Annotated in this window: 43 protein-coding genes and 2 pseudogenes (1 of these 45 running past the window's edge); 24 read left to right on the forward strand and 21 right to left on the reverse strand. The window is 71.2% G+C overall.

The genetic code is table 11. The features are described 5' to 3' along the window. Positions 1–51: 51 nt before the first annotated feature. Complete coding sequence (locus NDW01_RS20675) at positions 52–1,587, reverse strand: RtcB family protein (RefSeq protein WP_252822906.1); 1,536 nt, start codon at positions 1,585–1,587, stop codon at positions 52–54. Between the two features lie 138 nt (positions 1,588–1,725). Continuing rightward, positions 1,726–2,535: an IclR family transcriptional regulator gene (locus NDW01_RS20680; protein WP_252822907.1), complete on the reverse strand. Its 810-nt coding sequence runs from the start codon at positions 2,533–2,535 to the stop codon at positions 1,726–1,728. Positions 2,536–2,627: 92 nt separating this feature from the next. On the opposite strand from NDW01_RS20680, the gene hutH reads away from it, so the two are divergent. From hutH to NDW01_RS20715, 7 genes are all read left to right on the forward strand, one after another. Then, positions 2,628–4,181, forward strand: a complete 1,554-nt coding sequence (hutH, locus tag NDW01_RS20685; RefSeq protein ID WP_252822908.1) for a histidine ammonia-lyase — start codon at positions 2,628–2,630, stop codon at positions 4,179–4,181. 14 nt (positions 4,182–4,195) lie between these two features. Then, the gene (gene hutU, locus NDW01_RS20690) at positions 4,196–5,878 is read left to right on the forward strand and encodes a urocanate hydratase (RefSeq protein WP_252822909.1); all 1,683 of its coding nucleotides are present in this window, start codon (positions 4,196–4,198) and stop codon (positions 5,876–5,878) included. A gap of 64 nt (positions 5,879–5,942) precedes the next feature. Beyond that, positions 5,943–7,136, forward strand: coding sequence for an allantoate amidohydrolase (locus NDW01_RS20695; protein ID WP_252822910.1), 1,194 nt, complete (start codon positions 5,943–5,945; stop codon positions 7,134–7,136). Continuing rightward, on the forward strand, positions 7,133–8,458 hold the full coding sequence (locus NDW01_RS20700; protein ID WP_252822911.1) for a formimidoylglutamate deiminase: 1,326 nt from the start codon (positions 7,133–7,135) through the stop codon (positions 8,456–8,458). Before NDW01_RS20695 ends, NDW01_RS20700 begins: the two co-directional genes overlap by 4 nt. Positions 8,459–9,012: 554 nt before the next feature. Then, entirely contained in the window at positions 9,013–10,125 is a 1,113-nt protein-coding gene (locus NDW01_RS20705) for an arylsulfotransferase family protein (protein ID WP_252822912.1), read from the forward strand. Between the two features lie 53 nt (positions 10,126–10,178). Beyond that, positions 10,179–11,165 (forward strand): type III polyketide synthase, encoded by a 987-nt coding sequence (locus NDW01_RS20710; RefSeq protein ID WP_252822913.1) that lies wholly within the window; start codon positions 10,179–10,181, stop codon positions 11,163–11,165. Between the two features lie 37 nt (positions 11,166–11,202). Further along, on the forward strand, positions 11,203–11,859 hold the full coding sequence (locus tag NDW01_RS20715; protein WP_252822914.1) for a sulfotransferase family protein: 657 nt from the start codon (positions 11,203–11,205) through the stop codon (positions 11,857–11,859). Here the strand turns inward: NDW01_RS20715 and NDW01_RS20720 are convergent. After that, on the reverse strand, positions 11,856–12,344 hold the full coding sequence (locus NDW01_RS20720) for an SgcJ/EcaC family oxidoreductase (RefSeq protein ID WP_252822915.1): 489 nt from the start codon (positions 12,342–12,344) through the stop codon (positions 11,856–11,858). The genes NDW01_RS20715 and NDW01_RS20720 overlap by 4 nt on opposite strands. 216 nt (positions 12,345–12,560) lie before the next feature. Between NDW01_RS20720 and NDW01_RS20725 the strand changes: the two genes are divergently transcribed. The 6 genes from NDW01_RS20725 (at position 12,561) to NDW01_RS20750 (ending at position 21,408) form a co-directional block, all read left to right on the forward strand. Further along, entirely contained in the window at positions 12,561–13,010 is a 450-nt protein-coding gene (locus tag NDW01_RS20725) for a pyridoxamine 5'-phosphate oxidase family protein (protein WP_252822916.1), read from the forward strand. 44 nt (positions 13,011–13,054) lie between these two features. Then, on the forward strand, positions 13,055–16,165 hold the full coding sequence (locus NDW01_RS20730; RefSeq protein ID WP_252822917.1) for an amino acid adenylation domain-containing protein: 3,111 nt from the start codon (positions 13,055–13,057) through the stop codon (positions 16,163–16,165). Further along, the gene (locus NDW01_RS20735) at positions 16,162–17,412 is read left to right on the forward strand and encodes a cytochrome P450 (RefSeq protein WP_252822918.1); all 1,251 of its coding nucleotides are present in this window, start codon (positions 16,162–16,164) and stop codon (positions 17,410–17,412) included. Before NDW01_RS20730 ends, NDW01_RS20735 begins: the two co-directional genes overlap by 4 nt. A 5-nt stretch (positions 17,413–17,417) precedes the next feature. Further along, positions 17,418–19,196, forward strand: a complete 1,779-nt coding sequence (locus NDW01_RS20740) for an ABC transporter ATP-binding protein (RefSeq protein ID WP_252822919.1) — start codon at positions 17,418–17,420, stop codon at positions 19,194–19,196. A gap of 154 nt (positions 19,197–19,350) precedes the next feature. After that, positions 19,351–20,493, forward strand: a complete 1,143-nt coding sequence (hutI, locus tag NDW01_RS20745) for an imidazolonepropionase (RefSeq protein ID WP_252822920.1) — start codon at positions 19,351–19,353, stop codon at positions 20,491–20,493. A 327-nt stretch (positions 20,494–20,820) separates the two neighbouring features. Next, entirely contained in the window at positions 20,821–21,408 is a 588-nt protein-coding gene (locus NDW01_RS20750) for a response regulator transcription factor (RefSeq protein WP_308211747.1), read from the forward strand. A 348-nt stretch (positions 21,409–21,756) separates the two neighbouring features. Here the strand turns inward: NDW01_RS20750 and NDW01_RS20755 are convergent. From NDW01_RS20755 to lanKC, 4 genes and pseudogenes are all read right to left on the reverse strand, one after another. Then, positions 21,757–23,139: pseudogene (locus NDW01_RS20755) on the reverse strand (ATP-binding cassette domain-containing protein); the annotation flags it as partial. Positions 23,140–23,225: 86 nt separating this feature from the next. Then, entirely contained in the window at positions 23,226–24,857 is a 1,632-nt protein-coding gene (locus tag NDW01_RS20760) for an ATP-binding cassette domain-containing protein (protein ID WP_252822922.1), read from the reverse strand. A 55-nt stretch (positions 24,858–24,912) separates the two neighbouring features. Beyond that, entirely contained in the window at positions 24,913–25,026 is a 114-nt protein-coding gene (locus NDW01_RS20765; protein WP_252822923.1) for a SapB/AmfS family lanthipeptide, read from the reverse strand. A gap of 6 nt (positions 25,027–25,032) precedes the next feature. Further along, positions 25,033–27,594: a class III lanthionine synthetase LanKC gene (lanKC, locus tag NDW01_RS20770; RefSeq protein WP_252822924.1), complete on the reverse strand. Its 2,562-nt coding sequence runs from the start codon at positions 27,592–27,594 to the stop codon at positions 25,033–25,035. A 404-nt stretch (positions 27,595–27,998) separates the two neighbouring features. Here lanKC and NDW01_RS20775 point away from each other — a divergent pair, with 404 nt between their 5' ends. Further along, on the forward strand, positions 27,999–28,289 hold the full coding sequence (locus NDW01_RS20775; RefSeq protein WP_252822925.1) for a ribbon-helix-helix domain-containing protein: 291 nt from the start codon (positions 27,999–28,001) through the stop codon (positions 28,287–28,289). 52 nt (positions 28,290–28,341) lie between these two features. On the opposite strand, the gene NDW01_RS20780 is transcribed toward NDW01_RS20775, so the two are convergent. The 3 genes from NDW01_RS20780 to NDW01_RS20790 all read right to left on the reverse strand — a co-directional run bounded on the left by NDW01_RS20780 (position 28,342) and on the right by NDW01_RS20790 (position 32,738). Further along, positions 28,342–28,818 (reverse strand): flavin reductase family protein, encoded by a 477-nt coding sequence (locus tag NDW01_RS20780; protein WP_406567745.1) that lies wholly within the window; start codon positions 28,816–28,818, stop codon positions 28,342–28,344. Between the two features lie 64 nt (positions 28,819–28,882). Next, the gene (gene sppA, locus NDW01_RS20785) at positions 28,883–30,592 is read right to left on the reverse strand and encodes a signal peptide peptidase SppA (RefSeq protein WP_252822927.1); all 1,710 of its coding nucleotides are present in this window, start codon (positions 30,590–30,592) and stop codon (positions 28,883–28,885) included. Positions 30,593–30,746: 154 nt separating this feature from the next. Next, complete coding sequence (locus NDW01_RS20790) at positions 30,747–32,738, reverse strand: glycosyl hydrolase family 18 protein (RefSeq protein WP_252822928.1); 1,992 nt, start codon at positions 32,736–32,738, stop codon at positions 30,747–30,749. A gap of 187 nt (positions 32,739–32,925) precedes the next feature. Here NDW01_RS20790 and NDW01_RS20795 point away from each other — a divergent pair, with 187 nt between their 5' ends. Further along, positions 32,926–33,735, forward strand: a complete 810-nt coding sequence (locus NDW01_RS20795; RefSeq protein ID WP_252822929.1) for an NUDIX domain-containing protein — start codon at positions 32,926–32,928, stop codon at positions 33,733–33,735. An 8-nt stretch (positions 33,736–33,743) separates the two neighbouring features. Here the strand turns inward: NDW01_RS20795 and NDW01_RS20800 are convergent, their stop codons facing one another. After that, positions 33,744–34,466 carry an SDR family oxidoreductase gene (locus NDW01_RS20800; protein ID WP_252822930.1) on the reverse strand — a complete coding sequence of 241 codons (723 nt, stop codon included), beginning with the start codon at positions 34,464–34,466 and terminating at the stop codon, positions 33,744–33,746. A gap of 78 nt (positions 34,467–34,544) precedes the next feature. Here NDW01_RS20800 and NDW01_RS20805 point away from each other — a divergent pair, with 78 nt between their 5' ends. The 5 genes from NDW01_RS20805 to NDW01_RS20820 all read left to right on the forward strand — a co-directional run bounded on the left by NDW01_RS20805 (position 34,545) and on the right by NDW01_RS20820 (position 37,472). After that, positions 34,545–34,964: a hypothetical protein gene (locus NDW01_RS20805; protein ID WP_252822931.1), complete on the forward strand. Its 420-nt coding sequence runs from the start codon at positions 34,545–34,547 to the stop codon at positions 34,962–34,964. 74 nt (positions 34,965–35,038) lie between these two features. Next, positions 35,039–35,686: a TetR/AcrR family transcriptional regulator gene (locus NDW01_RS20810; protein ID WP_252822932.1), complete on the forward strand. Its 648-nt coding sequence runs from the start codon at positions 35,039–35,041 to the stop codon at positions 35,684–35,686. Then, entirely contained in the window at positions 35,683–36,174 is a 492-nt protein-coding gene (locus NDW01_RS20815) for a hypothetical protein (protein WP_252822933.1), read from the forward strand. Before NDW01_RS20810 ends, NDW01_RS20815 begins: the two co-directional genes overlap by 4 nt. A 261-nt stretch (positions 36,175–36,435) precedes the next feature. Next, the gene (locus tag NDW01_RS43045; RefSeq protein ID WP_256512611.1) at positions 36,436–36,567 is read left to right on the forward strand and encodes a hypothetical protein; all 132 of its coding nucleotides are present in this window, start codon (positions 36,436–36,438) and stop codon (positions 36,565–36,567) included. 53 nt (positions 36,568–36,620) lie between these two features. Continuing rightward, the gene (locus tag NDW01_RS20820; protein ID WP_252822934.1) at positions 36,621–37,472 is read left to right on the forward strand and encodes a hypothetical protein; all 852 of its coding nucleotides are present in this window, start codon (positions 36,621–36,623) and stop codon (positions 37,470–37,472) included. Positions 37,473–37,534: 62 nt separating this feature from the next. Here the strand turns inward: NDW01_RS20820 and NDW01_RS20825 are convergent, their stop codons facing one another. From NDW01_RS20825 to NDW01_RS20845, 5 genes are all read right to left on the reverse strand, one after another. Next, complete coding sequence (locus NDW01_RS20825) at positions 37,535–39,427, reverse strand: Xaa-Pro dipeptidyl-peptidase (RefSeq protein WP_252822935.1); 1,893 nt, start codon at positions 39,425–39,427, stop codon at positions 37,535–37,537. A gap of 207 nt (positions 39,428–39,634) precedes the next feature. After that, positions 39,635–41,845 (reverse strand): 1,4-alpha-glucan branching protein GlgB, encoded by a 2,211-nt coding sequence (glgB, locus tag NDW01_RS20830; protein WP_252822936.1) that lies wholly within the window; start codon positions 41,843–41,845, stop codon positions 39,635–39,637. Between the two features lie 119 nt (positions 41,846–41,964). After that, the gene (locus NDW01_RS20835) at positions 41,965–43,350 is read right to left on the reverse strand and encodes a maltokinase N-terminal cap-like domain-containing protein (protein ID WP_308211748.1); all 1,386 of its coding nucleotides are present in this window, start codon (positions 43,348–43,350) and stop codon (positions 41,965–41,967) included. A gap of 37 nt (positions 43,351–43,387) precedes the next feature. Further along, entirely contained in the window at positions 43,388–45,127 is a 1,740-nt protein-coding gene (treS, locus tag NDW01_RS20840) for a maltose alpha-D-glucosyltransferase (protein WP_406567746.1), read from the reverse strand. Further along, positions 45,124–47,130, reverse strand: coding sequence for an alpha-1,4-glucan--maltose-1-phosphate maltosyltransferase (locus tag NDW01_RS20845; RefSeq protein WP_252822938.1), 2,007 nt, complete (start codon positions 47,128–47,130; stop codon positions 45,124–45,126). Before NDW01_RS20845 ends, treS begins: the two co-directional genes overlap by 4 nt. A gap of 486 nt (positions 47,131–47,616) precedes the next feature. Here NDW01_RS20845 and glgP point away from each other — a divergent pair, with 486 nt between their 5' ends. Both glgP and NDW01_RS20855 read left to right on the forward strand, forming a co-directional pair. Next, complete coding sequence (gene glgP / locus NDW01_RS20850; protein ID WP_252822939.1) at positions 47,617–50,214, forward strand: alpha-glucan family phosphorylase; 2,598 nt, start codon at positions 47,617–47,619, stop codon at positions 50,212–50,214. A 115-nt stretch (positions 50,215–50,329) separates the two neighbouring features. Further along, complete coding sequence (locus tag NDW01_RS20855) at positions 50,330–51,343, forward strand: hypothetical protein (RefSeq protein ID WP_252822940.1); 1,014 nt, start codon at positions 50,330–50,332, stop codon at positions 51,341–51,343. Here NDW01_RS20855 and NDW01_RS20860 read toward each other — a convergent pair. Continuing rightward, positions 51,330–51,437 carry a DUF397 domain-containing protein gene (locus tag NDW01_RS20860; protein ID WP_252822941.1) on the reverse strand — a complete coding sequence of 36 codons (108 nt, stop codon included), beginning with the start codon at positions 51,435–51,437 and terminating at the stop codon, positions 51,330–51,332. The two genes, NDW01_RS20855 and NDW01_RS20860, sit on opposite strands and share 14 nt — an antisense overlap. Further along, positions 51,428–52,228 (reverse strand): helix-turn-helix domain-containing protein, encoded by an 801-nt coding sequence (locus tag NDW01_RS20865; protein ID WP_252822942.1) that lies wholly within the window; start codon positions 52,226–52,228, stop codon positions 51,428–51,430. The genes NDW01_RS20860 and NDW01_RS20865 overlap by 10 nt, the downstream gene beginning before the upstream one ends. Before the next feature lie 123 nt (positions 52,229–52,351). Here NDW01_RS20865 and NDW01_RS20870 point away from each other — a divergent pair, with 123 nt between their 5' ends. Both NDW01_RS20870 and NDW01_RS20875 read left to right on the forward strand, forming a co-directional pair. Further along, a complete protein-coding gene (locus tag NDW01_RS20870; protein WP_252822943.1) occupies positions 52,352–52,633 on the forward strand; it encodes a hypothetical protein in 282 nt (93 codons plus the stop codon). Continuing rightward, positions 52,630–52,806 carry a hypothetical protein gene (locus NDW01_RS20875; RefSeq protein WP_252822944.1) on the forward strand — a complete coding sequence of 59 codons (177 nt, stop codon included), beginning with the start codon at positions 52,630–52,632 and terminating at the stop codon, positions 52,804–52,806. Before NDW01_RS20870 ends, NDW01_RS20875 begins: the two co-directional genes overlap by 4 nt. 330 nt (positions 52,807–53,136) lie before the next feature. On the opposite strand, the gene NDW01_RS20880 is transcribed toward NDW01_RS20875, so the two are convergent. The 3 genes and pseudogenes from NDW01_RS20880 to NDW01_RS43890 form a co-directional block, all read right to left on the reverse strand. Then, positions 53,137–53,940: an SWIM zinc finger family protein gene (locus NDW01_RS20880; RefSeq protein ID WP_252822945.1), complete on the reverse strand. Its 804-nt coding sequence runs from the start codon at positions 53,938–53,940 to the stop codon at positions 53,137–53,139. After that, positions 53,940–56,918, reverse strand: coding sequence for an SNF2-related protein (locus NDW01_RS20885; protein WP_256512677.1), 2,979 nt, complete (start codon positions 56,916–56,918; stop codon positions 53,940–53,942). The genes NDW01_RS20880 and NDW01_RS20885 overlap by 1 nt, the downstream gene beginning before the upstream one ends. Next, positions 56,901–57,671 (reverse strand): annotated as a pseudogene (locus NDW01_RS43890) (SNF2 helicase-associated domain-containing protein) (its annotated part continues 672 nt past the right edge of the window); the annotation flags it as partial. The gene NDW01_RS20885 and the pseudogene NDW01_RS43890, both read right to left, overlap by 18 nt.

Raw genomic sequence — 57,671 nt, forward strand, 5'->3', positions numbered from 1 at the left:
GAGGAGTGTCGTCCCTCCGGGCTCGAGAGTCCTCGGCGCCGACGCCTCCGGTCAGCCCTTCACCGTCAGCAGCGGCCGGAGCTCGGCCACCGGATCGGCGACGCCCGCGCGGCTCAGGCTGGAGACCACCGGGCCGACGTCCTTGTAGACCCAGGGCGCCTCCTGCTTGAGGTCACGGCGCCACGCGGCCATCACGTCCGGCCGGCGGGTGACGGCCGGGTCGCGGTGGTCGAGCGGCGTCACGACCCGGAACTCCCGCAGGAAGGCGTCCAGGTCGGCGTCGTTCCCGCGTGAGGCGGCGCCACGGGGAACGCGACGGCCCGCGCCGTGGCAGGCGCTCGCCAGCGTCCGCGGGTTCCCGTGCCCGCGCAGGACGTGGCTGGCCGCCCCCATCGAGCCGGGCACGATGACGGGCTCGCCCCACAGGGCGTACGGCCCGCCGGCCGCCTCGGCGTACCCGCCGGCCGGCGTAGCGCCCTTCCGGTGCACCACATGGTCATCGCCGTCCGGCCACAGCAGGTTGTGCGGAGCGTCGTAGATCACCTGGCCCGACACCTCCCCGCACTCCGCGGCGAGCCCGGCCCGCATCATCAGGGCGAGGAAGAACCGGTTGCCCACCGCGAAGTTCGCCGCGTTGCCGAACGCGTCGAGGTAGCGCCGCCGTGCCTCCTCCGAGCGCTCGTCGAGCAGCAGCGGCAGGATTCCGTTGTCCGGCAGCGGGACGCCGCCCGGCCACATCCGTCTCGCCTGTTCCAGGCCCGTTCCGTTCGCCTGGTGGCCGAGCGACAGGGAGCCGCTGTGCACCATCAGCACCACCTGGCCGGCCGACAGGCCCCAGGCGTACGCGGCCTGCCGATCGTGCACGGCCGCGACGTACTGCAGCTCCGCGAAGTGGTTCCCGCCGCCGACGCTGCCGATGATGCTGTCGTAGCTGGTGCCGCCCGCACTCTCGATCCAGTCCCGGAACGCGGCCGCGGTCGTGGTCGGATACCGCGCCGCGTGCAGCCGCCCGGGATCGGCGTCGCCCGGCCGCAGAGCCGACCAGACCCCGTCGGCGGGCGGGCTCCCGGCGTTCAGCAGGCCGGGCAGGCCGTCGCGCAGCAGTGCCTCGCGCTGCAGACCGGACAGGGCGATCCGCCGCCCGCCCTCGAAGAACAGGTGCCGGAGCCGCCGTTCGACGGCGTCCAGGTGCGGGCGTACCCGGTCGACGGTCAGCGAGGTCGTCTCCAGCCGCATTCCGCAGTTGACGTCGTTGCCGACCGCCTGCGGGATCAGCGCGCCGCGGGTCCGCAGCACGGTGCCGATCGGGATGCCCGCCCCTTTGTGCAGGTCGGGGGTGAGCGCGACCCGGTCGATGGCCGCCCCGGGATGCCCGGTCGCCGCCGCGAGCCGCTCCAGGGTGCCGGCGGTCTCCAGCACGGTGAGGATCTCGTCGACCGCGCTGGACTCGATCGGAACGTCCGGGCCCGCGCAGAGGTCGACGGGGATGTCCCACGGGTTGGGCAGGGTGAGCCAGTGGTCGTCCACGCGGACGAACCGCGGGTCGGGGGAGGGCGAAGCGGCGCCGCGCCGCTTGATGGTCGTCATGGAGGCCTTCCTGGTGGCCGCTGAGGTGAGGGCATGGGTCGATGTCGCCGCCATCTCGAGTCGATGGCGCACGGGACGGTCGCCGGACTCCTCCGGCGACGTGCTCCCCGGGTTCAGCAGCCGCGAGGTGGAACCAGGTTAACGATCACGATCGACGCGGTCGACCGGATATCCCGCCGTTCCGGCGGGGGCGTGGCCGGAGAGGCGGCGGGTGAGTTCGGCGGCGGCCTCACGGACGCGGGCGGCGAGGTCCGGCCACTCCTCCTCGTCGTGGGTCTCGCGGCGGAAGGTCACGGCCATCGCGGCGGCCGGGCGGCCGACGTGGTCGAAGCTGCACGCGGCGATGCTGGCGAAGCCCTCGGTCACGTGGCCGTCCTCGACGGCCCAGCCGCGCCGCGCGTCCTCGGCGAGCGCCCGGCGCAGCTCGCGCAGCGACCGCGGCCCGGCGCCGGTCCGGGTCACGAACTCGCCGGGGAACAGCGCGCGGACCTGCGCGGCCGGAAGGTGCGCCAGCATCGACCGGCCGCTCGCGGTGAGGTACGCCGGGAGCCGTACGCCCACGTCGGTGACGAGCGTGGCATGGTGCCGGGGCTGCTCCTTCAGCAGGTACAGCGTCTCGGCGCCGTGCAGCACGCCGAGCTGGCCGATCTCCCCGAGCCGGTCGACGAGGCGTACGAGGAGGGGGCGGGCGAGCCGTTCGAGCGGGCCCTGCCGCAGGTACGCCGAGCCGATCTCGAACGCCGTCACGCCCAGGCCCCACAGCCGGTCCTCCGGGAGGTAGGTGACGAAGCCGTCCTCGGCCATGGCGGTGAGCAGGTGGTAGGTGCTCGACCTCGGCAGGGACAGCTCGCGGGCGATGGCGGACGCGGCGAGCGGCCGGGCCGAGGACGCCAGCAGGCGGAGGACGGCCAGCGCGCGCCGCGCCGCGGGCACCTGCTCGGCCGCCATCCTCGCCCCCCTCCTCCTAAGAGTCTCGCATCTCAGACACCACCGTCGTCCCCCGGTCCCCCTCACGCGGACCGGTCGAGTGCAATGGGCGTATGGAAACGACGAGTGATGCGTGTGTCGAGGTCGGAGTGGGTCCGCTCGCCTTCGACCAGGTCGTGGCCGTCGCCCGGCACGGTGCGCGGGTCGCGCTGACCGAGGAGGCGCTCAAGGCGATCGCCGCGGCACGGGCGCACGTCGACGAGCTCGCCGCCCGGCCGACGCCCGCGTACGGCATCTCCACCGGGTTCGGCGCGCTGGCCACCCGGCACATCCATGAGGACCTGCGGGCCAAGCTCCAGCTGAACATCGTCCGCTCGCACGCCGCCGGCTCCGGAGCGGAGGTGGAGGCCGAGGTCGTCCGGGCGATGATGCTGCTGCGGCTGAGCACGCTCGCCACCGGCCGTACCGGAGTGCGGCCCGTGACCGCCGAGACCCTCGCCGCGCTCCTCAACGCCCGGATCACGCCCGTCGTGTACGAGTACGGCAGCCTCGGCTGCTCCGGCGACCTGGCGCCGCTCTCGCACGTCGCTCTCGCGCTGATCGGCGAGGGCGAGGTCCGTGACGCCGAGGGACGGCTGCGACCTGCCGCCGAGGCGCTGGCCGAGGCCGGGATCGAACCTCTCAGCCTCGTCGCCAAGGAGGGCCTCGCCCTGCTGAACGGCACCGACGGCATGCTCGGCATGCTCGTGCTGGCCATCGAGGACCTGCGCCGCGTGCTCAAGGCCGCGGACGTCGCCGCCGCGATGAGCGTCGAGGCGCAGCTCGGCACCGACCGGGTGTTCGCCGCCGACCTGCAGGAGCTGCGGCCGCATCCGGGTCAGGCCGTGAGCGCCGCGAACCTCCGGGCGTTGCTCGCCGACTCGGCGATCATGGAGTCGCACCGGGGCCCGGACTGCACGCGCGTGCAGGACGCGTACTCGCTGCGCTGCTCGCCGCAGGTGCACGGCGCCGCCCGCGACACTCTGGAGTACGCCGCCCTCGTCGCCTCCCGCGAACTGGCCTCGGCGGTCGACAACCCCGTCGTGCTGCCCGACGGGCGGGTCGAGTCGAACGGCAACTTCCACGGCGCGCCCGTCGCGTACGTCCTGGACTTCCTGGCCATCCCGGTCGCCGACGTCGCCTCGATCTCCGAACGCCGTACCGACCGGATGCTCGACCCCGCCCGCTCGCACGGGCTGCCCGCGTTCCTCGCGGACGACCCGGGCGTGGACTCCGGGCACATGATCGCGCAGTACACCCAGGCGGGCATCGTCTCGGAGCTGAAGCGGCTCGCCGTCCCGGCGAGCGCCGACTCGATCCCCAGCTCCGCCATGCAGGAGGACCACGTCTCGATGGGCTGGAGCGGGGCCCGCAAGCTGCGGCGGGCCGTCGACGGCCTGACCCGCGTCGTCGCCATCGAGATCCTCACCGCCGCCCGGGCACTGAACCTGCGGGCGCCGCTGCGGCCCGGCCCCGCGACCGGCGCGGTCGTCGCCGCCCTGCGCACCCGGGTGCCCGCGCCCGGCCCCGACCGCTACCTGGCACCCGAGATCGCCGCCGCCGTGGACCTGGTCCGCGACGGCTCCCTCGTCGCCGCCGCCGAAACCGTCACCGGCCCGCTGGCCTGAGCAAGGAGAACACGATGGGTCCTCGTCCCGTACGCGCGCCGCGCGGCACGACGCTGAGCGCCAAGGGCTGGCAGCAGGAGGCCGCCCTGCGCATGCTGATGAACAACCTCGATCCGGAGGTCGCCGAGCACCCCGACGAGCTGATCGTCTACGGCGGGTCCGGGCGGGCGGCGCGCTCGTGGGACGCGTTCGACGCGATGGTCCGCTCGCTGCGCTCCCTGGAGGCCGACGAGACGCTGCTCGTCCAGTCCGGCAAGCCGGTCGGCGTCATGCGCACCCACGAGTGGGCGCCGCGCGTGCTCATCGCCAACTCCAACCTCGTCCCGCAGTGGGCGAACTGGGAGGAGTTCCGGCGGCTGGAGGCGCTCGGGCTCACGATGTACGGCCAGATGACGGCCGGGTCGTGGATCTACATCGGCACGCAGGGCATCCTGCAGGGCACGTACGAGACGTTCGCGGCCGTCGCCGCCAAGCTCAGCCGGCGGAGCTTCGGCAAAGGGGAGAGCAGCGGCGGCTCCCTCGCCGGCACGATCACGCTGACCGCCGGGCTCGGCGGCATGGGCGGCGCTCAGCCGCTCGCCGTCACGATGAACGGCGGCGTCGCGATCTGCGTCGAGTGCGACCCCTCCCGCATCGACCGGCGCGTCGAGCACCGGTACTGCGACGTGCGCGTCGACGACCTCGACGAGGCGCTGCGCCTGGCCGTCGAGGCCCGCGACGCCCGCCGCCCGCTGTCCATCGGCCTGCTCGGCAACGCCGCCGACATCGTGCCGAAGCTGCTGGAGATGGGCGCGCCGATCGACATCGTCACGGACCAGACCTCGGCGCACGACCCGCTGACGTACCTGCCGCGCGGCGTCGCGTTCGAGGACATGGCCGACGCGCGCGCCAAGGACCCGGAGGGCTTCACCATCCGGGCCCGCGAGTCGATGGCCGCGCACGTCGAGGCGATGGTCGGCTTCCAGGACGCCGGCGCGGAGGTCTTCGACTACGGCAACTCGATCCGCGGCGAGGCGCAGCTCGCCGGGTACACGCGCGCGTTCGACTTCCCGGGCTTCGTCCCCGCCTACATCCGGCCGCTGTTCTGCGAGGGCAAGGGCCCGTTCCGCTGGGCGGCGCTGTCCGGCGACCCGAAGGACATCGCCCGTACGGACCAGGCGATCCTCGACCTGTTCCCGGAGAACGAGCAGCTCGCCCGCTGGATCCGGATGGCGGGGGAGAAGGTCCACTTCCAGGGCCTGCCCGCGCGGATCTGCTGGCTCGGCTACGGCGAGCGCGACCGCGCCGGCCTGGAGTTCAACAAGCTCGTCGAGACCGGCGAGATCAGCGCGCCGATCGTCATCGGCCGCGACCACCTCGACTCCGGCAGCGTCGCCTCGCCGTACCGCGAGACCGAGGGCATGGCCGACGGCTCCGACGCGATCGCCGACTGGCCGCTGCTGAACGCCCTGGTCAACGCCTCCTCCGGCGCCTCCTGGGTGTCGATCCACCACGGCGGCGGTGTCGGCATCGGCCGGTCCATCCACGCCGGGCAGGTGTCGGTGGCCGACGGCACGCCGCTCGCGGCTCAGAAGCTGGAGCGGGTGCTGACCAACGACCCGGGCATGGGCGTCATCCGGCACGTCGACGCCGGCTACGACCGCGCCACCGAGGTCGCGGCCGAGCGCGGCGTCCGCGTCCCGATGAACGAGCAGTAGACCGGTGTTCCCGCCGCTCCGCCCGCTGCCCGTGGGCGGAGCGGCGCCCGCGTGAGGAGAGGCGATGGGCTACGAAGAGATGTGGCGGGACCTGCTGCCGATCGGGCGGGTCTCCGGCGGCGGCCACCGGCGGTACTCCTGGACGGCCGCGGACCGGGAGTGCCGCGCCTGGTTCGCCGAGGAGGCGGGCCGGCGCGGCCTGACCCTGGAGGAGGACCGCAACGGCAACCTCTTCGCCTGGTGGGACGTTCCCGGTGAGCGACGGGACGCCGTGCTGACCGGCAGCCACCTGGACTCCGTGCCGGACGGCGGCGCGTTCGACGGGCCGCTCGGCGTCGTGTCGGCCCTCGCCGCGATCGACCTGCTGCGCGAGCGCGGCGTGACCCCGGCCCGGCCGCTCGGCGTCGCCGTCTTCGCCGAGGAGGAGGGCGCCCGGTTCGGCGTCGCCTGCCTGGGCTCGCGCCTGCTGACCGGCGCCATCGACCCGGTACGGGCCCGGGGCCTGCGGGACGCCGACGGGGTCACCTGGGCCGACGCGATGGCCGCCGACGGCCGCGACCCGGAGGCGATCGGGCCCGACCCCGACCTGCTCACCGGCATCGGCTGCTTCGTCGAACTCCACGTCGAACAGGGCCGGGCCCTGGAGGTGCCCGTCGGGGTGGCGAGCGCGATCTGGCCGCACGGCCGCTGGCGGTTCGACTTCACCGGCCAGGGCAACCACGCCGGGACCACGCTGCTGCGGGACCGCCGGGACCCGATGCTGCCGTTCGCGCACACGATCCTGGCCGCCCGCGACGCCGCGGCCCGGCACGAGGCGGTCGCGACGATGGGCAAGGTCCACGTCACCCCGAACGGCGTCAACGCCATTCCGTCCCTCGTCCGGGCCTGGCTCGACACCCGCGCGCCCGACGACGCGGCCGTACGCGCGACGGTCGCCGAGATCCGCGCCGCCGCGGAGAAGGTCGCCGGCGAGCACGGTGTCGAGGTCGCGCTCGCCGAGGAGTCCTACACCCAGGTCGTGGACTTCCACGCCGGGCTGCGCGACCGGCTCGCCGCGACGCTCGGCGGCGCGCCGGTCCTGCCGACCGGCGCGGGGCACGACGCGGGGATCTTGTCCGCGCACGTCCCGACGGCGATGCTGTTCGTGCGCAACCCCACCGGCGTCTCGCACGCCCCCGAGGAACACGCCGAGACCGGCGACTGCCTCGCCGGCGTCGAGGCGCTCGCCGCCGTCCTGGAGGACCTGCTCACCCGATGAAACTGCACGCCGAACACGCCTGGCTCGGTGACCGCGTCGCGGCCGACGTCCTCATCGAGATCGCGGGGGAGCGGTTCGCCCGGATCACCCCCGGCGTGCCGGCCCCGCCGGACGCCGAACGCCTGCCCGGCCTGACCCTGCCCGGCCTGGCCAACGTGCACTCCCACGCCTTCCACCGCGCCCTGCGCGGGCGGGTGCAGGCCGGCCGGGGCACGTTCTGGACCTGGCGCACCCACATGTACGAGGTGGCGGCACGGCTCGACCCGGACTCCTACCTCGCGCTGGCCCGCGCCGTCTACGCCGAGATGGCCCTGGCCGGGATCAGCTGCGTCGGCGAGTTCCACTACGTCCACCACGGCCCGGGCGGCACCCCGTACGCCGACCCGAACGCCTTCGGCGAGGCGCTTTTGCAGGCCGCGCGCGAGGCCGGCATCCGGATCACGCTGCTCGACGCCTGCTACCTGACCGGCGGCATCGGCAAGGACCTGGAGGGGCCGCAGCTGCGGTTCGGCGACGGCACCGCCGACGCCTGGGCCGACCGGGTCTCGGAACTGCGCGCGGACGGCCATGCCCGGATCGGCGCGGCCATCCACTCCGTACGCGCCGTCCCCGGCGACCAGCTCCGGACCGTCGCCCAGTGGGCCCGGCAGCGCCGCGCCCCGCTCCACGTCCACCTGTCCGAGCAGCCCGCCGAGAACGAGGCGTGCCTGGAGACGTACGGCATGACGCCGACGCAGCTGCTGGCCGACAAGCGGGCGCTCGGCGGCCGGACCATCGCCGTCCACGCCACCCACCTGACCGCAGAGGACATCGGCCTGCTCGGCGCCAGCCAGAGCGGCGTGTGCATGTGCCCGACCACCGAACGCGATCTCGCCGACGGCATCGGCCCCGCCCGCGACCTGGTCGGCGCCGGATCGCCGCTCTCCCTCGGCTCCGACCAGCACGCGGTGATCGACCTGTTCGAGGAGGCCCGCGCCGTCGAGCTCGACGAGCGGCTCCGCACCCGCAGGCGCGGCCACTGGACCGCCGGGGAGCTCTTGGCCGCGGCGACCTGCAACGGCCACTCGGCGCTCGGCTGGTCCGAGGCGGGCCGCATCGAACCCGGCTCGTACGCCGACCTGGTCACCGTGGACCTGAACTCCGTACGACTCGCCGGCGCCGCCCCCGACCACCTCGCCGAGTCCGCCGTCTTCGCCGCCTCACCCGCCGACGTCCGCCACGTCGTCGTCTCGGGAAAGCAGATCGTCCGCGACGGTCGCCACCTGCTGATCGACGACGTCCCCGCCGCCCTCTCCCAGGCGATCACGGCCGTGACCGCCTGACGGATGTCGGGGTCCCCGACGGGGTCGGGGACGCGCTCGGCTGCTCGGGTAATTCCTTCCCCATTGAGCCGTTCGCTCTCGCCCAAATCTCATGCGGGGTGTCACCGGCAGGGTTTTCCGGGGAACCGCCCGGGCAGGTACAGACTTCGATCGCATGATATGGACGACACTCCATTGTCACGAACGGTCCTATGGGCATGCATGCGAAGTCGGCTTTCCGGAAGAAGCCGCGATCGCCCGTTCGCGTACTCGGCGGGGCGGTGACGTTGTCCGTGCTCGGCCTGACGGTGATCGATGCCGGATCGTCGCATGCCGTGTCGCGGGATTCCGGCGCCGCGCGCCGGTCTCTTCCATCCGCGCCCGGGCTTCATATTCTGCGGGACCGGCCGGGGACGGCGCCGTGGATGATATTGATAACTCCGCAGAGTCTGCCCCCGGGGCCGCGGGACGGTAACGAGATCCTCGACGGACAGGGACGGCCGGTCTGGTTCAGGCGGGTCCCGGCCCGGCATTTCATGACCGACCTGCGCGTTCAACGCTATCGGGGGCGGCCGGTGCTGACCTGGTTGCAGGGCACGCTCAAGGGCGATCCCACTGTTTTCGATTATCACGGCACCGGATACATCGCCGATGCGCATTATCACGTCATCGCCAGGCTCGGGCATCTCGCCGATCCGCACGAATTGCAGATCACTCCGAGGAACACCGCCCTGCTCATCGACGCCGGGCGTCGGCGAATGGACCTGTCACCGGTCGGCGGCGCCCGGAACGACACCGTCCGCGACGGGATCCTCAAGGAGGTCGACGTCAGGACCGGCCGGACCCTGTGGCGCTGGAGCGGCGTGGACCACATACCGATCACCGAGTACTACCGTCACAGGATCAAGCCGCGAGAGCCCCGTCCTTTCGACTACCTGCACCTCAATTCGGTCGAGGAGGGCCGCGACGGCAACCTGCTCGTCTCGGCCATGAGCACGTGCACCCTCTATGAAGTCGACCGGCGGACCGGACGCATCATCTGGCGGCTGGGCGGGCGTGACAGCACGTTCCGGCTCGGACCCGGCGTGCGGTTCTGCGGGCAGCACGACGCGCACTGGGCCGGTGAGAACCTGATCAGAGTCTTCGACAACGGAACCCTCCGGAAGCGGCACGCGGCGCGCGTCGCCTGGATCGAACTCGATCCCGTGGCCAGGACGGCCACGCTCGTCAGGCAGATCGTGCAGCCCCAGCACAGGTCCGTCGCCATCCAGGGCAACGCTCAGGAACTGCCGAACGGCGACACCGCGGTGGGCTGGGGCTCGGAGGGCCGGATCTCGGAGTTCGCCCCTGACGGGAGGAGCCTGTTCGATGCCGCGCTCCCCAGAGGCATGATCACCTACCGGATGTACCGGATGCCGTGGAACGGCCGGCCGAACACACCACCGACCGTGATGACGCGGGGCGGCACCGTGCACGCGGTCTGGAACGGCGCGACGGGCGTCGCTCGCTGGCGCGTCCTCGCCGGTCCGACGCCGAAGGCCGTGAAACCGGTCGCGGAGGCGGCGTGGAACGGCCTGGACACGGCCATCGCGCTGCCCGGCGCCTCGGCCTCGGCGCCGTACCTCCAGGTCCAGGCGCTGGACGCCCGCGGCAGGGTGCTCGGCATCGGCATTCGTGGCAGGCGGTGATGTCCCCCGCGCGGATCACCCGGATCGCGTTCACCTCCCCTCCTTTGATCAGCATGAAGGAGTTCGCCGAGTTCTTCGCCGACGACGCCGGCGGCCAGAACGTCGTGGACATGGTCCGCAACGCGGCGATAGAGACCAAGGGGATGGCGGTCAACCCGCTCGCCGACGACCCGCGCGGCTGGGGAACCGCGCGTCGCATGCAGGTCAGCCTGGCGATGGCCCGGAGCCTCGGGCTGGAGGCGGTTCGCCGGGCGCTGGCCGATGACGGCCTGCGGCCCGACGACGTCGGTCTCCTGGTCACGGCCACCACCACGACCCACTCCACCCCGGGCCTGGACGCGCTGATCACCCAGGTGGGGATGCGGCCTGACACCGAGTTCCAGTCGCTCGGCCCGATGGGCTGCTACGCCGCGCTCCCCGCGCTGGCCACGGTCCGGAACTGGGTCGAGATCCACGGCCGCCCGGCGGTGCTCGTCTGTACCGACCTCTTCTCGCCGTACCTGCCGCCGCCGCCGTACGACAAAGAGCAGGCCGTAGTGCTCACGATCTTCGGGGACGGCGCCGCCGCGGTCGTGGTGCGCCCGGGAAGGGAGCACGTCAGGGGACTGGACATCCTCGACACCGAGACGTTCTACGCACCCGAGTTCGCCGACGACCTGCAGATTCACGTCGGCGATGGTGGTATGCGCGTTCGTCTCGCCCCGACCATGCCCGACGTCACCGCGGCGGCCGTCGCCGGTCCGACCGACCGCCTGCTCGGCCGGTTCGGCCTCTCCCGCGCGGACGTACGGTGGTGGGCGCTCCACCCCGGAGGACGCCGGATCATCGATCGGGTGGCCGAGGAACTGGCACTGCCGGCGGCCTCGGTGGACGCCTCACGCGCGGTGATGCGGGAGTACGGCAACACCGCCGCACCGGCCGTCATCGGTGTACTCGGGCACCTCCAGGATTCCCGCCCGCTCGCACCCGGAGACCACGGCGTCGCGCTGGCGTTCGGGCCGGGCGCCACCATCTGGGCCGTCCTCCTCCGCGGCGCCTGAGACGCACGACCGGACTCTCCTGGGGGAAGGAGTCGCCATGCTGGAGGTCATCGGCGCCGGCTTCGGCCGTACCGGCACGCTCTCCTTGAAGATGGCGCTGGAACGGCTCGGTTTCGCTCCCTGCCACCACATGCTCAAGCTGCTCGATAAGCCGGATGAGGTCCGGCTGTGGCGGATGGCGGCCCGTGGCGAGGCCGTGGACTGGGACGAGGTGTATCGCGGATACCGCGCGACCGTGGACTGGCCGGGCGCACGGTTCTGGCGCGAGCTGGCGGAGCGTTATCCGGCGGCGAAGGTCATCCTCACCATCCGTGACCCGGAATGCTGGTACGAAAGCGTCCTCGGCACCATTCACCGCGCCGCGATGGACGACTCGCCTCCCGACTCACCCATTCTGGCCGAGATGCGCGTCATGGTCCGTGAGGTCGTATGGGACGGGGTGTTCGAGGGGCGTTTCACGGACCGCGAGCACTCATTGCGGATCTTCGACGACCATATCGAGGCCGTACGCGGGCGACTGCCCGGCGACCGGCTGCTGATCTTCGAAGTGGCTCAGGGCTGGGAGCCGCTCTGCGAATTCCTCGGCAGGCCGGTGCCGGACGCGCCGTTTCCCCACCGCAACCGCCGGGAGGACTTCGACTCCCTGATGCGAGAGCACGGCGGGACCGGCGCGGACGCGCCCGGTTCGGGTTAGACCGGCCGCCTGGTCGCGTTCCCGTCGGCGCGATCGGCGGATCGGCGGAGTACGTGACGGAGCTCGTCGGTGTGCTGCCGGGCGAGTTCGGGCCGGCCCCGGTAACGCACCTGGATGTTGTGGAACAACGCGATCCGCCAGATCCCCGACTGCTGCTGGGCGACCAGCGACTGGACGGTGTTGGCGGCCGGATCCAGCACGGTCCGTCCTGGCGGGATCATGCCGGCGATGGCGCGCAGCAGGACCACCTCATCGCTCAGCGGCCGGACCTCATGCACCTTGAACACGTACGACGGAAGGGCGTCGTCCACGAAGATCGGGGTCAGGTGCTCCACGATCCGGGGGCCGGGAACGTGGCCGCCGTCGTATTCGATCAGCGCGCCGTCGGGGGCGAACAGCGCCGCGTACCCCTGGGCATCGCGTCGGTTCCACGCGGCGAGCAGGTCCTCGTACAGCGCTCGCACGGCGGCTTCGGGAGGCTTCACCTGGTCAGTGGTCTCCGCTTCGTCGGAACGTGAAACTCCACCCGGTCAATCATTCCGTAATGGCGGGTCATCCTTTGGAAAAGCACGGTAATCACCTGACTCGGGCGCTGCCTTTCCATGCGGTGATGGGTTTCAGTGGCGGGTTGGCGGGCATTTTGTCCCGAGAAGACGCATCTCGACAGCTTTTTTGGGTGGAGGGCGTAGATGAACCTCACCATGTCAAGCGATTGTCGGGAGAGGTTCCTCGCGGACCTGCACGTGGGCGTGCTCGGGGTGACCGATCCGCGAGGAACGTCCGCCCCTCTGCTCGTGCCGGTCTGGTACGGCTATGAGCCCGGCGGCGTGGTCACCGTCCTGACGGCCCGGAGCTCGACCAAGGCCGAATTGATCAGGCGGGCCCGGCGGTTCAGCCTCTGCGCGCAGAGCGAGTCCCCTCCTTACCGCTATGTCAGCGTCGAGGGGCCTGTCGTCGCCGTGGAGGACGGCTTGAACAGGGCCGAGTGGGAGGCGATCGCCCACCGCTACCTCGACCGGGACACCGCCGTCGCCTATCTCGCGGCGAACCGACACCAACTCGAGGAGTACATGACCTTTCGGATGCGTCCCCAGCGGTGGAGGACGGCCGACTTCACCGCCTTCGCGCGGCAGTTTCAGCCGACCGAGTAATCGGTGGTCGCGCGTCGTGTCAATCATCGGTAAAGGAGTTCGGCATGTCGGTTCAGCGCTGCCGGGCCGATTCCGCGCTGACAGAGTGGAACGACACCGCGACCGACTATCCGCGGAACAGTTGCCTGCACGGGTTGTTCGACGCGCGGGCGGTCGAAGAGGCCGACGTGGTGGCCGCGGTGCACGCAGGGCGCCGGCTGACCTTCGGCGAGCTGCGGGACCGCTCCGACGCCTTGGCCGCGCGCCTGCGTGACGCGGGCGTACGGCAGGGGGACCGGGTGGCGGTCTGCGGGGGGCGCTCGCTGGACGCTCTGGTCGCCGTCCTGGGGGTGTTGAAGACCGGCGCCGCCTACGTCCCGCTCGATGACACGATGCCACCCGCGCGGCTGCGCGCCCTGGCCGAGGACGCGGGGGTGCAGACGGCGGTGGTCCTGCCGGGCGCGACGTGCCGGGTGCGCCGGCTGCGCGCCCGGGTCGACCTGTCCGACGACGCGGTCCCCGCGCCGGTCGACGGGCAACCGCCCGTGGAGTCGGCGCCGCTCGACTGCGCCTACGTGATGGCCACCTCGGGCTCGTCCGGCCGGTCCAAGGCGGTGGGGGTCCCGCACCGCGGCGTGGTCCGGCTCGCCTACGCCGACGTCGCGGGGTCACGGCCGGGCCCCGGCGACCGGGTGCTCCACGCCTACGAGCTGTCCTCCGACGCGTCCACGATCGAGATCTGGTCGGCCCTGCTCAACGGGGCCTGCCTCGTGCTGGTCGGCCGGGAGGACCTGCTGTCCCCCGCCGCGCTTCACCGGCGGCTGCGCTCTGAGCGGGTGACCGTGGCGTACCTGACCACGGGCGTGCTGCACAACGTGGCGCGGACCATGCCCGAGGCGCTGCGGTGCCTGCGGTTCGTCTCGGCGGGAGGCGAGGCGATGGACCCGGCCCTGGCCCATGCGGTCCAGGCGGCCTGTCCGGACACGACCCTGGTCAACTTCTACGGGCCGACCGAGAACAGCGTCGTGTCCACCGCCCACGTGGTCCGCGACCTGCCGCCCGGAGCCGACGACGTGCCCATCGGCCGCCCGCTGGCCAACTCCACCTGCCACGTGGTGCGGCCGGACGGCACTCCGGCCGAGGTCGGCGAGCAGGGTGAACTCCTCGTCGGGGGAGACGGGCTGGCGCTGGGCTACCTCGGCGACCCGGAGCTGACGGCCGAGCGTTTCATCGACGATCTCCGCACACCGGGCACGCGTCTGTACCGCACGGGCGACCGGGTGTCCTGGCTCCCCGACGGCGCGCTTCGCTATCACGGCCGGATGGACCGGCAGGTCAAGCTGCGCGGTCACCGCATCGAACTGGAGGAGGTGGAGACCAGGCTGCGGGCGCACCGTACCGTCGGCGAGGCCGTCGCCGAGGTGGTCCGCGACGCCGCGGACACCGAGCACCTGATCGGCTACGTCACACCGGCCGGCCCCGGGGGAACGGTGTCGCCGGCGCAACTGCGCCGATACCTGGCCGACTGGCTGCCGGCCCCGGCCCTGCCGTCTCGGCTGGTCGTCCTGCAACGCCTTCCCCTCACCTCCGCCGGCAAGATCGACAGAGGGCGCCTGGCGGCGGAGGCGGCCGAGGACATCAGGGCCGGGCCGGGATCCGCGCCGTGCGCCGTGACCGGCCCGGCCGACGTCCTCGCCGAGATCTGGCAGCACACGCTGCGTGTCCGTCCCACGCCCGTCGACGATTTCTTCGCCCTCGGCGGTGACTCCCTGCTGGCCGCCGAGGTCGTCGCCCGCACCCTGGCCGCACTCGGCATGGACGCCCGGCATGGCAGCGAACTGATCCGCCGGCTGCTGGGGAGGCCGACCCTCGCCGGCTACGCCGAGGCGGTCGACGAGGTTCGCCGCACCGACGCGCCGGCCCCCGGGACGATGGACTTCGAAGCCGAGGCGGTCCTGGGTTTCGACCTCCCGCCGCGGCAGGGCCCCGCGCCACGCTGGGCCGAACCCCGGCACACCCTGGTCACCGGGGCCACCGGCTTCGTCGGCGCCTTCCTGGTCGACCGGCTGCTGCGGTCGACCTCGGCCACGGTGCACTGCCCGATCCGAGCACGTGACGCGCGACGCGCGAGGCAACGGCTGGCGGCCAACCTCGCCCGCTTCGGCCTCGCCCCACCAGGGGTGACCGAACGGGTGGCGTGCTTCCCCGCGGATCTCGCCGCGCCCCGGCTCGGACTGTCCGCCGAGCACGCGGCCGAGCTCTCCGGAGCCCTGGACCTGGTGTTCCACGCCGGCGCCGAGGTCAACTTCCTGTACCCCTACGCGCAACTGCGCGCGGCGAACGTGGACGGGACGCGGTCGGTGATCAGGCTGGCGGCTCCCCGCCGGGTCCCGGTGCACTTCCTGTCCACCATCGCGGTGATCGCCGGCTTCGGGACGGCCGGGGTGGAGCGCGTCGACGAGGACCTGCCCCTCGCGCACGCGGACCGGCTGACGATGGGGTACGCCGAGAGCAAGTGGGTCGCCGAGCGCGTGCTCCGGCAGGCCGCCGCCCTGGGGCTCCCGGTGGCCGTGTACCGGCCCTACGAGATCACCGGTGACCGGCACAACGGGGCGTGCAACACCGAGACCGCGATCTGCTCGCTGTTCAAGACCATCGCCGAGACCGGCCTCGCGCCGGACGTGCCACTGCCGATGGACTTCGTCCCCGTCGACTACCTGGCCGACGCCGTCGTGCACCTCGCGACCAGCCGTCCCGCCGCCTGGCGGGTCTATCACCTGACCAACCCCCGGCCCGCCCGGCTGGCGGACATGCTCGACCGCATGCGCGCGGCCGGCTGCGACATCACCACGCTGCCCTATCCGCGATGGGTGGCCGAACTGGTGCGGCACATCGCCGAGCACCCGACCAGCCCGACCGCCCCCTTCCTGTCGCTGTGCGTCGACCGCAGCAACAAGACCGACATCTCGGTCAAGGAGATGTACTTCGAGGGCACCTTCCCGTCGCTGGGACGTGACAACGTCGACCGTGATCTCGCCGGCAGCGGCCTGCACTGTCCGCCGGTCGACCGGGCGCTGCTCGACCGGTACCTCGCGTACTTCCTCTCGACCGGATACATCCCGCGTCTGCGGCAGGGCGGGGGCGACCGCCTGGCGGCCGGAAGGGGGACGAGATGACCGCGAGGGGAACACCGTCCGACCACGCGTCGCCGGCCGGGAGGACGGCGGACCGGGAACGGCCGCCGGTCATGGACTTCCCGCTCGGACCGCCGGGGACGATGGGGCCGATCGAGGAGTACGGACGGCTGCGGCGGGAATGCCCGGTCGCGAGGGTCCGCACGCCGATGGGCGCCACCGCCTGGTACGTCACTCGTTACGCCGACGTCAGGGCACTGCTCGCGGACGCCCGGCTGGTCAGGCCGACCATCAACGCCTGGCCCGTCCGCCCTGAGGACCTCCCGGAGCCGGGTCCCGGCCTGACGACCATGATGGAGCTGGACGGCCCCCGGCACGCCGCGTTGCGCAGGGCGCTGGCCGACGAGTTCGCGGTCCACACCGTGGAGGGTCGTCTGGGACGTGTCCGGGCGCTGGCCGAGGGGCTGCTCGACGACATCGAGACCGGTGGCCGGCCGGCCGACCTCGCCGCCGACTTCGCCGAACCGTTCCCGCTGCTGGTGATGTGCGACCTGGTGGGCATTCCCTACGAGGACAGGGACTACTTCCTGCCCATGGCCGACGTCGCACTCGGCGCGCTGGTGACCCTCGACGAAGGACGCGAGGTCACGCACGCGCTGCGCGGCTACATCGCCGAGCTGATCGCACGGAAACGGCGCCGGCCCGGGGATGACGTGCTCACCCGGCTGGTGCGCCGATGCGACCAGGGCGAACTCGACCGGGAGGAGGTGATCTGTTTCGGCCTGTCCATGCTCATGGCCGGCTACCGGACCTGCACCATGTTCCTGGCCGACGCGATCCTCGTCCTGCTGACGCGGCCCGGCCGGTTCGCCCGTCTCCGCGACGACCGCGGGATGATGCCGCGGGCGGTGGAGGAACTCCTGCGCTACCTGCCGGTGATGAACGGCGTCGTCGTCCTGCAGGCGACCCGGGACATCGACCTGCACGGACGCGCGATCCACGCCGGTGAGGCCGTGCTGCCGGTGCTCGCCGCCGCCAACCGGGACGGCTCCGTCTTCCCCGACGCCGATCGACTCGACCTGCGGCGGGATCCCAACCCGCACCTCACCTTCGGCCAGGGCGCTCACTACTGCATCGGCGTGCACCTGGCCCGCGCCGAACTCGCGGTGGCGCTCGACTCCCTCCTCGACCGCTTCCCGGGCCTGCGCCTGGCCGTCGACGAGAGCGAACTGCCGTGGGAGGACGAGTCACCGGCCAAGTCACCGCTGGCCATACCGGTCGAATGGTGAGGTCGATGAGCGGGCTCGACGGGTCGAGCGGATCACTGCGCGTTCTCTGGCGCTACGTGCATGACATGCGGCGGTTCCTCGCCGTGATGATGGTGCTCGAACTGGTGGGGAACGCGGCCGCGCTGTCCCAGCCCTTGATCGCACGCTGGGTCCTGGACGAACTGAAGGCCGGCGGCAGCCTGTCCCGGCCGCTGATGGTCCTCGGCGGGCTCGCCGTCATCGGGATGACGTTGTCGGGCGCCTGCACGTTGTTCCTCGGCCGGGGCGCCCTGCGGCTCGTGACGAATCTGCGGTGCGCCCTGGTGCGGCGCGTGCTGGGCGGCAGCGTGGCCACGGTCGAGCGCAGGCCGGTCGGCGACGTCCTCTCCCGCATCGGCACCGACACCACTCTGCTGGGGGACACGGTCGGCGACGCCCTCGTACGCTCCGCCGCCACCCCGGTGGTCGTGCTGGCGGCGCTCGTGCTGATGGGCACCATCGACGTGCTCATGCTCGGGGTGGTCGTCGGGGTACTCGTGATCACCGCTCTGGGAGAGATGATCGCGGGACAGCGGATCAGAGAGGCCACCGAACGCACCCAGGGACGCGTCGCCGCGATGACCTCGTCGATGCAGCGGGCGCTGATCGCATTCCGTACCGTCAAGGCGTCGGGCACCGAACAGGCGGAGTCGGACCACGCCTGCGCCGAGGCCGAGGCCGCCTTCCGGGCCGGAAGGCGGGCGGTGCGCGTCGAGGCGTTCCTCGGGATGCTCACCGCGGTCTCGGTCGACGTGACCTTCCTGGCGGTGCTCGCCGTCGGCGGCGCGCGGGTCGCGTCCGGCGGTATCGGCGTCGGCGACCTGGTCGCGTTCCTGCTCTACGTGATGTTCCTCGGGGAGCCGATCGATTCGCTGGCCTTCACCATCCCCCAGATCGCCCAGGGCCTGGCGGCCGTCCGGCGGATCGAGGCACTGCGTTCCCTGCCCGCGGAGGCGGAGGAACTGCCCTCCAGGGGCCGCGGCAGCGGGCGGGTCACCCGGACCGGTTCGAACGGCGGACCGGCTCCCGAGGTGCGGTTCGACGGGGTGTGGTTCGGCTACGACGACCGGCCCGTGCTCCGCGATGTGAGCTTCGCGGCACGCCGCGGCCTCACCGTGCTCGTCGGACCGTCCGGCGCGGGCAAGACGACCCTGCTCGGCCTCATCCTGCGATTCGCCGACGTGGACCGGGGCCGGGTCCTGCTCGACGCGGTCGACGTGCGGGAACTGGAACGTGACAAGCTGCGGCGGCGGCTCGCCTACGTGCAGCAGGAGGCCGCGCTGCTCGGCGAGACCGTGCGGGAGGCGATGCTGTACGGCGTGCCGAGTCCGAGCTCGGCCGACGTGCGAGGCGCGCTCCGCGCCGTGGCCCTGGACGACTGGGCGGGCTCCCTGCCGAAGGGCCTGGACACGCCGGTGGGGGAACGCGGGGTGGCGATCTCCGGGGGGCAGCGGCAACGGCTGGCGGTCGCCCGGGCGCTGCTGCGCGGCGCGGACGTGCTGCTGCTGGACGAGGCCACCTCTCAGCTGGACGCGGTCAGCGAGCGCACGCTCCTGGAGTCGTTGGCGCGAGAGGCGCAGAGCCGGGTGGTCCTGGCCGCCACCCATCGGGTGTCGGTCGCCGCCAAGGCGGATCAGATCGTGCTGCTCATCGAGGGCGGCGTACGAGCCGTCGGACGGCATGCGGCGCTGCTGAGATCCGATCCCGTCTACCGTGAGCTGGCCTCCGCTCCGTCGTGGGCGTCGGAGGCCGGAACCGAGCCATAGATCCGCGCGGGCGTCCGCCGCGCGAGCGAGACGGCGGGCGGTGCGCGCGGTGACTGCGGGCGGCCCGGCCGTCTCGTATCTCAGACGGTGTCCGCCTCCCGCCACCGGGGGTCTCTCGGTGGGGGTGCCATGCTGGCGGGAGAGGGAGGCGGGCGTGAGCATTCTGATCACGAACATCGGAGAGCTGGTCGGGGCCGACGCGGAGCGGTGGGTGATCGAGGACGCCGCGCTGGTCATCGACGGTGACCGGATCGGCTGGGCCGGCCCGGTGGCCGCCGCGCCGGCCGCGGACGAGGTCGTCGACGCCGGCGGGCGGGCGGTGCTGCCCGGGTTCGTCGACTCCCACGCCCATCTGGTGTTCGCGGGGGAGCGGGCGGAGGAGTTCGCCGCGCGGATGAGCGGCCGGCCGTACGCCGCCGGCGGCATCCGCACGACGGTCGCGAAGACCCGGGCCGCCTCCGACGACGAGCTGCGGGCCGGCGTACGGCGGCTGGTGGCGGAGATGGTCCGGCAGGGGACCACCACGATCGAGTGCAAGTCGGGGTACGGGCTGACCGTCGCCGACGAGGAGCGCGCGGTGCGCATCGCCGCCGAGCTGGTCGACGAGGTCACCTACCTGGGCGCGCACGTCGTCCCGAACGGGACGGACGCCGCCGACTACGTCCGGCTGGTCGCCGGGGAGATGCTCGAGGCGTGCGCGCCGTACGCGCGGTGGATCGACGTGTTCTGCGAACGAGGGGCGTTCGACGCCGACCAGACCCGGGAGATCCTGGCGGCGGGCAGGGCCGCCGGGCTGATCCCGCGCCTGCACGCCAACCAGCTCGGCCACGGTCCGGGCGTCCGGCTCGCGGTGGAGTACGACGCCGCGTCGGCCGACCACTGCACGTTCCTGTCGGACGAGGACGTGGCCGCGCTGGCGGACTCGGAGACGGTCGCGACCCTGCTGCCCGGCGTGGAGTTCTCCACTCGCCAGCCGTACCCCGACGCCCGCCGTCTCATCGACGCCGGCGCGAAGGTCGCGCTGGCGACCGACTGCAATCCGGGGTCCTGCTACACCTCGAGCATGGCGTTCTGCGTGGCCCTCGCGGTGCGGGAGATGCGCATGACGCCGGAGGAGGCGGTACGGGCGGCCACCGAAGGCGGCGCGCGAGCCCTGCGACGGACCGATGTGGGGCACCTGCGGCCCGGTGCGCGGGCCGATGTACTCCTGCTCGACGCTCCCTCGCACATCCATCTGGCCTACCGGCCGGGAGTGCCGCAGGTCGCGCGGGTATGGCGGTCCGGACTACCCGCCTGACAATTCAGAAATGGCCTACGTCAATTATCTTAATAATTGATCTTGTCGTGTAACCTGTTACTGACACGGCCCGAGGTGGCCACGCCACGATGCGGGATTGACTGTTAACACTTCGTCATCCACTCTTGAGGGGATCGCCCCCAGCCCCTCGGGAGCCTCCTGATGTACCTGCGTGGCCACCTACTGCCTGAAGTACGCCTCTCACGGTCAGTCGCCGGTGATCTGTTGCACTGAGCCGGGGTACCAAAAGGATTTCACCGCGCCCGGGGAATCGTCGGTTCGGTGGAATCGAAATGCCAAGAGGCGGAAATGATACGCGTTCTCATCGTGGAGAATACAAACCTGGTCCGTGGTGGGCTCGTCGCCCTGCTCAACGCACAGCCCGATATGACGGTCGGCGCCGCGTTAGAGTCCGCGGACAAGGCACTGCCCACCGCCCTGGAGACCGACCCCGACGTCGCCCTCATCGGCACGGGGTTAGCGGGGGGAGACCGCTTCGCGGTCGCGCGCGCCTTGCACGACGAACTGCCCTCCTGCGGGATCCTGATCATGGCCGACCGCCGTCGGCCGGGCGATCTGCGGCGTGCGGTGGCCGCCGGGGTGATGGGCTACCTCCTCATCGACACACCCCCGGAGGACCTCGCCGACGCCGTCCGGTGCGTCGCGCAGGGCGAGCGCGTCATCGACGCGGAACTGGCCTTCGCCGCCCTCGAGACCGTTGAAAGCCCCCTCACCGGCCGTGAACTGGACGTCCTGCGGCTGGCCGCGCAGGGAGCGTCATCCGCTGAGATCGCGAACCACCTCTTCCTGTCGGTCCGCACCGTCCGGAACCACATGTCGCGCATCATCGGCAAGATAGGGGCGCGCAACCGGGTCGACGCCATCCGTATCGCCGACGACGCGGGCTGGCTCTGAGCCGACGCCGTCCGTCTCGCCGACGACGCGGGCCGGCTTTGAGCCGACGCCGTCCGTCTCGGCGGCGACACGCTCTGGTACGACGCCATCCGCGTCGGCGGCGACGCGGACCGGCGCCGGGCCGTCCGCCGCCCAGTGTCCGTGCAGGGCGCGGTACGGCTCGCAGCGGACGAGCAGGTCCTCGTGGCCGCCGAGCCAGGCCCGCGTGCCGTCGAGCATGAGCACGCGGCGGGCGCGCCGCGCCGAGGTCATCCGGTGCGCGATGACGATGAGGGAGCCGGGCCGGGCGGCGAAGGCCGCTTCGGCGCGCTCCTCTGCCGTGGCGTCGAGATGGCAGGTGGCCTCGTCCAGCAGGACGAGCCGCGCCGGGGACAGGTAAGCGCGGGTCAGCGCGATGAGCTGGCGTTCCCCGGCGGACAGCGCGGCCGGGTCGACCTCCGCGTCGTACCCGCCGAGGCGTTCGGCCAGGGCGGTCAGGCCGACGGCGTCCGCGGCGGCGTCGAGCTCGTCGCCGCCCGGCGCCTCGATGTCCCCGCGCAGGTAGCACAGGTTGTCCCGCAGCGTGCCGCCGAAGACGTACGCCTCCTGCGGGATGAGCGCGCGGTACTCCGGAGCGACCTCCGGGGCGGGCGTGCCGCCCAGGAGCACGGTGCCGCGCGCGGGCCTGAGCAGCCCGGCGACGAGCAGGGCCAGCGTCGACTTGCCGATGCCGCTCGGCCCGACGATCGCGAGGTGGTCGCCGTCGGGCACCGACAGGGACAGGTCGTCGATCACAGGCTCGGCGTCCGGCCCGTACGCGAAGGTCACCCCGGACAGCCGCAGGTCGCCGCCGCCTCCGGTCGGGCGCGGCACGGCGGGGACCTCACCGGCCTCGATCAGGCGGGCGAGGGTCACCGCCAGGCGCAGTCCGCTGCCGCCCAGTCCCCGGACGGCGGTGTGCAGCGCCGGGGCGAGGCCCTGCAGGACGTACGTGAGCGCGCCGAGCACCGCGCCCGGCGTCGCGCCGTGCCGCAGCAGCCACGGCGCGGCGGCGACGATCGCCAGGAGCGGCAGGCGCCCGCCGACGGCGAGGGCGATCGTGCGGGCGGCGGCGAGTCTCGCCACCGACCGGGCGGCCGCGGCCTGAGCGTCGATCAGCCGCCCGACCTCGGCGGCCCTGGCGTCCTCGGTGCCGCAGGCGGTGATGTCACGGAGTCCCGCGGCGAGGCCGGTCGCGGACGCGGCGATCCGCTCCTCGGCGAGGATGAGCTCCCGCTGACGGGTCATCGCCCGCGACACGATGCCGAGGAACAGGCCGAGTCCCACCGCGACCGGTGGGACCACGAGGAGCAGCGTCACCGGCATGAGGGCCGTCAGTCCGGCCAGCGCGCTCGCCAGGGTGAACACGAATCCGCTGACCAGCAGCAGCACGCCCGAGAACGTGTCGCGTACGATCTCGACGTGCTGGGTGAGCCGGGCGACGGCCGCCTCGCCCGGGCGGCCGGTGCGGACGGCCTCGTTGACGGCGCTGCCGACGACCCGGCGGACCAGCGCGTCGCGGAACGGCTCGACGATCCCGGCGAGCGGCCGGTACGTCCCCGCGCTGCCGACCGCCCCGACGGCCGCGGTCACCGCCATCGCGGCGAGCCAGGCCAGCCCCGTCGCCATGCGGTGGGCCAGGAACGCGTCCGTCGCGCCCGCGACGGACCGGCCGAAGAGCAGGACGGGCGCGGCCTCGACCACCGACCACATCCCCAGCAGCGCCGCCTCGCGCGGATGGCGCCGCAGGGTGGTGACCAGCACCCGCGTGCCGGTGAGACGCGTGCGCCGCCGGAAGGTCACCGGAACACCTCCCGGTACTCCGGGTCGGCCCACAGTTCCCGGTGCGGTGCGCAGGCGCGGATCCGCCCTCCGTCGAGCCAGGCGACCAGGTCCGCCCGGGCCGCGGTCGCGGCCCGGTGCGCGATGATCAGGCGAGTGCGTGGATCGCGGGTGAGGGTCTCGCCGATCTGCACCTCGGTGACGGTGTCGAGGCTGGAGGTCGCGTCGTCGAGGACCAGCAGCCGCCCGGGATGGGCGAACGCGCGGGCCAGGCCGAGTCGTTGCAGCTCACCGCCGGACAGCGGAGCGGAGTCCGGAGGGGTCGAGTAACCGGCGGGCAGGCGGCGGATGAACCCGTCCGCCCGCGCCGCGCGGGCCGCCGGGACGGCCTCCCCGCCGATGGCCTCGGCGATCGTCGCGCCGAACAGGGAGGGCCGGGCGAACGCGTAGCCGACCGCGCTCCGCAGCGCCGCGTGGCTCAGGTCCCGCAGCGGTACGCCGTCCAGCAGGACCTCGCCGGCGTCCGGCTCGGCGAGGCGGCCGGCCAGCGCGGCCAGCACCGACTTGCCCGATCCGGACCGGCCGACGACGGCGACGGCACGGCCGCCGGGGACGGTGAGATCCAGACGCTCGATCGCCGGGGCGGCCGACACCCCGCGGAACTCCAGGCACCCGGGCCCCTCGGGAGGCGAGGCGGTGCCGTACGCGGGCGGCTCCCGGTCGAGCACCGGGAGCAGGCGGGCGGCCCCGGCGCGGGCGCGGGCCAGCCGGCCGAGCTGGACGATCACCGGGCCGACGTCCGCGCCGAGCCCGGCGTACTGGGTGGCGGCCAGCAGGCCGCCCGGGGTCAGCCGCCCGGCCGCCAGTTCGTACCCCGCGACGGCCAGGACCGCGAGCTGCAGCAGCGGGACGGCGAGGGTGCCCCTTCCCGCGGTCGCCGCCTGCACCCGCCAGGTCCGGTGCCCGTACTCGGCGAGTTCGGGGAGGGGCTGGAGGATCCGGGCGGTCTCGCGGTCGGCCGTTCCGGCGGCCGCGACCGTCCGGTTGCCGGCCAGGGCCTCGACGAGCCGGCCGGCGATCGTGCCCTGGACGGCCAGGTAGCGGCCGACGACGGCGGAGGTGTCCCGGACGAACGCGTTCAGCACCGCGATGATGAGCGGCAGGCCCACCGCGAACGCCAGCGCCAGCCAGGGGTCGATCAGCAGGAGGGCGATCATTCCGCCGACCGGGGGCAGGACGGCGGTGACCGTGAGGACGAGGGCGGACGGGGCGAGGCCGGTGTCGGTGGTGGCCGTGACGGCCCGGCTGGTCATGTCGCCCGCCGCGAGGCCGGGCGGCCCGGCCGAGGGGCCGAGGGACAGCAGGCGGCGTACGAAGCGGTGCCGCATCCGTGCGGTCGCGGCCGCCGCGCTGGTCCCGATCGCGAGTTCGGTGAGGACGTCCCCGGTCATGGCCGCGGCCACCAGGGCGGCGTAGACGAGAGGCCAGGTGGACGTCCCGCCGTCGTGCAGAACGCCGTCCACGGTGCGGCCGAGGACGGCCGGCAGGAGCGTCTCCGCTCCCGCCCGCAGCAAAGAGGTGACGGCGAGCAGGCTCGCCCAGACGCCGCCGTCGCGGATCGCCCGAATCACGAGCCCACTCGCCGTCATCGGTCTCCCTGCCCGCATGGCCCGAGCCATGGCTCCCGGTGCCATGCGTATTTCATTAGAGGCAGAGCGTGATGCTGTTGGAGCTGTGGCACAGCAGGCTCAGGCTGCTGTTGGCCTCGCCGCCACCACCCGGGGTGGACTCCATGCCCTGCATGTCGAGAAGCGTCATCGTGATTCACCTCCTCACCGTGTCCGTGTCTCCGACACCCGCGAGGGTTCTCGCGGGTGGCTCTGGTGCCGCGAGGAACGGCAGGTGGACCGGCCGGTCGTGCAGTGCCGCGCCGAGCGCGAGCAGGACGCCGGCGGTCCCGGTGCCCAGGTCCATCGAGAGCCGCAGCAGGTTCTCCCCGATGAACGCCAGGCCGTCCTCGTACGAGAGGGCGTGCCACGCCAGGTCGCGGATGTGCGCCGCCATCCGGGGATCGCCCTGCCGGGCGAGGTGGAGCAGCATCCCCGCGCGGCCGCCGAACAGCCCGGCCTGGGCGTAGTAGACCGACTTGGCGGCGAGCCGGATCCCCTCACGGGCCTCGCGGAACCGCTCGTCCTCGCGGTGCGCGAGGTAGTCGTCGATCACCAGGCCGATTCCGACGCTGCCCCGGCCGAGGTACGGCAGGATCCGCGACCCGTCTTCGACGTGCAGCGCGCCCTCCTTGTCGGTCACGCATCGCCGGAGGTCGAGCCGGATGGCCGCCGCGGCGAGGTCGAGGAGGTTCGGGTCGCCGGTGTGCTCGTAGAACCGGATGAACATCAGGGCGGGGCCCGCCATGCCGCGCAGCAGGCCCGGTCGTGCGGGGGCCTCCGTCGCCGCCAGGACCTGGTCGGCGACGATCTCGGCCGCCTTCGCCGCCGCGTCGCGCAGGGCCGGGGCCTCCAGCGGGCCGGCCAGCCGCTCCAGCGTGAGCGCGACGCCCGGCAGCCCGCCGTACAGGTCGGTGCCGAGACGCTCCCACCGCTCGCCGAGACAGAGATCGACGACCTTGCCCGCGGCCTCCAGGTGACCGAGGTGCGCGAGGGTGAACGCGGCGCCGTACAGGCCGTCGTACAGGCCGAGGCCGCTGCCGGGTTCCGGGTTCGTCGCGTGCCGGATCAGCCAGTCCGTGTGCTCGACCGGGCAGCCGGTGACGTCCAGGGCGTACAGGACGCCCGCCGCGCCGTAGGCCAGGCCGAGCGCGCCGCCGCCGAACTGCTGGATGTCGCCGGGGAAGAGCCGGTCGTCCCGCTCGGGCGTCGCGCTGGCGAGGATCGCCCTGCTCAGTGCCGAGCGCGCGTCCTCCCAGCCGGCCGGGTCGGGCCGCAGGGAGGGGCGTACTCCGACGAGCCGGGTTCCCGTGGCCGCGTCGCGGGAGATCTCCTCGACGGCCGACTCCAGGTACCCCTCGGGCAGGGCGAACCATTCGCCGATCACGTCGGCCAGATGGGCGGCCTTCGTACGGTCGACCTGGAGCATCGTGGTCAGCGGGGCGAACAACGCCAGCTTCAGGCACGCCAGGCAGTACCGGTCGACCGCGGCGCCCCGGCGGTCGGGCGGGGCCAGGAAGCCGGGGTTGGCGAGGATCTGCCGGCCCTCGTCGGTGACCGGCGCCGCCGTCTCGAAGTCGATCAGCGCGACCGTGTCGTCCGGCCGCACCATGATGTTGAACATGTGCAGGTCGTTGAAGACGACGCCACGCGCGTGCACGGCCTCGACGACGCGCTCGGTGCCCTCGTAGATCTTCAGCGCCCACGCCGTGTACTCGGCGATCCGGTCCGGATCGGGTTCCGGGTCGAGGAGCGGGTGACGTTCGGCGAAGAAGGTGTTGAGCGGCCGCCCCTCGACGAACTCCTGGACCAGGAACTCGTGGTCGCCGAGGGTGAAGTAGTCGTGGACCGCGGGCACGCCGTCGACTCCGGCGAGCCGCTGCAGCATCTCGTGCTCCCGGCGGAGCCGGGTGACCGCGTCGGCGCCGCCGGCGGCGAGCCCGGCGTGCGGCCGGCCCTCCTTGAGGATGACGCGCTCCCCGGTCCGGGTGTCCTCGGCGGCGTAGACGCCTCCGCCGTTGGAGAAGTGCAGCGCCTCGGTGACGCGGTACGGCAGGCCGGCCATCGTCACGGCGGCGCGGGCGTCGAGGTGCGGTCGCAGGCAGTCCGGCACGGTGACCCAGTCCGGCACCCGGAAGACCGGATCACGGCGGTCCGGCACGAGCCGGCCGTTCCCGTCCTCGATGGCCGAGACGAGTCGCCCGTCCTCGTCCTTGCAATGGCGTTCCATGAAACCGCCGTAGCGCACATAGAGAGGGCCGTCGCCGATGCGGAGGTCGGTGAGGATGTACGGTCCCGGCTCGCCCGCCAGAATCTCGCCGAGGTCGTCGAGAATCCGCTCGAGTTCGGCCTCGTCGCGGGGGTAGATGGTGACGAGTTTCCCGCTTCCGCCGCGCGGCGCGTATTTCGCGTTGCGCATGAAAAGGACCTCGGAACTGCGCAGGTGCTTGAACGAGATCGTCCTGGGGACGCAGTAGTCACGGACCCGGGTCAGCACGCCTTCGGCGTTATCGTGGCACGCGGAGACGTGGATCTTCCAACCCTGCTGGGGAATGTCCTGGGCCGGCGGAACGTAGATGAGCCATTCATTCCGGCGAACTCGCTGCCACCCTTCGGGGAGGATCTCGTCGGCGATGGCGAAAGCCGGGCGCTCCTGACCGTCCAGGACGTCATAGAAGAGCCTGTCTTTCTGGCAATACAGTTCGTACTGCTTTTCCACCGCTGCGTCCTCTGCTCGGGATGGGCTGGTCGGGTGTTTCCCGGGCGCTACGAGAAGAAAGAATGGCAGGGGGCTCGATGGGTCGCCTAGGGACAAGTGTCACGAATGACCCGTGAACATGTCCTATGGCGACATGGGACTATCAGCCGGGACAAGTCATCCCATGCGGTATCTGTGCAGATAGGTGCCTTTCCGGAGAATGGCTACTCCACGGTATCCCCGCGCGTCCGCGGCGCCGTCCCGGCCGGGAGACCCACGTGCGGGGCGCGGCGCTCCGGCCGGCTCGCCGACCCTGGTGACCCCGTGGCGTACGAGCACGCGCAGCGGGAACACCGGCTGTGTCGAGGCCGCGGTGGCAGTGGTGGGCCGCCTGCCGGCCCTCCGGCCCGCGAGCAGAGAGGCGGATGGACGCCATGCCTGAGACGCCGGGATCCGCGACGGGGGAACCGGAGCGGGGGAAGGCGTCCGCGGCCGGCCGTTCCCAGAGCCCGTTGGAGCGGGTCACCGTGAATCTGACCCCGCGTTCGGCCGCAGCGCTCGACGAGGTGGTCCGGCTGACCCAGGACACCAAGACCGATGTGATCAACCGGGCGCTCCAGGTCTATGCGTTCCTGGAAAAGGTCATGAATGAGGGCGGCGCCGTCTATATCCGGGAAGCCGAATCCACGGACATCGAGCGCCTGAAATTCTTCTGATGCCGGTCACTCGCTCCCCATGCCTTCACGGAGAGAACCGACCCGGGGAGCGTCAGCGGTAGCGGCGGTTGACGCGGATCAGAGGCGGCCGTCCCGCGTCGACGTAGTCGATCGCGAGGACCTCGGCGATGAAGAGGACGTGGTCGCCCGCCGGAACGCGCTGCCGGGTCTCGCACTCCAGGGCGGCCGATCCTCCCTCGATCACCAGTGCGCCCGAATCCGCGCCCCGGTGGTGGGGCTCACCCGCGATGAGCAGCCGGGCGCTCGGCCGGCCCGCCGCCGCGAACCGGCCCGCGATCACGCGCTGGGCCGCGGACAGCACCGTCACGGCCCAGCGGTCGCACCGCTGCAGGACCTCGCCGAGGTACGAGCCGGTGCCGACGCCGATCAGGACCATCGGCGGGTCGAGGGAGACGGAGCCGAACGCGGTCAGCGTCGTACCGATGTCGTCGCGCCCGTCCCGTACGGTCACGACCACGACGCCGGTCGCGAACGCGGCCAGCGCCTCGGTGAACTCGGCCGGCGCCACCTCGCCCACGGTCACCGCGTGGCCGGCACGGACACCCGGCCGGCCACCGTCGGCGCATCCGCCATCAGCGGATCTCCCAGGCACCCGGCAGCATCAGCGGGCCACCGGAGGGCAGGCCCAGACGGGCGGCGACGCCGGTGAGCGGTCCCCACGCGTCGACGCGTGCGCTCGCGGCCGTACGGTCGTCGCTGGACTCGGCCGGGCGCAGGCGGTCGAGCGTCGAGACGCGCGGGTAGGTCCGGATCGGCGCGTCGGTGGCCAGCCCGGCCTTCTTCCGCGCCAGGTCGACGGCGTGGGCCAGGCCGCCGAGCCGGTCGACCAGCCCGCGCTCGTGGGCGTCGGCGCCGGTCCACACCCGTCCCCGTGCCAGCTCGTGCACGCGCTCGGGGGACAGCCCCCGGCCCTCGGCGACCTTGCCGACGAAGTCGTCGTAGACCCGGTCGAGGAACGTGTTGACCCGCGACCACTCCTCGTCGGTGAAGTCGCGCGTCGGCGCGTACATCCGGGCGTGCGCGCCGTGCTCCACGCTGCCGAGCCCGATCCCGAGCCGGTCGAGCAGGTCACCGACGACCGGCTTGCCGATGACGACTCCGATCGAGCCGGTCAGCGTGCCCGGCTGCGCCACGATGACGTCGGCGGGAGCCGCGACGAAGTAGCCGCCCGAGGCCGCGACGTTGCCCATCGACACGATGACGGGCTTGCCGGCCTTGCGGGCGAGGATCACCTCGCGCCAGATCGTGTCCGAGGCGACGTACGAACCGCCGGGACTGTCGATCCGGAACACGATGGCCTTGACCTTGTCGTCCCCGACCGCCGCGCGGAACGCCGCCGCGACGGTGTCCGAGCCGATCGACGCGCTCTGCCCCGGCAGGAGACTGCGGCCGCTACGGCCCAGCCGGATGGGACCGTGCCCCTGGATCAGCGCGACGACGTCCTGCTGGGGGCGGGGAATCCGCTTGCTCACCCCCTGGGCCCGGTTGTACCGCGCGACGTAGCGCAGCCGGGCCTCCGCGCCGGGACCACCGGCCGCGGCGCGTACCTCGGCGTAGACCTCGTCGCGGTAGGCGAGCCGGTCGACCAGCCCCGCCTCGAGGGCCTCGGGGCCCAGGAGCGGCGCCCGGTCGATCAGCTCGCGGACGCGGTCCTCCGGCAGCCCGCGCCCGGCCGCCACGCCCGCGATCAGCTGCTCGCCGATGGAGGAGACGATGCGATCGGACATCTCCCGGTGCTCGGCGGTGTACGAGCGCTCCGTGAAGGTGTTCGCGGCCGTCTTGTACTCGTGCCGCTTGGCGAAGCGCGGCGTGATCCCGGCCTTTTCGAGGGCCTCGTTGAAGAACGGCTCCTCGAGCGCCACGCCGGTCAGCGCGAGGTCCCCGGACGGCTGCAGGTAGATCCGCTCGAACGCGGTCGCCAGGTAGTACGGAACGGTCCCACGGCCCGTCTCGCCGAAGGACTCCGCCCACGCCACCGTCAGCTTCCCCGCGTCACGGAACGCCTGGACGGCCGTGCGAAGCTCTTGGGCCACGGCGAGGCCGAGCCGGTTGCCGCCGATCCGTACGAGCAGGGCCCTGACGCGGGGGTCCGAACGGCCTTTGCGCAGCCCGTCCAGGACGTCCCGCAGGTGCGCCCGGCGCATCGAGATCACCGCGGACACCGGGTCGGCGGGCGGTCCCTCGACGAGCCCGTCGGTCAGGTCCAGTTCGAGTATCAGCGGGGCGGTGCGCCGCTCCCGTGCGTCCTTCAGCAGGTCGACCACTGCTCCGGCATCCACCATGGGCCCAACCCTATGCCGCGTACGGGAGGGCCGGGACGAGTCCCGGTGCGCAGCCGCGAAGGGCAGCCACTCCCGGAGAGGCGGTGAAGGGCCGGCGCTCCCGGAGAGGTGGTGAAGGGCCGGCGCTCCTGGAGAGAGCGCCGGCCCGTACGGATCAGTGAAGGCCGCTGTCGAGGGCGGTCATCAGGGGGCCGGTGTCACCGGACATCTCCCAGATCATCGCGCCGAGCAGGTTCTTGGACTTGATGTAGTCGGTCTTCTTGCCGATCGACCAGGGGTCGTCGAAGGACCACCACTGGCCGTTCGCGCCCGTGTAGCAGTACGTCGCGACGGCCTGTTCGTCGTGGTAGACGGTGCAGCCCGGGACGTTGGCCGCGATGTTCTTGTACCCGCGTGTGCCCGCCTCCTCGGGGAAGTCGCCGGGCGCCGCGCCGTTCGCCGTCTGCCACTCGCCGTTCTTGCCGCCGTCGGCCACCTGCTGCCAGCCCCGGCCGTAGAACGGGATCCCGATGGTGAGCTTCCGGGTGTTCACTCCGGCGTCGGTGTAGACCTTCACGGCCGAGTCGACGCTGAAGTGGGTGGAGTACGGGTCGTCCGGGTCGACGTACAGGTTCGCCTGGTGGCCGGTGCGGTTCGGCTCCCAGGAGTTGTCGCTGCCCGAGCCGTGGAAGTCGTAGCCCTGCACGTTGGCGAAATCGAGGTAGTTGAAGATCGCCGGCAGGTCCCAGCCCGCGTTCACCTTGACCGGGTCGGCGGGGGTGAAGGCGGTCAGCAGGTATCCGCTGCCGAGGGCGTTCAGCTGGCTGCGGAACTCCGCCAGCAGCGCGGTGAGGTTCGCCTTGTCGCTCGGGTCGTAGTGGTTGCCGGGGTGCCCGTCCGGGCTGCCCGGCCACTCCCAGTCGACGTCGATGCCGTCGAACACGCCCGCACCGGTGCCCGGCCCGCCGGTGCCGTCGGACGACGCGGGCAGGTTGCCCTTGATGAACATGTCGATGCAGGAGCTGACGAGCTTCTTACGCCCGGCGTCGGTCTTGGCGGCGTCGGAGAAGAACTTGGAGTACGTCCACCCGCCGATCGACACGAGGACCTTCAGGTTCGGGTACTTCGCCTTCAGCTTCTTGATCTGGTTGAAGTTGCCCTTGAGCTTCTGGTCCCAGGTGTCGCCGACGCCGTCGACGCTGTTGGCCGCCGACACCGAGGCCCCGTAGTCGGCGTACGCGTCACCCGCGCCGGTGCCCTGGTCGGGGTCCTCCGGGTTGGACGTCGTGCCCTTCGTGGTCTCGGCGCAGGTCAGGTTGGTCGGGTCGAGGTTCTCGAACGCGTAGTTGAGCACGGTGAGCTTCCCGGCCGCGCCGTCGGTGTCGAGGTTCTTCATCCAGAAGTTGCGGCCGTAGATGCCCCACTGGGGGTAGTAGCCCACCTTCTGGTAGGTGCCCCCGCCACCGCCGCCGGGCTGCGTCGTGCCGGACACGGTGGCGCTCTTGGCGGACTCGTTCCCCGCCGCGTCCCGCGCGGTCACGGAGTAGGTGTGGCTGCTGCTCGCGGCGAGGCCGCCGATCGTGGCGCTGGTGGAGGTCGTCGTCGCCACCACCGTGGACCCCTCGTACACCCGGTAGCCCGTGACGCCGACGTCGTCGGTGGACGCGGTCCAGGAGAGGCTGATCGAGCTCGACGTCGTGCCGGTCACGCGCAGACCGGTGGGCGCCGTCGGCGGTGAGGTGTCGCCGCCTCCGCCTCCTCCTCCGCTGCCGTCGCACGGCTGCCCGTTGAGCCTGCAGTTGATCGGCGTGGCCGACTCGGGAGCGCCGGTCCAGCCGAAGCTCGCGGAGGCGCCCGGCGCGAGCGTTCCGTTGTACTCCCGGTTGGTGAAGGTGTAGTGGGTGCCGCTCTGGGTCATCAGGGCGTCCCAGTACGCGCCGACCGAGCCGCCGGCGGGCACGTCGAACTCGACCTTCCAGCCGGTGAGCGTCGTGGAGCCGCCGTTGGTGATCGTGTACTTGCCCTGGTAGCCGGTGCCCCAGCCGGAGTCCTTGCTGAAGGTGGCGGTGGGGGCGGTGGCCGCGCGGGCGTACGGGGTCGAGTGGGGCAGGGCGAGGAGGGCCGTCGCCGCGAACGCGACGACGAGCCGGAGGATGATCCGTCTCAAGTTGGCTCCTCAGAGACTGGCGGGAGGAGCACGGCGCCGTACTCACTGAAAAGAAACTTTCTTTTCAGTGCTCGGAAGCTAACTCGGTCGGGAGACGCCGTCAATGCCTGAAAAACCAGTGGTCAGCCGGGTGGTAAGGGTGGTTTTCGTCGGCAGCCGTCCCTACCTGCCCGTTACCCTCACTGGTATGGGCGACGGGGACGGATGGGTGAATTGCGACGCGGGCCACCGGCACTGGGGACGCCACGGCGCGGCCGGCCTGCTCCTGTACCACCTGGCTCCGGAGCCCCATGTGCTCCTCCAGAAACGCGCCCGCCTCTCCATCGGCGGCGGCACCTGGGGCCTCCTCGGCGGCGCGCGGCACAGCCACGAGGACGCGGTCGCCGGTGCGCTGCGCGAGGCCGGGGAGGAGAGCACGCTCGACCCGTCCGTCGTCCGCGTGCACGGCCTCATCGGCGAGTACCACGGCGGCTGGTCGTACGAGACGGTGATCGCGTCCGTCGCCGCGCGGCCCGACGTCCGCCGGGCGTCGTTCGAGACGGCGGCCGTCGCCTGGGTCCACGTCGACCAGGTCCCCGGCAGGAGGCTGTTCCCGGCGTTCGCCGACGGCTGGCCCCGGCTCCGCGCCGCGCTCGTCCGGCCGGTCCTGGTCGTCCACGCCGCCGCCCTCGACGGAGCGGGAACCGACCTCGCCCGGCTCCGTGACCGGCTCGCCGCGCTCGGCCCGGTCCCGAACCTCCCCGGCGCCATCGCCGACTTTTCCTTCCCCGAGATCGTCCTCGCCGCCGAGGACGCCGCCCCCATCGAGGAAGAGGACTCCGCCGTACGAATCATCGCCGTCCGGGACGGCGCGGAGGGGCTCGCGCGGCTCGTCGCGCCGCGGGCTCCGGACGAGCACCGGGTCGTCGTCACCGGCGACCCGGCACTGCGCCGCCGCGCCGAGGCGGCGGGCGCGACGGCCGCCGACCCGGGCTGGCTGCTCGGCCTCCTCTCCTGAGCGCTCCCTCACCAGGGCAGTGGGCCGTTCTCGTCGAAGTAACCGCACGTGGGTCCGTCCTCGCCCAGCAGCGCGAGGTCGATGGCGACCTTGGCACTCTGCGCGGGCGTCCGCAGTCCCCGGTGCTCGTTCAGGTCGGTGGCGGTGTAACCGGGCTCGCAGGCGTTGACCTTGATCGCGGTGTCCCGCAGCTCCTTGCCGTACTGGACCGTGATCGCGTTCAGCGCCGACTTGGACGATGCGTACGCGAGGTAGGGCGGCATCGCCGAGTCCGGGGCCGCGTAGGCGCTGATCGACGCGAGCCCGCTGGACACATTGACGATCCGCCCCGCCGGGGAGCGCCGCAGCAGCGGCAGCAACGCGTTCGTCACGGCCACGACCCCGAACACGTTCGTCTCGTACACGGCACGCATCGCCGGCAGGTCCGTCTCACTCGGTGGCCCGGGAACGGGCCGATCGGTGATTCCGGCGTTGTTCACCAGAATGTCGAGCCGGCCGAAGCGCTCCTCGATCCAGCCCGCCGCCTCGGCGATCGACGACGCGTCCGTGACGTCGACCCGCACGTAGTGGAACTCACCGCCGTCATCCCTCAGTGCGGCGACCGCCTGTTCGCCTCGTGCCCGATCACGGGCGGCCACCAGCACGGCGCAGTCGTGCCGTGCCAGCCCGCGAGCGATCTCGAACCCGATGCCCTTGTTCGCCCCGGTCACCAGGGCCAGTTTCGATGCCATGCGACGATCGAATCTTTTAGAGCGCGCTCGAAGTCAAGCCCGTCGCTTGGGACCGGGGCGCTCGGGAATGGTGGCGCTATGACGGAACAGCACCCGGGCGAGGCGCCCCGGAGACCGGTTCTGATCGTCGACGGGGCGAACGTCGTGGGCGCCACGCCCGACGGCTGGTGGCGCGACCGGGCCGGTGCGGCGACGCGCCTGCGTGACCGGCTCGCCCGTCTCGGCGCGGTGGAGGGACTGCCGGGGGCCGGCTCCGGCACCGTTCAGCCGGAGGTCATCCTGGTCACGGAGGGCGCCGCCCGTGGCGTGCCGGGCGTGCCCGGCGTGCGCGTCGTCGAGGCGCCGGGCAGCGGCGACGACACGATCGCCCGGCTGGCCGCACCCGAGGCGGGAGAGCAGCGCACCGTCGTCACCGCCGACCGCGGGCTGCGACGCCGCGCCGAGGCGGCGGGCGCCTCGGTCGTCGGCCCCACGTGGCTCCTGGACCGCCTGCCCTGACCCCGATCCCACCGAAGACGCGGATCGGTGCCGGTCGGCCGTGTTATTGTCCAACTTGACAATAGGAGGCCCCGGTGACGGCACCACGGCGCAGGCGCCGTTCGCCCGACGAGGCGCGCGAGGAGATCCTCGCCGCGGCGGCGGCGCTGATCGCCGAGCGCGGACCGGACGGTGCCGGCCTCCGGCAGGTGGCCGAGGCGGTCGGCGTCACGCACGGCCTGGTGACGCACTACTTCGGCACCTACGGCGCCCTCGTCCGTGAGGTCCTCCGGCGCGAGAACGCACTGCTGCGCGACCGCGTACGCGAGCGGATCCGGGCCGAGGCGGGCGTGCCGACCGCCACGGGCATGATGGGCGTCCTGTTCGACGCGCTCGCCGACGAACGGTACGTACGCCTGTTCGCCTGGGCCGAACTGCACGCCGACCTGGGCATGGCGGACCAGGGCCTGCGGGAGCTGGTCGACGCCATGGAACGGGGCATCCGCGCGGCACTGCCCGGACCGGAGGTCCCGGGACGGGACCGGATCGAGGCGGTCGTCCTGCTCGGCCTGGCCGCCTCCTACGGCTACGCCATCGGCGGCCGGTCCTGGCTCTCCGCGCTCGGCCACGACCCGGCCGACCCCGCCAGGCAGGCCGCCTTCCGGTCGAGCCTGACGACCGTGCTCGCCGGCTACATGACGGAGGACTCCGGGCTGGTGCCCCGGGACGAGGAGGACCGGTGAACGGCGTGACGTTAGACGTCGCCCTCGCGGTAGGGATCACCGCGCTCGTCATCGTCCTGCAGTTCGCGACGCGGCCGGTGCGGTGGCAGGCCTGGATCTGGGTGCTGCTCTGCGTCGCCCGCGGCCTCGTTCCGCCGGGACCCGCCCGGGCGACCACCGCGGGCATCACCCTGCTCGTCGTCTCGCTGATCGCCTCCGCCTTCTTCGGCGCGTTGCGCGGCCGGACGATGCGGATGTGGCGGGACCGGGACGGCGTCGTCTACCGGCGGGGCGGCGGTGTCACGTTGCTGCTGTGGCTGGCGACGATCGCCACCCGGCTCGTGCTCACCGCGCTGGGGCACGCGGTGTTCGACGAGCCGATCGACCTCGATGCCCTGTGGCTGGGACTCGGTGTGACCCTCGCGGCCCAGCAACTGGTCATGACCCGCCGCGCCGGCCGTCTCCCGCAGCCGGACCCCCGGCCCGCCCGGCCCGCCCGCACCCGCTGACCGCGGGCGAGCGGCACCACGAGTCCATGATGGTCCTCAGACGAGCCGGCCGCCGCCGTCGACGTGCAGCACGGTGCCGGTTCCTCGCCAAGCACCTGGCCGGGCAGGTGAACGAGGGCGGGTCTTTCACCTTCTTCTCCGGGGTGGCCGCCTGGCGGCCCTCTCCCGAGCGGACCGTGATGGCCACGAAACAGGGGACCTATCACCTTGGCGGCGAAGGCCCGCTGGACCGCGGCGAGGTCCAGGTCGGCCAGAGGACCGTTGGCGGGCACCGCGGCCGTCCTCAGCGCCTACAGCCGAATCCGCCCGGACCCCCTCACCGCCGCCTTCGCCGACCTGCTCTCCCGCCAGGTCCGCACGGACGCCGGACTGATCCGGCCCGCACGGCGCTGAGCCCCTTTGTCGCTGCTTTGCGTAGTCGATCAACTACCTCTAGTGTTCGACTCGTGCCCAGTCGTGACCACCAGATGGTGTTGGAGTTGATCCGGGAGCGTCCCGCGCTCGCGGCTGACCTGCTGGATTGCGTGTGCAAGGGGCTGGTGCCGTCGACCGCCCACGCGCGCCTGGAGTCCGCTGACCTCAGCGAGCACAAGCCGGTTTCCTATCACGCCGATGCCGTCGTGACGCTCGGGAGCGATCGCGCGGAGCTTGCCGTCATCGTGGAGGTGCAGCGGCGCCAGGACCCGCAGAAGCGCCTGACCTGGCCGGCGTACGTCGCAACCGCCCGCGCCCGGTTGGGCTGTCCGACCGTGCTCTTTGTGATCTCCCCGAAGCAACGCGTGGCCGGTTGGGCTCGCGAGCCCATCCTGCTCGGTCATCCGGGACTCGTCCTGCGCCCGCTCGTCCTCGGCCCGGACGAGGTCCCGGTCCTCACGGACGGACAGACGGTCCCCGTCCCGGAGCTCGCCGCCCTGTCCGCCGTGGTGCACGGCCCGGGCCCCGACGGTCCCAAGGTCTTTGAAGCATTGCTGCAGTGCATGAAGACCATCGATGCTCAGAGGGCACAGGGTTTAATAGACGAGGTAATCGCCGTGCTTCCTCGGGCGGCTCGGGATCTTCTGGAGGGATTGATGAAGACCGCAACCGGCGAATACAAGAGCGAGTTCTTCCGCAACGCCGTCCGTGAGGGGCGGCGTGAGGGGCGGGTGGAGATCATCCTCGACGTACTGTCCGCCCGGGGAGTCATAGTGCCGGATGAAGCGCGGGCGCGGATCGAACAGTGCGCTGATCTCGATCAGCTCGTGGAGTGGGGGCGGCGGGCGGCCACGGCGGACTCCATCGAGGACGTGCTCGGCTGAGGGCGTCTGTACGCGAGCGGGCCCCGGGACGATCACGTCCCGGGGCCCGTCTCATTCGCGGATCAGCGGAACTGGCGGGGCTGCTTGGGCAGCACGACGTGGGTCGGGCCGCGCCACTTCTGCTGGGCGGAGAAGGACGGCGTCGACAACGAGCCGCCGATGATCACCGGGAGGGTGATCTGGCTGCCGGCCAGGTCGACGGTCACGGCCGCGCCGGTGGCGTCGTCGTCCTGGGTGTCGGCGTCGGTGCCGATGAGGACCAGGGCGAGCCGGTGCCCGGCCTTGAAGCGGTAGTCCTGCGGCAGGGTGTTCCAGCGGACCGTGTAGGTCTTGCCCGGCGTCAGCGGCGACGGGTGGCTGAGTGACGTGCGGTTCTGCGCGTCGAGGTAGCCGCGGGTCACCACGTTGACGTCGGAGGTCACGGTGTCCGTGACGACCTTGTAGTAGCAGGCGTCGTCGGTGGCCGTGCTCTCACCGTGGCAGTCCTGGGTGGTCAGCGTCTTGACGCCCGATCCGGCGCCCAGGTAGTTCACCCGGGTGTCGGTGCCGTAGTCGACGAGCAGCGCGCCGAGGTTCGCCGTGGGCTTGTCGAGCTTGATCTTCAGGCTCACCCGCGGCGTGCCGGACAGCCGTACGTCGGTCTTCAGCGGCGGGGTCGTGTAGGCCAGCCGGTACGGCTTCGCCGTGGTCGGGTCGGACACGGCGTCGTCCTCGGCCTGCTTGGTGTCGCTGTAGGTGCCGACGCCGGTGCCGGCCTTGAGGCCGAGGGAGCCGTCCGCCTGGGGGCGCAGGCTGAGCTGCCGGGTGTGCGGCGCGGGCCAGTCGGACTGGGTGGCCCACTGGTCGGGCCCGACCTCGACGTCCGCGCGCGGCTGCTTCATGATGTCGTTCGGCAGCTTCCAGAGCCAGTGGTCGAACCACTGGTGCAGGGTGTCCACCCAGACGTCGCGGCGGAAGTCGAACGGGTCGACGTGGCCGTACTGCGACAGCCATACCTTGCGGGGCACTCCGCGTTTCGCCAGGGCCGCCCACCAGGTGGAGAACTGGCTGGGCTTGACGTTCAGGTCGTTCAGCCCGTGGACCGCGAAGACGCTGGCGTGCACCCTGCTCGCGTCGGCGATCGGCCCGGTGCGGTAGTTGCGCTCGTTCCAGAAGGCGTTGTAGTTGCCGGTGGCGTCGTCCTGGCCCTGGGTGAGCCGCTGCTGGACGGCGGCGCACTTGGCGGGCGGGTCGGTGTCGACCACCTGCGCGAGGCCGTCCTCCTCGCCCTTGAACCAGATCACGCCGTTCATGCGGCTGTAGTCGTACCAGGAGCTGATCGCGGAGATCGGCACGATGGTGTCCAGACCCTTGACGCCGGTGGCCGCGACGGCGTTGGCGAGAGTCCCGTCGTACGACTTGCCGATCATGCCGGCGTGACCGGTGGACCAGGTGGCCTTGACCGGCCTGCCCTGGGCGTCGAAGGCCTTGGCCCGGCCGCCCAGCCAGTCGATGACGGCCTTGCCGCCGAGCACGTCCGACGCGCCACCGGAGGTGGGGCAGCCGTCGGACTTCGTGGTGCCGTCCATGTCGACCTGCAGGACGGCGTAGCCGCGCGGCACGAAGTAGTTGTCGTAGAACAGCGGGAACTTCGCCGGGTTGCCGTTCGCGTCGTACGTCTTGCGCTCGCCCTCGTTGCCGCGGCCGAGGTTGTCGTAGTACGGGCTCTCGTCGATGATCGAGGGCACCTTCAAGCCGGCGTCGGTCTCCTTCGGCCGGATGATGTCGACCCGGATCAGGTCCTTCTTGCCGTCGCCGTCGGAGTCGACGCTCGACTGCACCCGGACGAACTCCCGGATGGCGTTCTGGTACGAGAAGACGGGCTGGGTGACCCCGTCCGCCACCTTGATCGTCGGCTTCTTCGCCGCGTGGGCGGCGGGCGCCCCGGTCGCCGTGAGGGCGGCCGCGACTGCCATTGAGGCGAGAACTCCTCGCCGTGCTGAGATCCGCACGCGCTACCTCCTGGGGTTGCGCGCGAAATCTCTCGCACCGCGAGGCTCTCCCACAACATCATTGCCACATGTGGCCCGGTGATCATCGCCACTCGCGCGGCACCGGCCGCGCCGTTCCGTCGTGGCCGCGCCACCGGCACGGCCACGACGGTCATTCCGCGCGGGAGCGCGTCACTGCGCAGGGGTCTCCGGGGCGAGCCAGAGGGCGCCGAGCGGAGGCACCCGCAGGCAGGCGGAGGCCGGCAGCCCGTGGCTGGGATCCTCGACCGCCTCGACCGCGCCGAGGTTGCCGACCCCGCTGCCGCCGTACTCGTACGCGTCGGTGTTGACCACCTCGCGCCAGCGGCCCGCGCAGGGCAGGCCGAGCCGGTAGTTCTCGTGTGGGAGGCCGGAGAAGTTGACGACGCAGGCGAGCGGCGAGCCGTTCGGGCCGTACCGCAGGAAGGAGATGACGTTGCCCGCGACGTCGTCGGCGGCGATCCAGCGGAAGCCCGCCGGGTCGGTGTCCATCGTCCACAGCTGGGGCGACGCGGTGTAGGTGTGGTTCAGGTCGCGGACCAGGCGTCGTACGCCGACGTGGAAGTTGTCCTCGGCCTCGTCCAGCAGCCACCAGTCGAGGGAGCGGGACTCGGCCCACTCCGCGCCCTGGCCGAACTCCTGCCCCATGAACAGCAGCTGCTTGCCCGGATGCGCCCACATGAACGCCAGCAGCGCCCGCAGGTTGGCGAACCGCTGCCACTCGTCGCCGGGCATCTTGCCCAGCAGGGAGCCCTTGCCGTGCACGACCTCGTCGTGCGACAGCGGCAGCACGTAGTTCTCCGAGTACGCGTAGACCATCGAGAACGTGATCTCGTGGTGGTGGTAGCCCCGGTAGAGCGGGTCCCGCTCGAGGTAGGCCAGCGTGTCGTGCATCCAGCCCATGTTCCACTTGAACCCGAACCCGAGCCCGCCGAGGTGGGTGGGGCGGGAGACGCCCGGCCAGGCGGTGGACTCCTCGGCGATCGTCACGATGCCGGGGGAGCGCTTGTAGGCGGTGGCGTTCATCTCCTTGAGGAAGTCGATCGCCTCGAGGTTCTCCCGGCCGCCGTAGATGTTCGGCGTCCACTCGCCCTCGGCGCGGGAGTAGTCCAGGTACAGCATCGAGGCGACGGCGTCGACGCGGAGCCCGTCGACGTGGAACTCCTCCAGCCAGTAGTTCGCGTTGGCGACCAGGAAGTTGCGGACCTCGGCGCGGCCGAAGTCGAAGATGAGGGTGCCCCAGTCCTTCTGCTCGCCGCGGCGCGGGTCGGCGTGCTCGTACAGCGGCGTGCCGTCGAAGCGGGCCAGGGCCCACTCGTCCTTGGGGAAGTGGCCCGGCACCCAGTCGATGATCACGCCGATGCCGGCCTGGTGGAGCCGGTCGACGAGGTGGCGGAAGTCGTCGGGGTTCCCGAAGCGGGAGGTGGGGGCGTAGTAGGACGTCACCTGGTAGCCCCAGGAGCCGCCGAACGGGTGCTCGGCCACCGGCAGGAACTCCACGTGCGTGAAGCCCATCTCGGTGACGTAGCCGACCAGCTGGTCGGCGAGTTCGCGGTAGCCGAGGTCGGCGCGCCACGAGCCGAGGTGCACCTCGTACGTGCTCATCGGCGAGTGCAGCGCGTCGTAGGACTTGCGGCGCGTCATCCACTCGTCGTCCTCCCACTCGTAGGAGGAGGTGAAGACCGTGGACGCGGTGGCGGGGGGCCGCTCGGCGTACCGCGCCATCGGGTCGGCCTTGCGCCGCCAGACCCGGTCGGCGCCGAGGAGCTCGAACTTGTAGTTCGTGCCGTCGCCGACGTCCGGGATGAACAGCTCCCAGATGCCCGAGGCGCCGAGCGAGCGCATCGGGTGGGCCCGGCCGTCCCAGTGGTTGAAGTCGCCGATGACCCGTACTCCGCGGGCGTTCGGCGCCCACACCGCGAAGGAGGTGCCCGACACCGGGCCGAAGACCGAGGCGTACGTGCGGGTGTGCGCGCCCAGGACCTTCCACAGCTCCTCGTGCCGGCCCTCGCCGATCAGGTGCAGGTCGAGCTCGCCGAGGGTCGGCAGGTGCCGGTACGGGTCGTCCTGGATCACCTCGGGCCCGTCGTACGCCACCGCCAGCCGGTAGTCCGGCACCGCCTGGGGCTCGTCCCCGGCGAGGGAGGCGTCGGCCGGCAGCGTGACCGCGAAGACGCCCTCGTGCACGTGGCGCATCGGATGCCGGGCACCGTCCGGGAGGACCACCTTGACCGTGGTGGCCAGCGGCCGCAACGCGCGAACGGTGATGCCGTCGCGCCCGGGATGGGCGCCGAGCACGCTGTGGGGGTCGTGATGATCTCCGCCGATCAACCGGTCGATCTCGTCGTTGGTGACCCGCGCCATGACGCTCCTCAGATGTTCTCGTATGCCCACGCTCTCCCTAAGCCTGCCCGACGAGCGTCGGCTAATCCTCGCTGGGTCCGGATCTTCGATCGGCGGAGGACACGGGATGAGCGCGCGCGTCAGGAGGCCAGGTAGCCGGACTCCGGGCGGGTGCTGAGGGCGGCGATCGACCCCAGCGGGATGGGCAGCCAGGAGGGCCGGTTGCGGGCCTCGTACATCACCTCGTAGACGGCCTTGTCGAACTCGAAGGCCCGCAGGATCACCTCGTGCGCGGCCGGGTCGACGCCGCCGGCCTCGGCGTATCCGTGGCAGAAGGCGGCGCGGTTCCGGTCGGCCCACTCCTGGGCGCGGTACTCCAGCTGGTCGCGGTCGCCGCGGAAGGTCTGCCCGTTGACGAGCAGGTGACGGGCCGCGTAGTCGAACGAGCGCAGCATCCCGGCGACGTCGCGGAGCGGGTGGGCGGGCGCCCGGCGCTCCTCCAGAGACTTGACGGGCTCGCCCTCGAAGTCCAGCAGCATCCAGCCCGAGTCGGTCCGCATGACCTGGCCGAGGTGGTAGTCACCGTGGACGCGCTGCACGACGAGGGGCTCGTCGAGCTCGGCCAGCGCGTCGAAGGCGTCGGTGAGCCGTCCGGCGTACGGCCGGAGCTGCGGGACGACCTCACAGGTCTCACAGAGTCGCTCGTGCATCCGCTCGGCGACCGCGCGGACCTCGGCCGGGGTCATCTCACCGGTGCCGAAGGCGTTGGCCATGTCCCGGTGGACGTCGGCGGTCGCCGCGCCGAGCCGTTCGGACTCGGCGGCGAAGTCGCCGCCCACCTCGTCGGCACGCAGGTCGGCCTCGGCGTACAGGTCGCGGACGCTGGTGCCGGCGAGCTGCCAGCCGTCGGTGCCGCTGCGCAGGAACTCCGACATCATCGCGAGCGTGGACAGTGTGCCGCCGAGGTCGCTGGAGAACCAGCCGTACAGCTCGGGGACGTGCTTGCTGCCGGCACGTGCGAGGCCGATGCTGACCTCGAGGTCGGGGTTGATGCCGGGGGTGAGCCGGCGGAAGAGCTTGCAGATGTAGGCGTCGCCGTAGATCAGCGAGGTGTTGCTCTGCTCGGCGGGGCTGGCGAAGCTCGGCAGGTCGGTGTCGATGCCGGTGATGGAGCGGAAGGTCAGCGGGCCGACGTCGACGTTGCCGGCCATGTTCTCCAGCCAGACCCGGGTCAGCAGGGGGTCGTGGACCGCGTCATAGACGCACGATCCGTTGTCGAGCTGCCCGATCGCGGCGTACTTGAGACGGCCGGGCAGCTCGCTGCGAACTCCGAGGGGCACCTGGTACCGGTCGGAGCCCCCCTCCTGGTGCACGGCGATGATCAGATGGTGCAGCGAGGGATCGCCCTCGACGAGCTCGGTGTCGGAGACGACGGATATCCCGTCGATCCTCCGATCTTTGCCCGCGAACCACCGCTGGCGCGGGAGCCAGTTCACCAACAGATCGTCGAGTCGTTCCAACAGCACTGACTATGTCACCTCGCCTGTGCCTCCTGTTTGCACGTCATGGCGCTTCGCCATCACCCCCGGGGCTCGGGGACAGGAGGAACCAGTAGAAACCATGCCCAGGAAGCGTCAGAAGATACGGGAGCTCCCCAATCGTGGGGAATTGCACTCCTCCCATGCACTCGACGGGGTTGGCCCCCTCGAACCGCCGCAGGTCGAGCTCGACCGGCTGCGGGAAGCGCGAGAGGTTGTTGACGCACAACACGCGATCTTGACCGTATTCCCGCACGAACGCCAACACGCTCGGGTTCGACGCGGTCAGCTCGGTGTAGTCGCCGACGCCGAAGACCGGGTGCCGCTTGCGGATCTCGATCATCTTGCGCGTCCAGTGCAGGAGCGACCCGGTGTTGTTCTGCTGCGACTCCACATTGATCGCCTGGTACCCGTAGATCGGGTCCATGATGACCGGGAGGTACAGCCGCGCCGGGTCACAGCTGGAGAAGCCGGCGTTGCGGTCCGGGGTCCACTGCATGGGCGTCCGCACGCCGTCGCGGTCGCCCAGCCAGATGTTGTCGCCCATGCCGATCTCGTCACCGTAGTAGAGAACGGGCGAGCCGGGCAGCGACAGCAGCAGGGCCGTGAACAGCTCCAGCTGGTTGCGGTCGTTGTCCAGGAGCGGCGCCAGGCGCCGGCGGATGCCGATGTTGGCCTTCATCCGCGGGTCCTTGGCGTACTCGGAGTACATGTAGTCGCGCTCTTCGTCCGTCACCATCTCGAGCGTCAGCTCGTCGTGGTTGCGGAGGAAGATGCCCCACTGGGCGTTCTCCGGGATCTTCGGCGTCTGCGCCATGATCTCGGAGATGGGGTAGCGCTGCTCCCGGCGGACCGCCATGAAGATGCGCGGCATGACCGGGAAGTGGAACGCCATGTGGCACTCGTCGCCGCCCGTGGCCGGGTCGCCGAAGTACTCCACGACGTCGGCGGGCCACTGGTTCGCCTCGGCCAGCAGCACCCGGTCGGGGTACAGCCGGTCGACCTCAGCCCGGACCCGCTTGAGGTAGTCGTGGGTCTCCTTGAGGTTCTCGCAGTTGGTGCCCTCCCGCTCGTACAGGTAGGGCACGGCGTCCAGGCGGAACCCGTCGATGCCGAGGTCCAGCCAGAACCGCAGGACCTCCAGCATCGCGTCCTGGACCGCGGGGTTGTCGAAGTTCAGGTCCGGCTGGTGGTTGAAGAACCGGTGCCAGTAGTACTGGCCGCGCACCGGGTCGTACGTCCAGTTCGACGTCTCGGTGTCGACGAAGATGATCCGGGCGTCCTTGTACGCCTCGTCCGTGTCGGACCAGACGTAGAAGTCCCCGAACGGCCCGTCGGGGTCCTCCTGCGACGCCTTGAACCACGGGTGCTGGTCGCTGGTGTGGTTCATGACCAGGTCGGCGATGACGCGGATGCCGCGTTTGTGCGCCTCCTCGACCAGCTCGACGAAGTCGCCGAGGTCGCCGAACTCCGGAAGGATCTTCATGAAGTCGCTGATGTCGTACCCGCCGTCGCGCAGCGGCGACTCGTAGATCGGCAGCAACCAGATGCAGTCGATGCCGAGCCACTGCAGGTAGTCCAGCTTCTGGGTGAGGCCCCGGATGTCACCGGTGCCGTCACCGGTGGAGTCGTAGAACCCCCGGATCAGAACCTCGTAGAAAACGCAGTTCTTGTACCAGTGAGGCTCGTTGGGCGTCTCACGCGTGAACGTGTCGGGAACCGGCTCGACGGGGCCGACTCCGGGTAGGGGATCCAACTGCGTCAACTCTCGCCTCTCGAGACCGTGAAGATGTGGGCAGGCCGGGTGTGGGGGTCAAGGCGTACGTAGTTCGCCTGCCGCCAGCGATACGACTCGCCGGAGAGCTCGTCGGTGACGACGAACTCGTCCGACCAGTCGAGTCCGAGCGCGGGCAGGTCGAGATGGACCGTCGCCTCGCGAACCTGATGTGGGTTGAGATTCACGACGACCAGCACGACGTCTCCGAGGCGATCGGAGCCGTCCGACACGCGTTTGGAGTAGCAGATCAGCTCGGGCTGGTCGACATGGTGGAATCGTAGGTCACGCAGCCTGTGCAACGCAGGATGCGCCCGCCGCACGGAGTTCAGCGTCTCGATGAGCGGCGCCAGGCTGCGTCCCTCACGCTCGGCCGCCTCCCAGTCACGCGGCCGGTACTGGTACTTCTCCGAGTCGCGGTACTCCTCGCTGCCCGGCCGTACGGGGGTGTTCTCGTACAGCTCGTAGCCCGAGTAGACCCCCCACGTCGGCGACAGCGTCGAGGCGAGGACGGCGCGGATCGCGAACGCCGGCGGCCCGCCGTGCTGGAGGTACTCGTGGAGGATGTCCGGCGTGTTGACGAAGAAGTTCGGCCGCATGTAGGCGGCGGCCGCGCCCGACAGCTCCCGGAGGTACTCCTCCAGCTCGTCCTTGCTGTTACGCCAGGTGAAGTAGGTGTACGACTGGTGAAAGCCGATCTTGCCGAGGGTGTGCATCATCGCCGGGCGGGTGAACGCCTCGGCGAGGAACAGCACGTCCGGGTCGGTCGCGGCGATGCTGCCCAGCAGCCGCTCCCAGAACGCCACCGGCTTGGTGTGCGGGTTGTCCACCCGGAAGATCCGCACGCCGTGCGCCATCCAGAGGCGTACGACCCGCTCGACCTCCTCGTAGATCCCCTCGGGGTCGTTGTCGAAGTTCAGCGGGTAGATGTCCTGGTACTTCTTCGGCGGGTTCTCCGCGTAGGCGATGGTCCCGTCGGCGCGCGTGGTGAACCACTCGGGGTGCTTGCCCACCCAGGGATGGTCCGGCGAGCACTGCAGGGCCAGGTCGAGCGCGACCTCCATGCCCAGCTCACGGGTGCGGGCGACGAAGGCGTCGAAGTCCTCGAACGTTCCAAGCTCGGGATGGATGGCGTCGTGGCCGCCGTCCTCCGAGCCGATCGCCCAGGGCGAGCCGGGATCGTGCGGCTCGGCGTGCAGGGTGTTGTTCGGGCCCTTGCGGAACTGCCGGCCGATCGGGTGGACCGGGGGCAGGTAGACGACGTCGAAGCCCATCTCGGCGATCGCCGGGAGCCGCCTCATCGCCGTTCGGAACGTTCCCGACTGCGGTGCCCGGTAGCCCATCGGGTCGTACGTCGCGCCCTCGGACCGGGGGAAGAACTCGTACCAGGATCCGAACAGCGCCCGCTCCCGGTGCACGATCAGCGGATGCCACTCCGAGGTCGTGACGTGATCCCGCAGCGGGTGCTCGTCGAGGACCGCGCGGATCTCCGGTGCCTCCGCCGCCTCGAACCGCGTCATCGGCGGGATCGTCCGGTCCCGGAGCGTACGGGCCAGCGCGGTCAGCGCGGCCCGTTTCTTCGGCACGCCGACCTTCCCCTTGGGCAGGGCGGCCGTCGCCCGCTCGAACAGCCGGGCGCCCTCCTCGAGCATCAGCTCGGTGTCCTGACCGCGCGGGATCTTGATACCGGCGTCGTGGTGCCAGTGTGCGATCGGATCACCCCACGCCTCCACCCGGAAGTGCCACAGCCCGGTCGTGGCCGGGGCCACCCACGCGGCGTACCGGTCGGTGCCGGGGGCGACCTCGGACATGCGGACGAGCGGCCCGACACGGCCCTCCGGATCCCGCAGGACGACGCCGGCGCCGAGCATCTCGTGGCCCTCGCGGAACACGGTGGCGCCGACCTCGAACTCCTCGTCGGGAACGGCCTTGGCGGGCCAGCGTCCGCAGTCGATCACTGGCTGCACGTCGAGAATGGGAATGCGTCCGATCATCGCAGGGGAGCGTACAGACGCGGATCCGCGATCACCCTGTTCTTCGGAAAGCTCTGATCTTTTCTGAGGCTTGCTGCCGCCGGAGGGGGTGGGGGTGCTCGGCGTGGGTTGGCGCATAACGTCTCCGTTGCCGGTTTCGTGGGTGTGAAACAGAGTTCGTCACGCAGGAGTGGTGACTGTGCTGCTGCGTCCGGTAACGCCCGGGATCGCCGCGTTCGGTGACCGCGCGCGCCGACCTCCGTCCGCGCTCGGATTGTTTCATCGCCGCGGGTGAGGCGCCGGGCGCGACGCGTACCCGGTATGCCTCGGCTCGAAGAGGTCGGGGCACCCTCGCCGCCTTGTCGCTCCCATCCTCGCACTCGGGGAACTAGTTCGCATTTCGGACCTAGCCGTGAAGGTTTTCGGCGCCAAGTCGCGGCCAAGATGTGGCTCGCCGGGCGGGTTAAGGTCGCGAGCACCGGTCCGGACCGATTAGTGTCGCCGCACGTGAAGGCGATCCGCAGATTCACCGTCCGCTCCGTCCTGCCCGAGCCGCTCCAGCCGCTCGAGGAGCTCGTACTCAACCTGCGCTGGTCATGGCATCCGGAGACACTCGATCTCTTCGAGTCGGTCGATCCGGACCTGTGGGAGGCGACCCGGCACGACCCGGTGCGCCTGCTCGGCGAGGTCTCGCCCGAGCGGCTGTCCGCTCTCACCGGTGACCGGCGCTTCCTGCGTGCTCTCGGCGACGCCGTCGACGACCTCCGCGAGTACGTCACCGCCCCGCGCTGGTATCAGACGCTCACCGACGCTCCCACGGCGATCGCCTACTTCTCCCCGGAGTACGGCATCGCCGCGGCGCTGCCGCAGTACTCCGGTGGCCTGGGAATTCTCGCCGGTGACCACCTCAAGACCGCCAGCGATCTCGGCGTGCCGATCGTCGGGGTGGGATTGCTGTACCGCCACGGTTACTTCTCCCAGTCCCTGTCGCCGGACGGCTGGCAGCAGGAGCGCTACCCCCCGATCGACCCGGCCGGGCTTCCGCTCACGCTCCTGCGCGAGGCCGACGGCACGCCGGCGCGGGTCGGCGTCGGCCTCCCCGAGGGCCGCACCCTCCACGCCCAGATCTGGGTCGCGAACGTCGGCCGCGTGCCGCTGCTCCTCCTCGACTCCGACGTCGAGGAGAACGACCCGATCGCCCGTGACGTCACCGACCGCCTCTACGGCGGCGGCACCGACCACCGGCTGCTCCAGGAGATGCTGCTCGGCATCGGCGGCGTCCGCGCCATCCGCGTGTACTCCCGCATCACCGGCCACGCCGCCCCCGAGGTGTTCCACACCAACGAGGGCCACGCCGGCTTCCTCGGCCTCGAGCGCATCCGCGAGTACATCGACGACCACGGCCTGACCTTCGACGAGGCCCTCGAGGCCACCCGCGCCGGCACGGTCTTCACGACCCACACCCCGGTCCCGGCCGGCATCGACCGGTTCCCGCGCGAGCTGATCGAGCGCTACTTCGGCGGCTCCAACGAAGAGGGCAGCCTGCCCGCCGACCGCATCCTCGCGCTCGGCGCGGAGTCCTACGAAGAGGGCGACCCGGCCGTCTTCAACATGGCGGTCATGGGCATGCGCCTGGCCCAGCGCGTCAACGGCGTCTCCGAGCTGCACGGCCACGTCAGCCGCGAGATGTTCGGCGGCCTGTGGCCCGGGTTCGACACCGACGAGGTCCCGATCGGCTCGATCACCAACGGCGTCCACGGCTCGACGTGGGTCGCGCCCGAGATCATCGACCTGGCCCGCCGCGAGCTGCCCGACATCGTCGAGCTCGGCCGCGGCTGGGAGGGCGTCGAGAAGGTCTCCGCGGCCGAGATCTGGCGCATCCGCCGCACCCTGCGCGCCCGGCTCGTCGAGGACGCCCGCCGGCGGCTCCGGGAGTCCTGGCGCCAGCGCGGCGCCAGCGAGGCCGAGCTCACCTGGATCGACGACGCCCTCGACCCGGACGTCCTGACGATCGGCTTCGCGCGCCGCGTCCCGTCGTACAAGCGGCTCACCCTGATGCTGCGCGACCCGGAGCGGCTCAAGTCGATCCTGCTCGACCCCGAGCGCCCGGTGCAGATCATCATCGCCGGCAAGGCGCACCCGGCCGACGAGGGCGGCAAGCGGCTGATCCAGGACATCGTCCGGTTCAGCGACGACCCCGCCGTACGGCACCGGATCGTGTTCCTGCCCGACTACGACATGGCGCTCGGTCAGTCGCTCGTCCAGGGCTGCGACGTCTGGATGAACAATCCGCTGCGCCCGCTGGAGGCCTGCGGCACGTCCGGCATGAAGGTCGCCCTCAACGGCGGCCTGAACCTCTCCATCCGCGACGGATGGTGGGACGAGTGGTTCGACGGCAACAACGGCTGGGCGATCCCGTCCGCCGACCGCGCCGACGACCCGGACCGCCGCGATGACATCGAGGCGCAGGCCCTCTACGAGCTGATCGAGGACCACGTCACCACGCTGTTCTACGACCACGCCGGTGAGGGCATGCCGCGCCGCTGGCTGGAGATGGTCAAGCACACGCTGGCCTCCCTCGGCCCGAAGGTGCTCGCCGGGCGCATGCTCCGCGACTACGTCCAGGACCTGTACGCCCCGGCGGCCGCCTCGGCCCGCCGGCTGTCCGCCGACGGCAACGCCGGCGCCAAGGCGCTCGCCACCTGGCGGCACCGGATCGCCAAGGCGTGGCCGTCCGTCTCGGTCGAGCACGTCGAGTCCACCGGCGCGGGCAAGACCCCGCACCTGGGCACGCGCCTGACCGTACGGGCCACGGTCCAGCTCGGCGAGCTGCGTCCGGACGACGTCGCCGTCGAGGTCGCGTACGGCCGGGTCGACGACAACGATGCCCTGGTCGGGCCGTCGTACCTCGAGCTCGACCAGGCCGAGGACCTCGGCGAGAGCCGGTTCCGCTTCACCGGTGAGGTCCCCCTGGACCGGACCGGAGCGTTCGGGTACAGCGTCCGCGTCGTGCCCCGGCACGAGCTGCTGGCCTCCCGCGCGGAGACGGGCCTGATCGCCCTGCCGCCGGCGCCGATCGGCATGACCAACGGCGACCTGCGCTGACCACCACGAACGTCCCCGGACCCGGCAACGGGTTCGGGGACGTTCGCGTCGTCGGGTACTGCGCCGCTGCGGCATCCGCCCCGTACGCCGCCCGGCGAAGCCGTAGGTTGTCCCGATGACGCGATCTCGGACCACACCGCCCCGGCCCGTCGACGTCGCCACGGTGTTCCCGGAGCTGGCCGCCCACCGTCGTACGGCGACGCGCCTGCATCCACGGCCGGGAGACCCCGGCCCCGGGGACAGCTCGGTGGGCGGGCCGCTGCTGTGGCCGGCGGACGAACCCTGGCCGACCTGCGAGCAGTTCCACGTCGGGATGGTGACGACCGAAGGTGTCCGGCTGCGGCGGCGCCTCCTCGAACGGGCCTGGGGCCGCACCAGACGAGGCGAGACCCTGCAGCTCACCGACGAGGAGAAGGCCGAGCTGAAGCGCGCCGAGGACCCGCCGACGGACGAGGACGACGCGAAGGCCGATCCGATGCCGCTGATGGCGCTGGCCCAGCTGTACGCCCGCGACGTCCCCGGACTGACCTGCCCGGAGGGCATGGACCTGCTGCAGGTCCTGTGGTGCCCGCACGAGCACGACGACCACGACCTGTACCTGCCCGCCGTCCACCTGCGCTGGCGCCGCGCGTCCGACGTGACCGCCGTCCTGGCCGACCAGCCGGAGCCCGCGACCGTGGAGTACGACGACTACGTGCCGGAGCCGTGCGTGCTCCATCCCGAAGTGATCACCGAGTACGAGTACGTCGAACTGCTTCCCGAGGACCTGCAGGAGCGGATCAAGGAGTGGGAGGAGGCCACCGGGAACGACTACCGGGGCGAGCTGTCGCTCGCCCTCGGCTGGAAGGTCGGCGGCTTCGCCTCCTGGAGCCTGTCCGGCCCGGAACCCATGGTCTGCGAATGCGGCCGCGCCATGGAGCCACTGCTCACGATCGACACCTGCGAATGGGAGAGCCCGTACGGCGGGAGCTGGCGGCCCGTCGAGGAGCCGGAACATCCCGCCGGCGAGTTCGAGTCCCTGGCCAACCCGAACATGCCCACGTCGATCGTCATCAGCCGCGGCTACGCCCTCTACGCGTTCAGCTGCCCGGCCTCTTTCGACCACCCACTGCGCTTCACGATGCAGTAAGCCCGGTGCCCTCGTCGAGGGACGTCACCTCGACACACGTTTCACCGGTGCCGCTCCGGGACGACTTCCGCCAGATTGCGCTGGTCAGGTCCATTGCTTCGCCACTTCCGCCAGCAGATCGACCGATTGTTTCCCAGGGAGGGCCTCAACGCGCAAAGCCTCCCAGATCCGCTTCATCGTAGCGACGTCCTCGGCAGCGTCGATGATGTCGCCGCTGAAGGTGTCCTCCACGTAGACGGCTTCCCGGCCGTCGAAGCCGAGGATGAGGAAGCCGCCCGCCAGGCCCGGATAGGCGCCCACGCCGCTCGGAACGATCTGGATGACGACGCCCGGCCGCTCGGCGACGGCGAGCAGATGCGCGAGTTGCTCGCGCATCACCTCCGGGCCACCGACGGGCCTGCGGAGCACCGACTCGTCCATGACCGCGACCAGCAGGGGAGCGTCGTCCGCGGTCAGGATCGACTGCCGGTCCAGCCGCGCCTGGACCAGTTCGTCGACGTCCGGATAGTGCCTGCCGGATCGCAGAAGGACTTCTCGCGCGTAGTCGCCGGTCTGCAACAGCCCGGGTACGAGAAGCGGCTGATAGGTGGACAGTGATGACGACCGTCCTTCGATCTCAAGCAACCTCCCGAGCCATTCCGGGGCGTCGCTGGTCACGAGTTCGGTGATCATCCGGGCGAGGATCGCGTCGATCCCGAGCACCTCGATGAGCGGAGGGACGTACTTGGGCTTGGGGATCCGTCGCCCCGACTCCCACGCCGCGACCAGCGACTCGGACGCGTAGATCGCTTTGGCGAGGGCCGCCTGGGTCATTCCCTTCTGCTCGCGTGCCCGACGCAGCTCTTTGGCGATGAAGGCGCGCGGTGTCAGGTGGTTGCCGGTCATTTCTGCCGCACACCTCCATACAAGCGGATGCGTTCCCGTACAGGTCGTTGTGCTGCCTTTGAGTGTTCCACGGACAGGGGGCGGGCGGCATTCTGTTCGAGGAATCGACGGAAGGAATGATCCATGCCGATCAACGACAGAAGTGACGTATACACGCTCGTGACGCGCCTGGCCGAAGAATGCGGGAAAGCGGGTCTTGTCGCCACGGTCATCAGCCCGACTCGGGTCCACGTCAACGCGGGGGTACATTCGCGCCTTGCTGAGACAATTCGGTGTCATCCGGACGCCGACGAGAGGCTGATGTGGTGGTGGAGCTGGGGCGAGCCCATCTGCCCGGCCGCCAGCATCGATCTCGCCGTGCGGCGCATCGCCCACGTCGTCGCTCCGGGCGTTGGAGATCGATGAACGACCTCCAACGCGCGATCAACGACTTCTACGCGACCCTGGACGCGTTACGGTTCCGAGGTGCCTCGCAGGTCGCCGAACTGCAGCAGCTCGAGATTCTGGTCCGGAAATATCCGGAATTCGCGCAACGCTTTTTGGCGGGGCTGGGGCGCCATCATCACAATCCGGAATGATGGCGGCCCCGGGGCACTTTTTTCGTGATGTCCACTCAGTCGTGGTCGTCCGAGCCCCGAGCACTGCCGTATGCACTTTCGCCGGCCTTTGCTCTGCTCACCTCGAGTAGGCACTGGACCGTACCAGGTGCATACCCGAGGTGAGCAGAGCAAAGGCGGAGAGGAGAAGGGACGGTGGGGGTGGGGCGGTGAGCGGACAGGCACGCCTCGTCAGCGCCGTCCATCGCGGAAAGCGAGCCACAACCGATTTCCCCGCCTCAGGGCACACCGCTGACACCGTGGGACGACCATGGCCGCGCTTCATCGGCTGGTATGGCGCGGAATGAGAGACTAATCCGGATCTTCGAGGTCGGGTAGGGCCTCGTAGGCGGGTTTGAGGACGTCGACGAGGTCCCGGCGGCGGACCTTGACCTTGGGCGGGTCGAGGAGACGGAGCAGCAGGGCCGGGGGGACCGGGGGAGCGGGCGGGCGGTCGCGGACGACGGCGGGCGCCCAGAAGTCCTCCATCCGCTCCGCCAGGGGCGTCTCCTCGATGGTCAGCGGGTCGACCTCGGCGGGTTCGAGGCGGCGCAGGCCGGCGAGGAGGTCGTCCTTCGTGCGGCCGTGCCAGGTGAGAATGAGGAACGGGTCGTCGTCGAACGCCTCGGCCAGGAGGTAGAGCACCGCGGCGGTGTGCTTGCACGGGTCGCCCCAGTCCGGGCAGCTGCACATCAGGTGCATGTCCGCCGACGACTGCGGGAACAGCGAGACACCGAAGATGGCGAAGACGTCCTCGATCTCCGGCGGCATCTCCCCGGCCAGCAGCCGCGCCCGGAACACCGCCTGGGAGGCCAGGGCCTGCTCGATCGACTCCCAGACCGCGTCCGGGACCGGGTCGATGCCGATCGACACCTCGTACGGCTCGGGGTCGGAGCCCTGGACGAGGGCGGTCACCTCGTACGCGTCGATCCGCAGCTTCATCACCTGGCCCTTGCGGGCGTACGTGCGGCCCCGCGTGAGCCGGCCACGATCGGCGAAGGACTCCAGGACGTCGATGAAGCGGCGGGACCACCACTGCTCGCCGATGGAGCCGCGCCCGCTCGACTTCGCCTTCAGGCCGTCCTCGACGGGCCGGGCCTTCCCGTAGATCGGCATCAGTCGCTCACCGCCTCGGGGTCGAGCCGCATGATCTCGCGCAGGTCGGCGACGGACAGCTCGGTGAGCCAGCCCTCGCCGGTGCCGACGATGCGCTCGGCCAGGGACTTCTTGCGTTCGATCATCTCATCGACCCGCTCCTCGATCGTGCCGACGCAGATGAACTTGCGGACCTGGACGTTCTTGGTCTGCCCGATGCGGAACGCGCGGTCGGTCGCCTGGTCCTCGACGGCGGGGTTCCACCAGCGGTCGACGTGGACGACGTGGTTGGCCGCGGTGAGGTTCAGCCCGGTGCCGGCCGCCTTCAGCGACAGCAGGAAGATCGCCGGATCGGCGTCCTCCTGGAACCGGCGGATCAGCTCGTCGCGCTGCTTCTTGTTGACGCCGCCGTGCAGCCACAGCACCGGGCGGTCGAGCTTGGCCTCCAGGTGCGGCCGCAGCATCGCGCCGAACTCGGCGTACTGGGTGAAGACGAGCGCCTTCTCACCCTGCTCGACGACCTCGGCGCAAATCTCCTCCAGGCGTTCGAGCTTGCCGGAGCGGCCGTGCAGGCGCGAGCCGTCCTTGAGCAGGTGGACGGGGTGGTTGCAGACCTGCTTGAGCTTGGCCATGGTGGCCAGCACGAGGCCACGCCGCTCCATGCCCTCGCTGCCGCTGATCTGGTCGAGCATGTCCTCGACGGTCGCCTGGTACAGCGACGCCTGCTCCTGCGTCAGATTGCACCAGACCTTGATCTCCTGCTTGTCCGGCAGGTCCGTGATGATCGTCTTGTCGGTCTTCAGGCGGCGCAGGATGAACGGGCCGGTCGCCCGGTGCAGGGCGGCGGCGGCCTCCTCGTCGCCGTGCGCCTCGATCGGCACCGCGAACCGCTCGCGGAAGTACTGGCGCGGTCCGAGCACGCCGGGGTTGGCGAACTCCATGATCGACCACAGCTCGGTCAGATGGTTCTCCACCGGCGTGCCGGTGAGCGCCAGCTTGCTGCGCGCCGGGATGCTCCGGACCGCCCGCGCCTGCCGGGTGCCGCTGTTCTTCAGCGCCTGCGCCTCGTCGCAGACGACGCGGTCCCACTCGATCGCGGCGAGCGCCTCATGGTCCCGCGCGGCGGTGCCGTACGTGGTCAGCACCAGATCGGCCTCGGCCGCCGCCTTCACGAGGTCCTCGCCGCGGTGCCGCCCGCTGCCGTGGTGCACGTAGATCCGCAGCTTCGGCGTGAACCGCGCCGCCTCCCGCTGCCAGTTCCCGATCAGCGACATCGGCCCGATCAACAACGTCGGCCCAGTGGGTCGTTTCGAACGTTCGGCGGTTAGCAGGGCGAGCGTCTGCGCCGTGTTGTGGCAGATCATGCCGGCAGCCACATAGTTATGGTGCTCCGCGACCTCGAAGTCGTAGACCCAGCCTTCGTACTCGACGTCTTCGACCGACAGGACCTTCGCGTAGAAGACCTCTCGGTCTGCACGTTGCTTCAGCCGATCACGGATACCGCTCAGACCTTCCCGGTCGAGCCGTTCGTAACAGGCCGGTGCCTGTGCCGTCCACTTGCTCTTCTTCTTGCCCTGGTAGGCGGCGGCTGCTTCACCGGAGAGCATGGCATTGATCGCCGTGATGGCGGCGGACGCCGTCTTCTTCGACATCTCCTGAGTGCCGGTGAAGTAGACCGTGCCTACGCCGAAGTGCCTCATCGGCAGGCCGGTGACGTGCCGGGCATGTACGAGTAGGTCACAAGCCGGGATGCCCTCGACGTTGGTGTTGTGCTGCGTATCGCACAATAGGTCGAGCTTCTCTTGCTTGGCGGCGTCCGCTATGCCGATGCGGTCTCGGAAGGTTCGCAAGGAAGGGCCGCCGATGATCCCTACGGTGTACGGCCGCTTGATCCCTGTGTCGTTGGTGGCGCTCTTGTACTTGACCGTCGTTCGCATCCAGACGCCATGTCGTCGCAGCATCATGGAGACCTGGTGGAGCATCCAGGATGATGCCGAGGAGACCTCGACCATCTTCATCGACGTTCTGACCGAGCCTTCGGCGGCGAAGTAGTGGCGTAGGAAGAGCGCGGTGGTGGCGTCGTCAGCGGATGTGATGAACTCGGGAATCCTCTTGTGTGCAGAGACTCGCCCCCACCGGTGACCGAGCTCTTCGAGGAAGTAGGCGTAGTCCTTACTCGTGAATCGAAGGTAGGGTGTATTCCCGTTCGTGGGCACCAGGACCGACGGCTTGTTGATCACGAGTCCGTATTTCGTGCCGATCCTCAGCAGCGTATCGTGCAATTCCTTCAGTACGGGCAGCTTCTTCTGAGTAATGGTCCCCGCGTAATGGTCGCCTTCGTATCCTTCGCTGAGCTGCCATGCAAGGAAGGTCGTCAGGTCGGGATCCGCCGGATCACCGGAGACGGTGAGCTTGGCCGGGACGCACACGCGATCCCCGGGGCGAAGCTCTCTTGTCCAGCCGTCGACTCCGAGCAGGTGGTGCCGCCGGGTGATCTTTATTTCGCTACCGTCGTCCAGTAGTACGCGTCGAATCGGCTCCCGAATATGCTGCCGGTACAGACGTGATATCGGGGCCGGGACGATCCTCCCTGCGTCGTCTATCGCGTTTGTCGACAGAGGCTCGGTCGGCGTCGACCATTCGCCTTCACCATCGAACTCGGTTACTCCCGAGAAGCGGGCCCATGCGTCTTTGGCGCTGATGAGTGCGCCATTGATGAGGACCGGTGTCTCTGGCGCCAGGCATTTCCCCAGGCCCATGTCGTCCGCGAGGATTGCGCCGAGGCCGAGGCGGTCGAGGAAGGACAGCCAGGCGAGGCCGCGTTCCTGGTAGGGGCGCAGCGTGCCCTCGAAGTCGTCGGGGGTGCCGATCGGCTCCAGGCGGCGGTCGGCCTCGCCGGAGAACAGGTCGCCGAGCGGGCCGTCGGCGTCGACCTGGAGCAGCGGCAGGGCCTCGTCGCCCGCGTGGATGGCGGCGCGGACGGCCTGGGCCGCGGTCATCTCGCCGGTGCGGCGCTGCTGCAGGAAGTCGAGGGCGGAGGCCAGCTGGCGCTCGTCGAGCTCGACCCACTTGCCGCGCAGCCGTACGAGCGGGGCCTTGAGCCGGGCCAGCTCGGCCAGCTCCTCCTCGGTGATGTCCTCGCCCTCGATCGCCAGGTCCCACCGGAAGTCGACCAGGCTGTCGAGGCCGAAGCCGGAGGAGGTGGCGGCCCCGGCCCCGTCGGTCGCGGTCTTGGCGCGGGTCGTGAGCTTCATGCCGAGCCGTGCCCGGCCCGCCCACTGCGGGAGCTGGACGCCGAATCCGGCGGCGGACAGCAGGGGCGCCGACTCCCGCAGGAACCGGAACGCGCCCTCGGCGTCGGTCGTCACGCTGGTGGGCGTCGCGACCCGGAGCGCCTGGGCGAGGTCCGGGTAGAGGCGCAGCGCGCGGCCCAGGCCGGTGAGCAGGGTCTCCTCGGCGTTCGGCACCGAGGTGACCTCGCCGGTCCAGAGGGCGGCGGCCGGGACGTAGAGGCTGGGGTCGTCGGTGCCCTGCACGGCGAACTCGACCGTCCACGGCCCCTGCACGACGACCTCGCCCTCGGGCGCGGGCGGCTCGACGAGGCGGAAGCAGACGCGGAGGGGACCGTGCGACCGGCGGGCCGCGGCGGCCCAGGCGTCCAGCTCGGCGGCGAGCGCGTCCGGGTCGTCGCCCGGCTCGCGGGACACGGTCGGGTCGGGCCCGGTGAGCGCGGCGGCCCAGCGCTCGGTGAG

This window comes from Actinoallomurus soli, assembly GCF_024055715.1.
GTDB classification, from domain to species: domain Bacteria; phylum Actinomycetota; class Actinomycetes; order Streptosporangiales; family Streptosporangiaceae; genus Actinoallomurus; species Actinoallomurus soli.

Coding starts and splice junctions, on each gene's coding strand:
- NDW01_RS20805 (WP_252822931.1), top strand. CDS start 34,545: ATGACGGAACAGCACCCGGGCGAGGCGCCCCGGAGACCGGTTCTGATC.
- NDW01_RS20700 (WP_252822911.1), top strand. CDS start 7,133: ATGAAACTGCACGCCGAACACGCCTGGCTCGGTGACCGCGTCGCGGCC.
- NDW01_RS20880 (WP_252822945.1), bottom strand. CDS start 53,940: ATGCCGATCTACGGGAAGGCCCGGCCCGTCGAGGACGGCCTGAAGGCG.
- NDW01_RS20680 (WP_252822907.1), bottom strand. CDS start 2,535: ATGGCGGCCGAGCAGGTGCCCGCGGCGCGGCGCGCGCTGGCCGTCCTC.
- NDW01_RS20870 (WP_252822943.1), top strand. CDS start 52,352: ATGCCGATCAACGACAGAAGTGACGTATACACGCTCGTGACGCGCCTG.
- NDW01_RS20795 (WP_252822929.1), top strand. CDS start 32,926: ATGGGCGACGGGGACGGATGGGTGAATTGCGACGCGGGCCACCGGCAC.
- hutU (WP_252822909.1), top strand. CDS start 4,196: ATGGGTCCTCGTCCCGTACGCGCGCCGCGCGGCACGACGCTGAGCGCC.
- NDW01_RS20800 (WP_252822930.1), bottom strand. CDS start 34,466: ATGGCATCGAAACTGGCCCTGGTGACCGGGGCGAACAAGGGCATCGGG.
- NDW01_RS20730 (WP_252822917.1), top strand. CDS start 13,055: ATGTCGGTTCAGCGCTGCCGGGCCGATTCCGCGCTGACAGAGTGGAAC.
- glgB (WP_252822936.1), bottom strand. CDS start 41,845: ATGGCGCGGGTCACCAACGACGAGATCGACCGGTTGATCGGCGGAGAT.
- hutH (WP_252822908.1), top strand. CDS start 2,628: ATGGAAACGACGAGTGATGCGTGTGTCGAGGTCGGAGTGGGTCCGCTC.
- NDW01_RS20725 (WP_252822916.1), top strand. CDS start 12,561: ATGTCAAGCGATTGTCGGGAGAGGTTCCTCGCGGACCTGCACGTGGGC.
- NDW01_RS20715 (WP_252822914.1), top strand. CDS start 11,203: ATGCTGGAGGTCATCGGCGCCGGCTTCGGCCGTACCGGCACGCTCTCC.
- NDW01_RS20675 (WP_252822906.1), bottom strand. CDS start 1,587: ATGACGACCATCAAGCGGCGCGGCGCCGCTTCGCCCTCCCCCGACCCG.
- NDW01_RS20735 (WP_252822918.1), top strand. CDS start 16,162: ATGACCGCGAGGGGAACACCGTCCGACCACGCGTCGCCGGCCGGGAGG.
- NDW01_RS20760 (WP_252822922.1), bottom strand. CDS start 24,857: ATGACGGCGAGTGGGCTCGTGATTCGGGCGATCCGCGACGGCGGCGTC.
- NDW01_RS20845 (WP_252822938.1), bottom strand. CDS start 47,130: ATGATCGGACGCATTCCCATTCTCGACGTGCAGCCAGTGATCGACTGC.
- NDW01_RS20875 (WP_252822944.1), top strand. CDS start 52,630: ATGAACGACCTCCAACGCGCGATCAACGACTTCTACGCGACCCTGGAC.
- NDW01_RS20740 (WP_252822919.1), top strand. CDS start 17,418: ATGAGCGGGCTCGACGGGTCGAGCGGATCACTGCGCGTTCTCTGGCGC.
- NDW01_RS20885 (WP_256512677.1), bottom strand. CDS start 56,918: ATGACCGCGGCCCAGGCCGTCCGCGCCGCCATCCACGCGGGCGACGAG.
- NDW01_RS20860 (WP_252822941.1), bottom strand. CDS start 51,437: ATGGACCTGACCAGCGCAATCTGGCGGAAGTCGTCCCGGAGCGGCACC.
- sppA (WP_252822927.1), bottom strand. CDS start 30,592: ATGGTGGATGCCGGAGCAGTGGTCGACCTGCTGAAGGACGCACGGGAG.
- NDW01_RS20775 (WP_252822925.1), top strand. CDS start 27,999: ATGGACGCCATGCCTGAGACGCCGGGATCCGCGACGGGGGAACCGGAG.
- NDW01_RS20765 (WP_252822923.1), bottom strand. CDS start 25,026: ATGACGCTTCTCGACATGCAGGGCATGGAGTCCACCCCGGGTGGTGGC.
- NDW01_RS20825 (WP_252822935.1), bottom strand. CDS start 39,427: ATGGCAGTCGCGGCCGCCCTCACGGCGACCGGGGCGCCCGCCGCCCAC.
- NDW01_RS20865 (WP_252822942.1), bottom strand. CDS start 52,228: ATGACCGGCAACCACCTGACACCGCGCGCCTTCATCGCCAAAGAGCTG.
- NDW01_RS20695 (WP_252822910.1), top strand. CDS start 5,943: ATGGGCTACGAAGAGATGTGGCGGGACCTGCTGCCGATCGGGCGGGTC.
- NDW01_RS20710 (WP_252822913.1), top strand. CDS start 10,179: ATGAAGGAGTTCGCCGAGTTCTTCGCCGACGACGCCGGCGGCCAGAAC.
- NDW01_RS20855 (WP_252822940.1), top strand. CDS start 50,330: ATGACGCGATCTCGGACCACACCGCCCCGGCCCGTCGACGTCGCCACG.